Origin of the sequence: Pseudalkalibacillus sp. A8, assembly GCF_045920555.1 — a bacterium.
In the GTDB taxonomy this organism is placed as follows: domain Bacteria; phylum Bacillota; class Bacilli; order Bacillales; family Fictibacillaceae; genus Pseudalkalibacillus.
On the sequence record NZ_CP174509.1, the window covers coordinates 5649963 to 5707633 of the forward strand.

The 57671-nt window shown below is 40.3% G+C and carries 49 protein-coding genes and 1 other annotated feature (2 of these 50 cut by a window edge); of the genes, 7 read left to right on the forward strand and 42 right to left on the reverse strand.

Annotation, left to right across the window (positions count from 1 at the left end; translation table 11 throughout):
• Window positions 1-554: the end of a PQQ-dependent sugar dehydrogenase gene (locus ACJROX_RS28285; RefSeq protein ID WP_408008501.1), read on the forward strand. Its footprint begins 637 nt before the window's first position; the window shows 554 of its 1191 coding nt (coding positions 638-1191); the start codon falls outside the window, past its left edge; the stop codon is at window positions 552-554.
• Window positions 555-1087: 533 nt separating this feature from the next.
• On the opposite strand, the gene ACJROX_RS28290 is transcribed toward ACJROX_RS28285, so the two are convergent.
• Window positions 1088-1657 (reverse strand): biotin transporter BioY, encoded by a 570-nt coding sequence (locus ACJROX_RS28290; protein WP_408008502.1) that lies wholly within the window; start codon window positions 1655-1657, stop codon window positions 1088-1090.
• Between the two features lie 417 nt (window positions 1658-2074).
• Here ACJROX_RS28290 and ACJROX_RS28295 point away from each other — a divergent pair, with 417 nt between their 5' ends.
• Complete coding sequence (locus tag ACJROX_RS28295; RefSeq protein WP_408008503.1) at window positions 2075-2836, forward strand: sulfotransferase domain-containing protein; 762 nt, start codon at window positions 2075-2077, stop codon at window positions 2834-2836.
• 745 nt (window positions 2837-3581) lie between these two features.
• Here ACJROX_RS28295 and proB read toward each other — a convergent pair.
• The 6 genes from proB to ACJROX_RS28325 form a co-directional block, all read right to left on the reverse strand.
• Entirely contained in the window at window positions 3582-4706 is a 1125-nt protein-coding gene (gene proB / locus ACJROX_RS28300) for a glutamate 5-kinase (RefSeq protein ID WP_408008504.1), read from the reverse strand.
• Window positions 4707-4785: 79 nt separating this feature from the next.
• Window positions 4786-5009 (reverse strand) — a binding site (T-box leader).
• A 384-nt stretch (window positions 5010-5393) separates the two neighbouring features.
• Complete coding sequence (gene uxaC / locus ACJROX_RS28305; protein WP_408008505.1) at window positions 5394-6791, reverse strand: glucuronate isomerase; 1398 nt, start codon at window positions 6789-6791, stop codon at window positions 5394-5396.
• A gap of 25 nt (window positions 6792-6816) precedes the next feature.
• The gene (locus ACJROX_RS28310; RefSeq protein WP_408008506.1) at window positions 6817-9204 is read right to left on the reverse strand and encodes a TIM-barrel domain-containing protein; all 2388 of its coding nucleotides are present in this window, start codon (window positions 9202-9204) and stop codon (window positions 6817-6819) included.
• Between the two features lie 17 nt (window positions 9205-9221).
• Window positions 9222-10520, reverse strand: coding sequence for a TRAP transporter large permease (locus ACJROX_RS28315; protein ID WP_408011815.1), 1299 nt, complete (start codon window positions 10518-10520; stop codon window positions 9222-9224).
• 7 nt (window positions 10521-10527) lie between these two features.
• Complete coding sequence (locus tag ACJROX_RS28320; protein WP_408008507.1) at window positions 10528-11034, reverse strand: TRAP transporter small permease; 507 nt, start codon at window positions 11032-11034, stop codon at window positions 10528-10530.
• Window positions 11035-11187: 153 nt separating this feature from the next.
• On the reverse strand, window positions 11188-12180 hold the full coding sequence (locus ACJROX_RS28325; RefSeq protein ID WP_408008508.1) for a TRAP transporter substrate-binding protein: 993 nt from the start codon (window positions 12178-12180) through the stop codon (window positions 11188-11190).
• A gap of 130 nt (window positions 12181-12310) precedes the next feature.
• Here ACJROX_RS28325 and ACJROX_RS28330 point away from each other — a divergent pair, with 130 nt between their 5' ends.
• Window positions 12311-13495, forward strand: a complete 1185-nt coding sequence (locus ACJROX_RS28330) for an ROK family protein (protein WP_408008509.1) — start codon at window positions 12311-12313, stop codon at window positions 13493-13495.
• Between the two features lie 542 nt (window positions 13496-14037).
• Here the strand turns inward: ACJROX_RS28330 and ACJROX_RS28335 are convergent.
• The 4 genes from ACJROX_RS28335 to ACJROX_RS28350 all read right to left on the reverse strand — a co-directional run bounded on the left by ACJROX_RS28335 (window position 14038) and on the right by ACJROX_RS28350 (window position 18391).
• A complete protein-coding gene (locus tag ACJROX_RS28335) occupies window positions 14038-15360 on the reverse strand; it encodes an alpha-glucosidase/alpha-galactosidase (RefSeq protein ID WP_408008510.1) in 1323 nt (440 codons plus the stop codon).
• A 219-nt stretch (window positions 15361-15579) separates the two neighbouring features.
• A complete protein-coding gene (locus ACJROX_RS28340) occupies window positions 15580-15810 on the reverse strand; it encodes a transposase (RefSeq protein ID WP_408008511.1) in 231 nt (76 codons plus the stop codon).
• Window positions 15811-16038: 228 nt separating this feature from the next.
• Complete coding sequence (locus ACJROX_RS28345) at window positions 16039-17094, reverse strand: M14 family metallocarboxypeptidase (RefSeq protein ID WP_408008512.1); 1056 nt, start codon at window positions 17092-17094, stop codon at window positions 16039-16041.
• Between the two features lie 1165 nt (window positions 17095-18259).
• Window positions 18260-18391 (reverse strand): DeoR family transcriptional regulator, encoded by a 132-nt coding sequence (locus tag ACJROX_RS28350; RefSeq protein ID WP_408011816.1) that lies wholly within the window; start codon window positions 18389-18391, stop codon window positions 18260-18262.
• Window positions 18392-18807: 416 nt separating this feature from the next.
• Here ACJROX_RS28350 and ACJROX_RS28355 point away from each other — a divergent pair, with 416 nt between their 5' ends.
• On the forward strand, window positions 18808-20007 hold the full coding sequence (locus tag ACJROX_RS28355; RefSeq protein WP_408008513.1) for a metallophosphoesterase family protein: 1200 nt from the start codon (window positions 18808-18810) through the stop codon (window positions 20005-20007).
• Window positions 20008-20076: 69 nt separating this feature from the next.
• On the opposite strand, the gene ACJROX_RS28360 is transcribed toward ACJROX_RS28355, so the two are convergent.
• The 8 genes from ACJROX_RS28360 to ACJROX_RS28395 all read right to left on the reverse strand — a co-directional run bounded on the left by ACJROX_RS28360 (window position 20077) and on the right by ACJROX_RS28395 (window position 28022).
• Window positions 20077-20358: a hypothetical protein gene (locus ACJROX_RS28360; RefSeq protein WP_408008514.1), complete on the reverse strand. Its 282-nt coding sequence runs from the start codon at window positions 20356-20358 to the stop codon at window positions 20077-20079.
• Window positions 20359-20997: 639 nt separating this feature from the next.
• On the reverse strand, window positions 20998-21594 hold the full coding sequence (locus tag ACJROX_RS28365) for a flavin reductase family protein (RefSeq protein WP_408008515.1): 597 nt from the start codon (window positions 21592-21594) through the stop codon (window positions 20998-21000).
• A 27-nt stretch (window positions 21595-21621) separates the two neighbouring features.
• On the reverse strand, window positions 21622-22875 hold the full coding sequence (locus tag ACJROX_RS28370) for an MFS transporter (protein ID WP_408008516.1): 1254 nt from the start codon (window positions 22873-22875) through the stop codon (window positions 21622-21624).
• Window positions 22876-22974: 99 nt separating this feature from the next.
• A complete protein-coding gene (locus tag ACJROX_RS28375; RefSeq protein ID WP_408011817.1) occupies window positions 22975-24420 on the reverse strand; it encodes a sodium:solute symporter in 1446 nt (481 codons plus the stop codon).
• A 56-nt stretch (window positions 24421-24476) separates the two neighbouring features.
• On the reverse strand, window positions 24477-24722 hold the full coding sequence (locus tag ACJROX_RS28380) for a hypothetical protein (RefSeq protein ID WP_408011818.1): 246 nt from the start codon (window positions 24720-24722) through the stop codon (window positions 24477-24479).
• A 59-nt stretch (window positions 24723-24781) separates the two neighbouring features.
• Window positions 24782-25375 (reverse strand): 3-isopropylmalate dehydratase small subunit, encoded by a 594-nt coding sequence (gene leuD, locus ACJROX_RS28385; protein WP_408008517.1) that lies wholly within the window; start codon window positions 25373-25375, stop codon window positions 24782-24784.
• Entirely contained in the window at window positions 25359-26798 is a 1440-nt protein-coding gene (gene leuC / locus ACJROX_RS28390; RefSeq protein WP_408008518.1) for a 3-isopropylmalate dehydratase large subunit, read from the reverse strand. The genes leuD and leuC overlap by 17 nt, the downstream gene beginning before the upstream one ends.
• Before the next feature lie 15 nt (window positions 26799-26813).
• Window positions 26814-28022, reverse strand: a complete 1209-nt coding sequence (locus ACJROX_RS28395) for a CaiB/BaiF CoA transferase family protein (protein WP_408008519.1) — start codon at window positions 28020-28022, stop codon at window positions 26814-26816.
• 227 nt (window positions 28023-28249) lie between these two features.
• On the opposite strand from ACJROX_RS28395, the gene ACJROX_RS28400 reads away from it, so the two are divergent.
• A complete protein-coding gene (locus ACJROX_RS28400) occupies window positions 28250-28921 on the forward strand; it encodes a GntR family transcriptional regulator (protein ID WP_408008520.1) in 672 nt (223 codons plus the stop codon).
• On the forward strand, window positions 28918-29802 hold the full coding sequence (locus ACJROX_RS28405) for a hydroxymethylglutaryl-CoA lyase (RefSeq protein WP_408008521.1): 885 nt from the start codon (window positions 28918-28920) through the stop codon (window positions 29800-29802). Before ACJROX_RS28400 ends, ACJROX_RS28405 begins: the two co-directional genes overlap by 4 nt.
• Window positions 29803-29922: 120 nt before the next feature.
• On the opposite strand, the gene ACJROX_RS28410 is transcribed toward ACJROX_RS28405, so the two are convergent.
• The 23 genes from ACJROX_RS28410 to ACJROX_RS28520 form a co-directional block, all read right to left on the reverse strand.
• On the reverse strand, window positions 29923-31047 hold the full coding sequence (locus tag ACJROX_RS28410; protein WP_408008522.1) for an ROK family protein: 1125 nt from the start codon (window positions 31045-31047) through the stop codon (window positions 29923-29925).
• 14 nt (window positions 31048-31061) lie between these two features.
• The gene (locus ACJROX_RS28415) at window positions 31062-31820 is read right to left on the reverse strand and encodes a sugar isomerase domain-containing protein (RefSeq protein WP_408008523.1); all 759 of its coding nucleotides are present in this window, start codon (window positions 31818-31820) and stop codon (window positions 31062-31064) included.
• The gene (locus tag ACJROX_RS28420; RefSeq protein WP_408008524.1) at window positions 31817-32989 is read right to left on the reverse strand and encodes an N-acetylglucosamine-6-phosphate deacetylase; all 1173 of its coding nucleotides are present in this window, start codon (window positions 32987-32989) and stop codon (window positions 31817-31819) included. Before ACJROX_RS28420 ends, ACJROX_RS28415 begins: the two co-directional genes overlap by 4 nt.
• Entirely contained in the window at window positions 32982-33764 is a 783-nt protein-coding gene (locus tag ACJROX_RS28425; RefSeq protein ID WP_408008525.1) for a glucosamine-6-phosphate deaminase, read from the reverse strand. Before ACJROX_RS28425 ends, ACJROX_RS28420 begins: the two co-directional genes overlap by 8 nt.
• A gap of 1 nt (window position 33765) precedes the next feature.
• A complete protein-coding gene (locus tag ACJROX_RS28430) occupies window positions 33766-35073 on the reverse strand; it encodes a neutral/alkaline non-lysosomal ceramidase N-terminal domain-containing protein (protein ID WP_408008526.1) in 1308 nt (435 codons plus the stop codon).
• A 24-nt stretch (window positions 35074-35097) separates the two neighbouring features.
• Window positions 35098-36363 (reverse strand): AGE family epimerase/isomerase, encoded by a 1266-nt coding sequence (locus ACJROX_RS28435; protein ID WP_408008527.1) that lies wholly within the window; start codon window positions 36361-36363, stop codon window positions 35098-35100.
• A 32-nt stretch (window positions 36364-36395) separates the two neighbouring features.
• The gene (locus ACJROX_RS28440; protein ID WP_408008528.1) at window positions 36396-37901 is read right to left on the reverse strand and encodes a sodium:solute symporter family protein; all 1506 of its coding nucleotides are present in this window, start codon (window positions 37899-37901) and stop codon (window positions 36396-36398) included.
• A gap of 80 nt (window positions 37902-37981) precedes the next feature.
• Window positions 37982-38890: an ROK family protein gene (locus ACJROX_RS28445; RefSeq protein ID WP_408008529.1), complete on the reverse strand. Its 909-nt coding sequence runs from the start codon at window positions 38888-38890 to the stop codon at window positions 37982-37984.
• Between the two features lie 11 nt (window positions 38891-38901).
• The gene (locus ACJROX_RS28450) at window positions 38902-39855 is read right to left on the reverse strand and encodes an SIS domain-containing protein (RefSeq protein ID WP_408008530.1); all 954 of its coding nucleotides are present in this window, start codon (window positions 39853-39855) and stop codon (window positions 38902-38904) included.
• 90 nt (window positions 39856-39945) lie between these two features.
• The gene (locus tag ACJROX_RS28455) at window positions 39946-40872 is read right to left on the reverse strand and encodes a 1-phosphofructokinase family hexose kinase (protein ID WP_408008531.1); all 927 of its coding nucleotides are present in this window, start codon (window positions 40870-40872) and stop codon (window positions 39946-39948) included.
• A gap of 16 nt (window positions 40873-40888) precedes the next feature.
• The gene (gene fba / locus ACJROX_RS28460) at window positions 40889-41749 is read right to left on the reverse strand and encodes a class II fructose-1,6-bisphosphate aldolase (RefSeq protein ID WP_408008532.1); all 861 of its coding nucleotides are present in this window, start codon (window positions 41747-41749) and stop codon (window positions 40889-40891) included.
• Between the two features lie 15 nt (window positions 41750-41764).
• Complete coding sequence (locus ACJROX_RS28465) at window positions 41765-42391, reverse strand: YesL family protein (RefSeq protein ID WP_408008533.1); 627 nt, start codon at window positions 42389-42391, stop codon at window positions 41765-41767.
• A 24-nt stretch (window positions 42392-42415) separates the two neighbouring features.
• A complete protein-coding gene (locus ACJROX_RS28470) occupies window positions 42416-43501 on the reverse strand; it encodes a dihydrodipicolinate synthase family protein (protein ID WP_408008534.1) in 1086 nt (361 codons plus the stop codon).
• A gap of 1 nt (window position 43502) precedes the next feature.
• Window positions 43503-44519, reverse strand: a complete 1017-nt coding sequence (locus tag ACJROX_RS28475) for an NAD-dependent epimerase/dehydratase family protein (RefSeq protein ID WP_408008535.1) — start codon at window positions 44517-44519, stop codon at window positions 43503-43505.
• Between the two features lie 36 nt (window positions 44520-44555).
• Window positions 44556-46661, reverse strand: coding sequence for an alpha-amylase family protein (locus ACJROX_RS28480; RefSeq protein ID WP_408008536.1), 2106 nt, complete (start codon window positions 46659-46661; stop codon window positions 44556-44558).
• A 10-nt stretch (window positions 46662-46671) separates the two neighbouring features.
• Window positions 46672-47517, reverse strand: coding sequence for a carbohydrate ABC transporter permease (locus tag ACJROX_RS28485; RefSeq protein WP_408008537.1), 846 nt, complete (start codon window positions 47515-47517; stop codon window positions 46672-46674).
• Window positions 47514-48443: a carbohydrate ABC transporter permease gene (locus ACJROX_RS28490; RefSeq protein ID WP_408008538.1), complete on the reverse strand. Its 930-nt coding sequence runs from the start codon at window positions 48441-48443 to the stop codon at window positions 47514-47516. Before ACJROX_RS28490 ends, ACJROX_RS28485 begins: the two co-directional genes overlap by 4 nt.
• An 82-nt stretch (window positions 48444-48525) precedes the next feature.
• Window positions 48526-49812 carry an ABC transporter substrate-binding protein gene (locus tag ACJROX_RS28495; RefSeq protein ID WP_408008539.1) on the reverse strand — a complete coding sequence of 429 codons (1287 nt, stop codon included), beginning with the start codon at window positions 49810-49812 and terminating at the stop codon, window positions 48526-48528.
• Window positions 49813-49943: 131 nt separating this feature from the next.
• Entirely contained in the window at window positions 49944-51821 is a 1878-nt protein-coding gene (locus tag ACJROX_RS28500) for a beta-N-acetylhexosaminidase (protein WP_408008540.1), read from the reverse strand.
• A 17-nt stretch (window positions 51822-51838) separates the two neighbouring features.
• A complete protein-coding gene (locus tag ACJROX_RS28505; protein WP_408008541.1) occupies window positions 51839-53032 on the reverse strand; it encodes a DegT/DnrJ/EryC1/StrS family aminotransferase in 1194 nt (397 codons plus the stop codon).
• Window positions 53033-53048: 16 nt separating this feature from the next.
• Entirely contained in the window at window positions 53049-54296 is a 1248-nt protein-coding gene (locus ACJROX_RS28510; protein ID WP_408008542.1) for a DegT/DnrJ/EryC1/StrS family aminotransferase, read from the reverse strand.
• Between the two features lie 15 nt (window positions 54297-54311).
• Window positions 54312-56018, reverse strand: a complete 1707-nt coding sequence (locus tag ACJROX_RS28515; RefSeq protein ID WP_408008543.1) for a hypothetical protein — start codon at window positions 56016-56018, stop codon at window positions 54312-54314.
• A gap of 21 nt (window positions 56019-56039) precedes the next feature.
• The gene (locus ACJROX_RS28520) at window positions 56040-56939 is read right to left on the reverse strand and encodes a Gfo/Idh/MocA family protein (protein ID WP_408008544.1); all 900 of its coding nucleotides are present in this window, start codon (window positions 56937-56939) and stop codon (window positions 56040-56042) included.
• Between the two features lie 154 nt (window positions 56940-57093).
• Here ACJROX_RS28520 and ACJROX_RS28525 point away from each other — a divergent pair, with 154 nt between their 5' ends.
• Window positions 57094-57671 carry the beginning of a GTP cyclohydrolase IIa gene (locus ACJROX_RS28525; RefSeq protein WP_408008545.1) on the forward strand. Its footprint extends 793 nt past the window's final position, so 578 of the gene's 1371 nt are visible here — the first part of the coding sequence; its start codon is at window positions 57094-57096; the stop codon falls past the right edge of the window.

The following is a 57671-nucleotide window of genomic DNA, read 5'->3' on the forward strand; positions in this document are numbered from 1 at the left end:
GGGATGCAAGGGAAGCGGAAAAGGCGCAAGATCTTCAGACTCTACACGGTAAAATTCTCCGAATGACTCTCGAAGGAAAGATCCCTTCCGACAATCCGTTTCCAAATTCGTATATTTACAGTTATGGACACCGCAACCCTCAGGGACTGGGCTTTGCAGAAAACGGCAATCTGTACAGTTCGGAGCATGGACCTGCAGCCCATGATGAAATCAATCAAATCGAAAAGGGAAAAAATTACGGGTGGCCGGTAATCATCGGAGATGAAACCAGTCCAAACATGGTGTCTCCACTTTATCAATCCGGTGACGATACCTGGGCTCCTTCAGGTTTATCTGTACACCGTGACGCAATCTATGTAGCTGGATTAAGAGGACAGCAAATCTTGAAATTTTCGATTTCAATCAAAAATATTGAAACATTTTTTGAAGGGGAAGGACGTTTGCGTGACATTCTTATTGAGGATAATAACCTTTATGTAATCACCAATAACACAGACGGCCGTGGAAGCCCGCGCCCAGGAGACGACCGCCTGCTTAAGATTAGATTAAAATAAATGATCAATATACCCTATTTCTTCATTTAAGTCCGAGCATTATACTTTCGTAACCTCTTCCAAGTAATCTAATAAGCTATCTAACCTATCCAATGTATGTCTAATACTAAAGCTTTTACGATAAAGTTTTCCATTATCTAAAAAAGCTTGTACCTCCCTCTCTCCTTTTGAAACACTGGATTCATCTATCAATCTCCTTCTAAAATAAAATTAGTCGGTAACCCCTAAGCTCCTTGTAATGTCATAGGTTCGCTTGTTAAATGGGATCAATGTCCCAACCAGCCAGAAACATGTTTATACAAGTAGGCGAACAGTTTTGCTGACGGGATCTTGTTCCACGGGCGCTACGTTCTACCCCGACTACCGATATCATAAGACCTCATGAAAAAAGGTCAACCAGTAAAATAAACTGGCTAACCTTATTTACGATCGGGCGTGTTTATGGAGTAATGAAAAAAGCCCAATTTCTCCATTTTAAATTTGAACTGGCCATCCCAAGTTCCTAAAGAGCAGGGAATGGCCGGTTTTATTGTTTATGCATCAATATCCTGTTTCAGTTGAAGCATATTCGCTTGTACTAATCGCCTTCTCACGGTAATTCCAATCCAACTTGCTAAAAATGCCTTTATAAGTCCCACCACAATGAAAGGGTAGGCTCCAACAGCTAATGCTTCAGACCATGAAAAATCTAGTACGAGTTTTAATTGAATGGTTCCCATCAATAACGTGACGATCATTCCAACCGTATTAGCAATCATACCCATCTTAAGCGTAAATGATGTTTTCTCCAGTATGAACCCAGTTACAAGTGCAGTTAAAATAAATCCAAATATGTATCCACCTGTAGGGCCAAAAAGTACGGAAAACCCAGCTTTCATTTCGGCAAAAACAGGTAACCCAACTGCTCCAAGGGCTACATAGCAGACCATGGATATAGCTCCGTATCTACTGCCTAGAATCGTTGCCGCAAGTCCTACCGCAAGTGTTTGTCCACTGATTGGTACAATAGGTAATGGAATCTCGACTTGAGCTAATACAGCGGTAATGGCAGCGAACATAGAACATAAAATTAACATTCTTAATCTTTCATTTCTTACAATCATTTTCGTGTCTCCTCCCAATATGTTAACCATAAACATAAATATGTTAACATATTTATGTTGAAAATTGGAAGCAGCTTTTTTCACACGGCAACAAGACGGTCCTGTTACTTCAATGTTTTTAATTATTGTATTCTACTTTTCTTAGACTCATCTAACCAACTTAAAAAACGTTCTTGTAGGTCTATTGGTATGTGTTTTCTTTCATTTCGGAGATATTATCCTCTTTTGCTTTTCTAACAAGGACTATCATTACTCCCCCAACTATATCTCTTATACATTTCGGAACAGTCTACCCTGCATTAATCCTTTGTATTTTTGAATACTATGTCTCTATTTAATGTTTTTCGATGGTTTGTCCAATCATGAAAAAAGGGCTGTTCAACAAATAGTTATTCTAATTAAGGAGGTAGTGATCAAATGACAAATCCACCCCAAAGGCTCATCCAACCATTTTTTGCAAATTCCATAGCTAAAAGTGGGACACATCTTTTAAGACCATTGCTTGAAGGTATACCTTCCCTTAACCATTACGATTTCATTTATCCTGGTGTTCTTCATCAATTACCTGAACATCGAACGATACTTTCAAAAATGCCACCTAACAACTTTTCTAATGGTCATATCCACTATTCAAAGGATTATGAACAACTTTTCAGGTCACTTAACTTGAAGCAGATCTTTCTTTATAGAGACCCTAGAGATATTGTGGTTTCTTATGCTTATTTCTTTATGAAGTTAAAGGGTACACCAACATATCGTTATTTTACAGAAAACAATCTGAATATCAAAAAAAGATGTCTAGCCATAATCAACGGTTTCAAAACAGATTATACTTTTAGAGGTGACATCAACACATGGTATCGTCATTTTACGCCATGGAGAGATGTGGATTATGTTCTCCCAATATCTTATGAAAGTCTTATCGAATCCCCATCTTCCCTACACCAACAACTAGTAAAAATCATCCGATTTTTGAATATCGAAAATAATTCACGTAATATTAATGTGTTATCTAAACAAATGCAAAACAACGTAAATCCATTAAAATCACCGACTTTTCGTAATGGACAATCTGGAAATTGGGAGATTGAATTTGATGATGAAATCAAGAGTCATTTCAAACGTGTAGCAGGGAATCTCTTGATTGAATTAGGATATGAGAAAGACGATAACTGGTAGTATAGAAATCTCCGTTTTAAGTTGAATTAATGAAACGATGTTTGTAAAAAACTACCTAAAGCTCATGTTAATTAAAAATGTTTAAATTGGTAATTAATGATTTAAGTAGTAGAAATAGTTCGGGGTTCGTAATATTTAAGATGTTCTTAGACTCCAACAACTTACGGTGCTCTTATGATTAATCAGAGGAAAATTCCACATTTTATAGAAGTTTTAATAAGTGTATAGTTTTTGTTATTAACCCATATATTCAAAGAATTATATGCAGGATAAATAGATTAAACTGATCCATTCTAAAGTTGGATATTTTGTTATGATACGTGAATTGTTAATAGAAAAAAATATGTAGGAATGTTTAAAAAAGATTTATATTAACTATTTATATGTAAAAATTGGAGCGTTGGAATAGTCGACCATTAACAATCAAAGTCTCAAAAAACGTTTCTAGTAAAAAAACTTCATATTGTATACCCTACCATGACATAGCAAATCGTTTAGTTTCCTACACATCCCTCCTAATAACCTAGAGAGGTTAGGGATAAATTCCCTTACCTCAGCCAAGGCAAACGACATTTCGATCCAATGTACTCCCTTAAGGTTATCCGTTTTCGCCGTCACAAGTAATCTTTTAATTTACTTTGGTTCTTACGGTGATATAGCACAGGAATCGTTTTATCTTTTTTTACTAGGTGTTCTTTGAATGGAACTGTCAAGGATCCTCCTTACTCACCTCGTAGTAAGCTCTTTATGTTATGGCCTCATTTATTGTTTGTACGAAATGATCACGATGAATGACTTCTGGCTTGCTTCTTCCAGTCTTTTGCATGGCTGCTCGACTTTCCATTCCCTTTATATTGTTTAATTCATCTGAAGAGTAATTCGTTTGACCTTTCCCTATGATTTCTCCTTTCAAATTGAAAACTTCAATAATATTACCAGCGTCAAATGCCCCGTAAATTTGTTCGATTCCCGCAGGTAAAAGACTCTTTCCTCCCATTTCAATCGCATAGACAGCGCCATCATCAATGATGATCTTCCCTTTAACTTGGGAATGAAGCGCAAGCCATTGTTTTGTTTTTTTTACCATGTGTGCCGATGAATTTCCTATATAAGTTCCATTTCCTTTCCCATCCAGAATATCAAGCAATTTGTCTTGCCCTGAACCGGTTCCGATAAACCCATTAACACCAAGTGCTAAAGCAGTCTGAGCAGCCAGTAATTTGGATTTCATACCACCTGTGCCAAATTTAGAACCAGAAGTACTTTGTGTCTGATGTAAAAGATCTTCCGTAATTTTTGGAAGAAAGTCATAGCGTTCGGCCAGTGGATTAATCCTTGGATCCTCCTTGTATAATCCATTAATATCCGTCAAGATAATCAAAAAGTCGGCATGGACAAGACCACTGACAAGAGCGGAGAGCATATCATTATCACCAAACGTTAGTTCTTCAATTGATACGGAATCATTTTCATTAATAATTGGAAGGACGGATCGTTTTATCAGTTCGATTAAAACGCCGTAAGCATTGTTATACTGTTCTTTCTGAATAAAGTCATTTTTTGTTAACAACAATTGAGCTGAAACAATGCCATGCTCTTTAAATATTTTTGTATACGATTGAACCAGCCTTCCCTGCCCAACAGCAGCTGCCGCTTGTTTCCCAGAAACAGTGACTGGTCGGACAGGATAACCGATCTCACAAAAGCCAGCTGCAACTGCCCCGGAGGAAACCAAAAGTACTTCATGACCTTTTTTGATTAATTGTATAATTGCTCTTGTGTGCTCAGCCAGTTTTCCCTCGCTTAGCCCACCAAAAGAATTAGTTAATGAACTACTGCCAATTTTGACAACAACTCGCTTCTTTTCCATCCTGTCCAACACCTTTCCTTAAACTTTTATCTGTCTCGATTAAATAAAAAAGCTCTCCCCAGCCTTCGCATCAGAGATGCAAAAGGACGGAAAGAACTATTATCCGCGGTACCACCTTGTTTGGCATAAAATCAAGAGATGCCCACTCAAAATCCCGTAACGTGGAATCAACGGTCAGGTTATTCACCAAACAGTTCAAGGGGTAGGTTCAATAGCCTGTAAATGATGGAATTTTCCAGCCCTTGAATTCCACTCTCTTTCATCCCAAAACAGCTATCTACTCGTCCCTGTCATTACCAATCTTATAAAAATAAATCTTATTATGCTTTAAATTTCCCAGTATGTCAATAGGTTTTTTCAATGGGGCATACCAAATTTTGAACTGTATCCCGGATAATGGACACTTTTAGTAAACAGAAAACCCGTTAAAAATCAAAACAAATGGAGAGAACGAGGAATTAATCATGAGTAAAAGAACTTTTAAAGAATTTCAACGTCTATGTAATTCCGTTGATTCCTTAAGCTAGATCATTCGGTTTGGTGAAAAGATCAAAAACACAGAATGTTTAATAATCCCTGATCCAACACCAAAAGGTTTTTTCAGGGGAAAAATAAGATAATATAACCCAGATCTACAGGATCGTTAAATCTGTACCATCGAAAACTCATTTCCATTGAAATCACCCATCATATATCGAAATATCTTTTTGCGTTGAAATAGGAAATATCCTTAACATACCTTCCTAACAGTGGAATATCTGGGGGAATGGTACCTTTTTCGATCCATTGTCCCAATATATTACAAAGAATCCTTCGGAAATATTCATGTCTTGAAAATGATAGGAACGATCGAGAATCAGTCAACATACCAATGAAATGTTTAATCAATCCGACATTAGATAGGATACTCATTTGATTGGTCACCCCATCAATATGATCGTTATACCACCATGCCGTCCCGAACTGTACCTTTCCTGGTATACTAGAATCCTGAAAATTCCCAGCCATTGTCGCCAAGATATAGTTATCACGTGGATTCAAGCAATAAAGGATTGTCTTAGGTAATATATTATTTTTTTCTAAAGAATCTAGAAATTTAGAAAGCGGATCGGCTAACAATTGATCTCCAATGGAATCAAAACCACTGTCAGCACCAATCTCTTTATACATTTTGGTGTTATTATTACGCAGGGGTCCAAGATGAAATTGCATCGCCCAGTTCTTTTCATAGTATTTTTCTGCAAGAAATTGTAAGGTATAAGTTTTAAATTGTTTCACGTCTTTTTCGGTAAGGGTGCACCCTCTGCGACTTTTTTCATAAATATCTGCTACTTCATTTTCTGACCCCTCTTCATAAAACATTACATTTATCCCATGATCAGAGGCTCGACATCCATGCTCATTAAAATATTCTATTCTCTGAGAAAGTGCTTCTAAGAAACTATTATATTTATCTACATTAGTTCCTGTGACTTCCTCTAACTTAGTTAACCAATCATTGAAAAACTTTGATTGAATGTCTAATGCTTTATCTGGACGAAAAGATGGTGCGACCATTATCGGAAAATTAGAGTTTCTGATTGATTCATGAAATGAAAGATCATCAGTAGGGTCATCAGTGGTACCGACGAATTCAACTTTGCTTTTAATAAGCAGATTTTGCGCATGCATACTTTCATCTTGTAGCCTCTCGTTAGCAGTGTCCCATATTCTTTTTGCGCTTTCTTCATTTAATAATTCATCTATTTCAAAGTAACGAAGTAATTCCAAATGGGTCCAATGATACAACGGATTCCCGATTGTATTAGGGACCGTTTGTGCCCACTTCATAAACTTTTCTTTAGCTGTAGCTTGGCCAGTAATGAATTTCTCTTCAATGCCGTTAGCTCGTAATAGCCTCCATTTGTAATGGTCTCCTTCCAACCAAATTTCAGAAATATTTTTAAACTTTCTATTGCTATCAATTTCACTTGGAGGAAGGTGGTTGTGATAATCTATAATCGGTAGATTTTTTGCATATTGATGATATAATTCTTTGGCATAATCGTTACTTAGAAGAAAATCATCGTTTATAAATGTTTGCATTGTCAGTCCCGCCTTTCTGTTAGTCCTAAATTTGCAATCGATAGTGCTTGTTTTTACCAATATCACTATTGTTTACAATGATGGTTCGATACTCAGTCTTTGGAAAATATAGATTTATAAATTTATACGGTAGTTGGTAATCACCGTTAATGCAGATGTTTATTTCTACAACTTTCTTTGTCGATTCAATTTCTACAATGATCCAGGAATTTATGCCTTTTTTGTAATCTAAAGAAACTCCATCATCTTCATAAATTTTCTTAATGGTCTTACCTTCGTTTGGAGGTGGATATAGTAACAACCCACGCATTTCATCTTCACTATTTTGGAAGGTGATCTTTCCATCACGAATAGGCAGCACTGCTCCCGCCTGTGCAAATTTTGGAATTACATTAAGAGGGGCATCTACCTGTACCGTTTTCCCGCCTTCATACCATATCCCTGTATTGATGTCATACCATCCATGCAGATTTTCTGGTAGGTAAACACCTCTTTTTCTTTGCCCTCGTTCCATGACGGAAGCAATCAATAAATCCTCACCTACCATAAAGTCATCATTTTCCTCAAATGTTTTTTTATCATCCTGAAAATGATAGAACATAGGTGACAAAATCGGTTGGTAATATTCATGTGCTTGGTACAACAAATGATATAAATAAGGGATCCATTTAACCCTTTCTTTCATCAAACTCCTAATTGTATCTCCATACTCTGGATACATCCATGGAACATTTACTGTTTTATCTTCATTCCAAGAATGAATGGTAAAACGAGGATGGAATATCCCATGTTGAATCCACCGGATAAACAATTCAGGTTCAGGTGCTTTTCCTGCAAAGCCACCTATATCATGGCCAAAATTATAAATGCCTGAAATACTTAGACTTAGACCCATTTTCAAATTGTATCTAATGGTTTTCCATTCTGTATAATTATCGCCAGACCAAGTTTGAACATATCGATGCATGCCAGGTCCTCCCGATCGGGATATAGAATAGGGACGCAATTCAGGTTGATATTCCTGCTGCGCTTCGAAAGAAGCCTTCATCATTAACAAAGTTTGTATGGGTTTTAGGTATTGGACTGATAATTTTTTTCCGAAATTATGCACCCAGGCTTGTTCGTCCCAAATTTCATATTCGTTGTTATCATTCCATGTCGAGTCTATGCCATAGTGAAGCAATGTTTCTTTAATTTGCTTTTTCCACCAATTAATTGTTTCTAGATTTGTGAAATCCAGATATGAACCTAGCGCATCCCAAAATTGAGAAAGCTCGGGAGAATCTCCATGCCTATTTTTAACAAACAATCCTTTATTACTGAGCCAGTGATACTGGGGATGGTCATCTAAGAGGCAAGGCTTAATATTAGCACAGACATTGATTCCATTTTTATGGAAATAGTCATTCATTTGTTTCGGATCCGGAACTTTAGAGTGGTTCCAGTTAAATACATATCGTTTGTCACCAATCGATGTATAACCCGAGGAAAGCTGGAATGAATCACATGGGATATCATTATTACGACACTCATCAACAAACTTCTTTAATTGTTCCTGGGCATCGGGAGCATCAGTATAGGTCATTGTAGACCCTGAATAGCCTAGACTCCACTTTGGAGGTAAAACTGTTTTTCCAGTTATCCAGGTATAGCGTTGGACAACCTTTTTGATACGCGGTCCAAGAATGAAGTAATAATCCAAATCTCCTTTTTTTGCTTGAAAATAACGATACAACCCGTGGTAATTATCAAGCTCTGCCCCCATATCAAAGACACTGTCTGAATAGTTGTCATAGAAAATCCCATAAGATATTGATGCATCTGGCTTATACACCAGGTAAAAAGGAATATGCTTATACAAGGGGTCTGTTGTTTCAGCGTCATATCCCATTGCATCAATGGTTCTCATTTGATAGCGTTTGTGATGGCGATTCATTAACCCACTTTTTTCACCTAAACCGTAATATTTTTCATTACGTTCCCGTTCCATATAGTGATAGAGAAAATTACCTAAGCTTTTTCCGAAATTATAGCTTTGAGTCTTACGATCGCCAGCTATTTTTACCCAGGTTTCTTCTACTTTTGTAAGCCAGTCAAGATGAAAACCATCCAGCCAGACAATCACCTTTAAATGCTTTGTATACACTTCCACTTTGTCTTCAAGTTCTACAACCTGGTATGAAGGTAAGCTGAATGGAGTAAGGTCAAATCGATTCCTGCCTTCGTATGGTACATCTTCCATTCCAGGTGCAACTGTCCAAGTTTGATCTAGTCTTGTATCTTCATCATTAGGTATAAAAACTCGAAAAATATCTTCTTCCAATATATATAAATCTACTTTTTCATTATTAGAAACGAATGTAAGATGATTTTTTTGATCAATGACGAGTTGAAATCTTGGTTTCGTAATCAATGCAATAGCCTCCCTCGTTACAATAAACCGATCAAGCGTGGTATAGCCAAACTAATCGATGGAATGAATGTGACCAGTAATAACGCCACGATCAGAGCTATGAATATTTTCGTAAGTGGACCCAAAACAGATTCAATTGAAACATCAGCTACACTACATCCCACAAATAAACAGCTCCCAACAGGTGGAGTCATAATACCAATACATAGGTTGAATACTAGAACGATACCGAAATGAACTGGATCCATCCCTATTTCTGTAGCAATTGGCAGGAAGATTGGTGTGAAAATAAGAACCGCTGGGGTTAAATCCATAAATGTTCCAATTATTAATAGTATTAGATTCATGATCAGTAAAATGATAATTGGGTTTTCTGATGATGCTAACAATAACTCACTAATCGCACTTGGAATCCCTGTAAAAGCCATCACCCAAGACATTATGGAAGAAGCTCCTACTAAAAAGAGTACGATCCCAGTCATTACTACGGATTCTTTTAAAATCTGTGGAATGTCTTTCAACTTGATCTCACGATAGATAGCAGAGAGTACAATTGAATATAGAACAGCCACTGCAGCCCCTTCAGTAGCGGTAAAAATTCCACCTACAATTCCACCGATCACTACAACAATCATCAAGAGACTTGGAATTGCATCTATTACAATTTTTATTCCTGTAGTAAAAGACGGACGCTCAGTTACAGGATATTTTTGTTTTTTAGCCATAATAAATGCGATACTCATAACTGCTAAACCCATAAGAATTCCTGGAAGATAGCCTGCCATAAATAAGGCAGAAATTGATGTACCTCCACTCACCAGTGAGTATAGAATCAAAGCACCACTTGGCGGGATCAATAGACCCGCAGGTGAAGAAGCGATGTTAACAGCAGCAGAATAGGATTTATCATAACCTTCTTTTGCTTGAAGAGGAGTCATGACTTTTCCAATAGCCGCAGCTGCGGCTACTGCTGAACCAGAGATTGATCCAAATAACATGTTCCCAACTACATTAGTATGGGCGAGGGAACCAGGTAAACGCCCCCCAATCAGTTTTGCTAGATTGATCAATCGTATAGCTATGCCACCATTATTCATAATACTTCCAGAAAGGATAAAGAAAATAACTGCAAGCAAGGTAAAGCTATTAATCCCTTGCACCATTTTCTGCGCTGCAGTAAATATGGCAATATCCATAGGAACAATGGTCAATGCTGTAACGAAAGAAGCAACTCCAATACCTACTGAAATCGGCACACCAAGTGCTAATAATAGAAAGAAGACCCCAAAGAGGATTAAAGCGGCTTGTAAAGACATGTCCATATCATTGTTCCTCCCCTACTGGAATTTTTTCCCTATACTCTGTAAGAAGAAGTAGTTTGTAAATGATGATTATAATCCCACTGATAGGAAGTATGGAGTAAACAATCCCCATTGGAATACCTAAAATTGGAGTTTTTTGAACCATGGTGGTTCCTACTATTTCCATTCCGCCTCGAATCATGATGAGATAAGCAAATACAAATATAACTAGATCATTAATGATTCTAATTACTAATTTATTTTTTCCTTTTAACCTATTTTTAAGGAATGTAATCGCTAGATGTTGATTGGATCCAAACGCATAACTTGCTCCAAGAATGGATGTCCAAATTAGCAAAAAACGGAGCAGCTCCTCAGTAAAAGTACTAGGCGTATTTAATAAATACCGGCTAGTAACTTGCCAAATAGCTCCTAGGAATAACAATAAGGTAAAGAATCCCGTAATAGAAAGAATTAACCCATCCAAGATACGTTTGATTTTTATAACCACAATTTCTTCTCCTTTCACTCCCAAAATATTTTTAATATCTTTTTTGGTTACCTTTCTTTTGTATTAGTTCTCGATTTCTACTTAAGTCTGGATCATTAATAGATACATAAAATTCCAATCTTTTGAATAAACAGGAGAAGGCACTCCTAGAATGAGCACCTTCTATAAAAATCATTTCATCTCTTTAATTTTATCCATGATCTCTGCTAAGTCCTTATTTTTCATAAATTCTTCATGTAGTGGTTTTACCGCTTTAATGAATGGCTCTTTTTCAACCTTATGAAATTCTACTCCCATATTCTTTGCTTCACTTACAGCCTTATCTGTTGCTTCTTCCCAAAGTTTTGTATGATATTCTGTCGCCTCATGAGCTGCCTCTTCAAAAGCAGTCTTTTGATCATCAGTTAAGTTATCCCAAGTATTTTGATTAATAACTACGATATCTGGAATAATCGTATGTTCATTAAAAGAGAAACTCTTAGCCACTTCACCGTGTTTACCGGTAGTAAGTGCAGTCGGATTACTTTCAGCACCGTCTATTACTCCTTGTTGTAGACCAGTGTAAATTTCACTATATGGCATTGGGGTTGGTGTACCACCTAACAATTTAACCATTTCGATAGCAGTAGGACTGTCCATTACACGAATTTTCATACCCTTTAGATCTTCTGGGGATTTTATCGGAGTATTCTTGGTATAGAAGCTTCTAGCCCCTGAATCAAAATAGGTCAATCCTATAAATCCCTTATCACTAGTAGATTGATAGATATCTTTTGTAACATCTGACTCCATAACTTTTCTGTAATGAGACTCGCTTTCAAAAATATACGGTAAAGAGAAAACTTTATATTCGTCAGAAAAACTTTCTAAAGCCCCTGCACTAACCTTAGTCATATCAACCGAGCCATTTTGTAATTGCTCAAGTACTTCTTTTTCATCTCCTAGAACGCCATTAGCGAAGATCTTAATAGTTATTTCACCGTCTGTTTTTTCTTCTACATTATCAGCGAACTTTTCCAATCCCTTATGTACGGGATGGTCTTCGCCAAGATTATGAGCTAAACGCAACTGTTTATCATCGCCCGTCTGTGATCCAGAATTCCCGCAAGCCGTCAATAATAATAAGCCTGCTATTACCATTGTTATCGATAACCACTTTTTCATTGCTTTCATTCTCCTCTCATATAAATGTAGACGCTTTCAAAATACTTTGTTTGTCTACACAACAAACTATTGGTATTATAGTAAATGAAACCGCTTTTATTTTCAAGTACTCTTTGAAAGGAGATATTAGATGAGTACAGGCGATTCTACTTATATTAAGGCTTTAAACCGAAGAATTTTAATTGAAAAAATTATTAAACACCGTTCAATTTCTAGAAGTGAACTTGCCCGTATGACAGGATTAAATAAATCTACAGTATCGGCCCAAGTTCAACAAATGATGAAAGAAGATTTGATCATTGAGAAACGGTCGGATGTTTCAAGTGGAGGCCGAAAGCCTATTCTTCTTGAAATTAGTAGAGAGAGTGGTTATGCCATAGGAGTTGATATAGACGAAAATTTAATCCAGATACAAGTCACCAATCTATTAGGCAGTTCTATTTACACCCAACGGGTAAACCACAAAAGTGATAACCCTGAAGATATTATAAGGTTAGTTACATCTGAAATAACAAATGTTATTAGTATTTTTGATAACAAATACACACCAATTGGACTTATTGGAATAGGGATAGGGATTCACGGAATTGTAGCTAACAATGACAAAATAATTTACACACCGAAAATGCGATTAGCCAAGCTTCCAATCAAGTTTGACTTGGAAAGTAAATTTAATGTACCTGTTTTCATTGACAATAATTCTAATCTTTGTGCATATGCAGAGCAGGTGTATACATCATCAATCTCCGATTTGTTTTGTATTACTATGTACTCTGGAATAGGATTAGGTATTATTCACAATAGTAAAATATATCGTGGATTTCATGGATTTGCTGGTGAAATAGGTCATATGACCATCGAGCGGAACGGAAGATCTTGTACATGTGGCAATAAAGGTTGCTGGGAGTTATATGCTTCCGAAAAGGCTTTATTGAAGGAACTTAAAGCTCAGGGGTTGGATCTTAATGAAATTGAAGACGTAAAAGTTGATGATATTTTTAACAGTTATCCAAAATTAATAGAAGAATTCCTTGATAATGTTACCATTGGATTAAACAATATAATTAACATATTTAATCCAGAAACGGTTATTCTGAATGGACATATCCTTAATAATAACGAATATTTAATTGACCAGGTTAAACAACGCTTGACCTCACGAATGAACAACTATGACAGAATTATTTCTTCAGAACTTGGTAAGAGCGCATGTTCACTTGGTGGAGCTATGGTTGCCTTAAAAAATTATTTTGGTGTTCAAAACCTTGATTTTACGGCTTACAATTATTATTCAGATAAACAGCCGATAAAATAAGGGGCACTTAAAAATTGACAACTTTAGGCTACGCCTTACCGAAATTCATCTCCCACTTTCACTGGTGCTGTCGTACCTTCCGTTTAGAAGTGGGAGATTTCTTTCAGAGGGACGTTAAATAATTGAAATTACCTCTTAAAGTGACACCTTGGCACAAGCAGATTCTTGTCCAGTGCCTGGTACACTTTGAAAAGTGTTGAGACGCAAGGGAATCAAAACGGTGTCAGGCACCATCTGAGATGCCTGGTAACGAGAATATTGCGACAATTTTTGCGTTTGGTCAATCAAACGTTTGTTTAAGGAGATGGAAAGGTTAGTGTGATAGGAATTGTAATTTAAATCAAACGTTTGTTTAAAACACATAAAAAGGACTAACCCCCCTACTTGTAGCTTCGGAGTTAGTCCTTTTTATATTATTTATAGAAAATTTCTCTTCATACAGTTGATAGCTTTCATCTGCAGCATAGATTTATTTTCTTCCAGCTCGAATGAAATTGTAAAATTGGCAGATCTCGTGTCTTGCACTGGACTTTATAGCTTTCTTAAACCTGTACGTTTTGTTTTTCAAACGTTGGCAGCATGTCACCATGTGCTTCAATAAGTTCATCGCAGAGGGAAACGATGTCATCAATCGACAGCTCTGCTGCAGTGTGCGGATCTAACATCGCTGCCTGATAAATATGCTCCCGGTTACCGGTTATAGCTGCTTCTATCGTCAATAGCTGAGGATTGATATTGGTGCGGTTCAATGCAGCTAATTGTTCTGGGAGGTCTCCGATATAGCATGGCGTAATGCCGCTGCGATCAACTAAACATGGTACCTCGACGACCGCCTTTGTCGGAAGGTTACTGATCAAACCTCCTTTGTTGAGTACGTTCCCATGGAGACGGAATGGCGTGTCCGTTTCCATTGCTTCAATGATATAAGAAGCATATTCATGAGAGCGTTCATGCGTAAGGTTCTTGTTGTTGACGATATCTTCGCGCATGCTTTCCCAATTTTTAATTTTATTGACACACCTGCGTGGATATTCATCAAGCGGAATATTAAACCGGTCGATCAATTCAGGGTAGTTCTTTTTGATGAAGTAAGGATGGTATTCGGCATTGTGCTCGGAAGACTCCGTTACGTAGTAGCCGAACCGGTTCATCAACTCAAAGCGGACCATGTCATGATGTTTTTCCTGCTGCTTGATCGCTGCCCGTCTTTTGATTTCCGGATAGAGGTCTACACCGTCTTTCGTCACTTCCAACAACCATGCCAGATGGTTGATACCGGCAATTTTCCACTGAACGCCTTCCGTATCTAGATCAAGAGATTTAAACAGTCCCGGAACTGCTACTTGCACGCTATGACAAAGCCCCACGGTTTTTACATTTGTGTAACGCAGCATAGCACCCATCAGCGATGCCATAGGGTTCGTATAATTCAAAAACCAGGCGTCTGGACATACCTCTTCGATATCTTTTGCAAAATCAAGCATGACAGGAATGGTTCGAAGCGCCCGGAAGATGCCGCCGATTCCGATCGTATCGCCGATCGTCTGACGGAGGCCGTACTTCTTAGGTATTTCAAAATCAATGACTGTACTAGGTTCATAGCCACCAACCTGGATGGCGTTGACCACATATTTCGCTCCCCTCAACGCCTCTTTCCGATTTGAATATGCCTTTATAACAACATCGGCGCCAAGGCTCACCCTAAGATTGTTCAGCATATTTTCAGAGTCTTTCAATCGTTGTGTGTCAATATCATAGAGGGCAAATTCGAACCCCTGGACACTTGGCGTCAACATGCAATCCCCTAAGACATTTTTTGCGAATACAGCACTGCCTGCTCCGAGAAAAGTGATTTTTTTAGTCATACATAGCTCCTTTATTGACAGATCCAGATGAGAGACCTGCCACAAAAAATTTTGTAAAAAATGATTAACTTTTTTACTAAACATTTTTCTGACGTTAAATCACTATAATTCAATTTTTACCTACTAGAATCCTTCGTAGGTTCGTAACAAAAATGGTTGATCGTCATTTCTTTTGCAGTTCCAACGGGGAACTTCCTGGGAGAATTTCATCAGAGCCTACTACCGAGAGATCGTCTGGTACACTGAATCCTTTTTAGGGCGGACACGTCTAATCTTGGTTTGAAGGTTGAACTTCTTCATAAGCCGATAAATCTTCTTGAGGTTCATGACAACTCCGTATTCATTTTCAAGAATCATTTTGATACCTCGTCCACCCGATTTCCCGTATTTGGAGTCATGTATTTCCTTGATTAGCTTGAAATCTTCCTCATCTTCCTGTTCTCTTTCCATTAACTGTTCCGATTTACAGATGCCAATTTACAAAGGTAGTTGATCATACCTTTCATATTATGTTTGCGCATTGTAGCCTCAATGAGTTCAAACTTCACTGATGTCGTTATTATTTCTTCTTCTTCGCCTGCCTCTCTAGTTCTTCGAGCTTTTCCGGATAGTGGACTTTTATAAAAGTGTCCATTATCCGGTATACAGATGAGTGTTTAGGAGTTAGTCCTTTATAAATTATTTATTCGTTGAGAATTTTGCCTCATACAGTTGATAGCTTTCTTCTGCGGCATATAAAGGTACTGCTTTGTTTTCTTCCCAGCTTGGATCGAACTCTGAAATTGGCAGGTGACGTTGGCCAGGATAGTTTCCGATTTCCATGGTGAGACCCGGGCGTTGATATTTGCTGATGAACCAGTCTGTCATTCCACCACCGGATGGGTTTGGCCCAGGATAAACAAGTTCATAACCGGTGATGCTCCCGACCTCTTTTGCAATTCGATGATCACGGTCATATTGGCCGCCTGATTGTTTAAAATACCAATAGATTACTTTTCCTGCACTATGATAAGGAACAGCGATTTCAGGCATGATCGATTTTGTGAAATTGACGACTGCCCTGACTTCAGACGCACTGTGTGGCGCTACTCCTTTATGAAAAGCCCAGCTTGGTTCACTGCGATTATCCTGGATGTTTTTCCAGTCAGCATTGTAATTTCGATTCAAGTCAACGCCCTTCGCATTGGATTTCCATCTGGTAAAATCCGTACTGCCATCGTTCATTCTGATTAGGTCGTCATGTACGCTTTCCGGGAAGGCATCTAAGCCGCTTTGTTGGAGCGTGACGCCATCCGGATTAACCATCGGAACGAACCACATTGTTGTTTTATCCAGAACCTCTTTTACATTATATCCATCGATTGTGCCATTTTCCTGGTAAGCCTGAGCATATTGGTCGATCATGTACATATTCAGGTTTGTAGTCAGCCACTCTCTTGCATGATGGGAGCCGTTGATAAATACTGAAGGCCCGCCTGGTTTTACCTTTCCAACCGATACTGCATAAATATCACGGCCGTATTCACTCTTCCCGATCACTTTATAGTTGATAAGACCCGGATGTCTTTCGGCTAATAGTTTAATATCTCGGACCATCTCAGAGTATGTGTAGGTTTGATATGGATCTACGACACTCTCATGTGCATTTGTTGACGTTGGCCAAAATACTAGACTCCCTAGTAGAATGATTGATAGAAATTTAAGGCTATGTGTTAGGTTAAACTTCAATTTCATTATGTAACATCCTCCTATAATTATGTAAATATAGTAAATTTAGAGGGAATGGACTTAGCCCCTCCCTTCCTAAATCGAGTAATCTTACAAAAAACTCCAACAAATCTATTGTTCTTTTGTATTCAACCCACCATATCTTCAATAGGAAAGTTACTATATCCTGCAAACTTTTCAAGGCAAATAAAATCAAAACTATTTAACTAATTGGGAAGTGGGTAAAGTAGAGTGTTTGCTTGGTACATTTTGAGAAACATTGGGGCACAAGGACTACAAATCGGTGCCAGGCACTTTTTGAAATTGTGGCGACAATTTTTTCGTTTGGTCAATCAAATGTTTGTTTGAGGCTATCGAGAGGTTGTTATGAAGGAGTTTTGGGTTTCAATCAAATGTTTGAATGAAAATCACATTTATCATTTGTGATTTTTCTAATTCAACGAAATAAGGAGAAATCTTTTAAAAGATTGAAATTTTTCCAGACTTATTAAAGAAATAACGAAGGATAAAATGTGGCAAAGGATATTTGTACATTTTTATGGTTGAACGAATTTTGTTCTCCTTTTATCTTAAAAGTACGAAGGTTAGGATCCATTCTGTCCAGGGGGGATCATTATGAAAACTTACTAAGGGATAGCCCTACACAGAAAGTTGTAACAGTTAGCGAGGGGTTAGCGCTGTTGATTGGTTTTCAGAGGATGAATACGGCTTTAGTCAGCAAGTTGAAGAAAGTCTGGAAAAAACCAATTCAGAGAAAGGGTGACGTGAGATGACTCCCAAAGCACGTCGAAGAAGAAAAAAGATAAAACGTTTCCTTCAAAAAGAATTGCATAAGGCCGGTTATCCAGTGAAAAGACAACCTGCCTAGAATTCCTTTTGGTTCTCAAAAACTATTCAGGTCACATAAATACTGAAAGAATAACTTTTCTAAATAATGTTCTAGAAATTTATAGATTAGACTGTAAGATTAAATATCTGATTGGCTTGTCGGCATGAATGGATCGAGGCTTTATAGTCTCCTTCTTAGGAAAAAAGGCATGAAGAAACCAAAGTCATTACAGATGTAAACGGTCTTGATTTAGAAAAGGTTTGCCCACTTCAATATTTTTATCGGGCGAACCTTGATTTTGTTCCACTAAATACAATTTATATTCAAATGGAATCATGATACTCAGAGAGCTTCAAGTTCACTCAAATCTTTTCGTATAGTTTCAGGAGTGACGTTTAGTTTCGATACCAATTCGACAACACCAATCTTATGTTTAATTTCAAGCTCTCTCATGATGACTTTCTGTCTTTCGATAGTCGAAACCTTATCCCCTTATCATTTTGTTTTGTTTTGATTTATCTGTTTAATGATAGGAAATACATAAAAAAACATTAACTAAAATATTAATATTTTGTAAATTTATCAAAAGCCCATTCAAAAATAGGGATTTAAACCTCATATTGAAGTAGTTTTTTGAAAAAATTCTTTGGTTTTAAGAGGAAATATCTATCGTTTTTCATTTTATTTTTGGTTTTTTTACTTACTTTTCACTCAATATTTATAATCTATCAACATTTCTATCCTACGATTAAGTAAGAAGAATGATAGGGATACGGGCGACATAATTCTGTTTTACAATTAGCTCTTTATGTTGTTATCAGAATTGTATTTTCGTTACTTATCAAATGCTTTACTTTTAAAAAATTGCGTATGGATTGGGAGGCTTTTATATGAGTAATCAAAATTCAGTCAGAAAGATGGACAGAAAGAACTTTATAAAAATAAGCGGGCTGAGTACACTTGCCTTGACACTTGGAACAACAGGATTTCCAGTTGATTTTTTAACCAGTACAGCCGAGGCAAAAACGCAGGACGAAGCTAAACTGAAATTTAATCCAAATGGAAAGTTCAAGATCGTACAGTTTAATGACACACAAGATGATGAGCGTATTGACCGCCGAACCATTCAGCTAATGGAGAAAGTGCTTGATACAGAAAAACCGGATTTTGTTGTGCTCAATGGCGACAATATTACCGGTGGCTGCGACACAGCTCTTGAGATGAAACAAGCAATTAACAACGTTGCCCAGCCGATGGAGAAAAGAGGAATCAAATGGGCAATTACCTATGGAAATCATGATGAAGATTCAACTCCTAACAGCGGTCTTGACGAGAAAGATATGCTAAAAATCTATATGTCTTACAAATACAATATGAACCAACCTGGAGAAAAAGATATTACAGGAACAGGAAACATGAACCTGCTCATAAATGATTCCAAGGGTAAAAAAGTAGCGTTCAACCTCTGGCTGCTTGACAGCGGAAGATATGCCCCAAAAACTATTGCCGGTCAGGATTTTGAAGGCTATCCTACCTGGGATTGGCTTCGAATGAACCAGGTTAAATGGTATTATGAAACTTCTAAGAGTTTAGAGAAAAGATTTGATCGCAAAATACCTTCACTCATGTTCATTCACATTCCTCTATGGGAGCATCGTTTTATGTGGTATGGAAGTGTTGACGGACGAACAGCTGCTAACCATGAAGCAGCTGTGAAAAAACACAATATTGTAGGAGAACGAAATGAAGACGAATGCCCAGGACCGATTAACAGCGGCATGTTTTCAGCCATATTAGAGAGAAACGATGTCAAGGGGGTCTTTTGCGGCCATGACCATATTAATACTTACTCGGGCAATTATTACGGAGTTCTACTTGGTTATGGAGGCAGCGCTGGTTTTGGCACATATGGCCTTTCAGGAGCTGAAAAAAACAGGCTCCGCGGCGCAAGAGTATTCAAGCTAGATGAAAATAAAGAGGGAGTTCTTGCTGAAACACACATGGTCTTTGCCAAAGACTATGGAATCGATTTGACTGCAAATGATCAAAGTATTGATCCTGCACCGTTAAAAGAATCGGTAAAAGCTTGAATTAAAATTGGAGCTGTCCATCAGTAGCACTTCCAACTGATGGACAGTTACTCCCCACCCTTTATTAAACTACTCAGTAATAGGTGAACCGGTTGAAGTATGTTCATTTATCCAATTCAAAGTAGAATTCGAAACTTCCTGCCAATTAGGTATCTTATCACTATGCTGTTCAACCCAGCTCATACAAAATTGTGGGTCAATATTATGCTCTTGACACTGAGATAAAAAAGATAGAACATTGGATACATTGCAGTTTTGCCATGTCCGGCAGGATGTTCTCCAAATGTCCTCCATTTTCTCCTGTATAGAAGAATTTTCTGTGGAGTTGGTGAATTGATCGTTGTTAGGCATACGAATTCCTCCTGGTCATCTGTAAGTATCATTGACAGTATGTCCAAAAAGATTGAAACAATGTAGCTATTTTTAATCATGCAATTCGTATTATATCCCCCGAGTTAATTTTGTTCTCTCTTAACTCTCTAGAGAACTTTTCCCCAGTTTCCAAATGTAATAATGGACACAAAATATAACTCTGTAGTTTTTATGTCCCTCTTAAATTTTAAATAACTATTTGTTTTACTTGAAGGAACTAACATTTCCAATTAACACAACCCCATCGAATTTTATTCTCCTTTATTTTAACAATACTTAACACCTTTTAAACCAAGAATCATAAGAACAATTAAAATCATTCAGGCCCGGGAGAGGGAAACTTCTCCCGTTTTATTTTGGTAGATGCAGCCATCAAAAAAGGGGTTCGACAAATTAAACGTTTAGTCAATCAAACGTTTGTTTAAAGGGAGGAAATTATTGATGTGAAAGGATTTTCAGTTTCAATCAAATGTTTGATTTAAGGGTATGGGTGCCAGGGACCAAATGAAAACCCTTGTGCCACTTGGGTTCCTTAATGGTGCCTGGCACCTTTTGAGAACCGTTGGGGCGCAAGGGTTAAAATATAGTGCCTGGTACAGTCAACATGTGGTGGTACCGTCATCGTGGGAGTTTGAAGAATTGGGTGTTTTCGCTGTAGTTTCCGGCTAGTCTTCCGAGTGGTTGGAGTTTTTCCAGGTTGACTTTGTATGGTTCGAGATAGTACTCATCCTTGATATGATAGTGGATCATTTCGCCAAGGATCAGATGGTCGGATCCGAGTGGTATGATTTTATGCAGCTTACACTCCATTTGGATGGGAGCTTCCTCCACCCGCTTCGGTTTTACGACTGCACTGTCTACCGGGGTAAGCCCAGCCTCTTCGAATTCATCTGCCTCGCTTGGCAGGTTCTCAGAGCTTTTTTGCATCTGGTTCCCTAATGAAGAAGGAACTACATTGATCACGTACTCCTTCTGTGATCGAATATTCACTAATGTATCTTTTTCTGTACCACTTCTCTCCCCGACACCTGGACCGATTGAAATAGCCAACATCGGCGGCTGTCTGGATGCAACCGTAAAGAAGCTGAATGGAGCTAAATTCAATTTCCCTTCCTCTGAAATGGTCGAAACCCATGCGATAGGTCTCGGAACGACTGACCCTGATAATAATTTATAAACCTCTTTTGTACTTAGTTGCGAAGGATCAAATTCCATGCGTATATTCCCTCCTCTGTCCATATATCATGCTTCTTCTAATCTATTTTTCCGAACTTGGTAGGATAAAATCGATAGCAACACTATTACAATACCCATGATTGCGGTGATCGAAAGCCATCCTGCTGTGTAATGTCCGTTCTGGTCGACCATCAATCCGAATATCGGCGGTACGAAAATGACGCCCATCGATCCTAGGGTTATGCTGTAACCGCTCGATAGACCGGTCTGTTCTTTCGGCACCAGTTCAGACGCAATATTCATCCAAATGCCGTTGAATCCTGAAACACAAAACCCGAACAAGATGACAACCGGAACCAATGCCAAGAACGGTGTACCTTCTGGCAGAAAGGCTACGGTCGTACTCGCTATGGCTGCTAAAACAGCGATGATCATAAGGATGATCAATCGTCTCCCATTGAACAACTTGTCACTGATGACGCCCCAGCCGATCCTTCCTAACGAACCGCTCACTTCTGAAATGACGAGTAAGATCCCGGATAAAAACAGGCTGATTCCCATTTTTTCATAGGCGAATAAGACAATGTACGTATTCAAGCACATTTGCGATCCGTTCAACCCCATGGCGCTCAAACTGACCAACAGCAGTGGTTTGTTTTTTGCCATTTTAGTCAGCGATCTACTAAAGAAAGAAAACCCTTCTTTTTTTCGTGGCTTCAGGCTTCCCAGCGGATCCCTATAAAAAGCGAAAGCGACAAAACCTGTGATGATCAACCCAATACATGCAGTCAAAAGAACAGGTCTCCAGCCAAATGTTGCTGAAAGGGGCAGCAGTAAAAAACCAGCGAGCGCTGACCCGAAGGTGATTCCCATCTGTTTGATCCCCATCGCGGTCCCTCTTTGGGTCTGTGAAAACCAGTAAATGATTCCTCTATTTGAAGTCGGATGCATCGCTCCATAACCGAGCCCACCGATCAATACTAAAAGCAACACGAAAACGAAGTTCGTCAGCATTGTCATGATGAGAAAACTGACGCCTAGACAAAGCGAAAGCATCAAAAGCAGCCTTCTCGAGCCGATGAAGTCTGCCATGAAACCTACTGGAATGGATGCCAATGCTTGGCCAATAAAAAGCGCTGAGGGCAACAAACCAATTTCTGCTTTTGAAAGGGATAGGTCCTCTCCAATCAATATCCCTAACGGACCAAGACTTCTGCCAACGAAAGCAACCATCAACTGAGCAATGAGGAGCCATAGCAACATCCGCCATGGCTCTACAAAAAAACCTCTCTGTTCTGTCTTAAGCTCAACCGTGTTCACATCGAATCATCTCTTTTTTCTAGTCTAATAACGTGAATAAGATACTAGTTGATCAACCTTTTTAAATAAAGATCAATAAATTGACGAATTTGATTACAACTAAGCCTCTATTTTCAAAGAAGTCATCTCATCCGCCTGACCTTCCTGCTTAGCGGAAACAGGTACGAGGACTGATCCGACTACTGCAACGCCGAAGTTCACAATCAAGCCGATGACTCCGCCGTGGATACCGTAAATGGTTTTCAATCCAGTGAGTGTCATCACTCCTGCAATGATGGCGCCTAACAGCATCCCCCAGAATACAGGCCTTGCAGAAAGCTTCTTCCAATACAACCCTAAAATGAACGCTGGGAAAACTTGTACGAGTAGTTCGAATTTTAACACGAAAATCTGATAAAGTGTTCCTGGAGGATTCCATGCGATCCAGAGCAACAGAATGACCGCAATCACTCCGACGATTTTCCCGACCAGGACTTTGCGATGCTCAGAGGCTTTCGGATTGATGAAGTTTCCGTAAATATCGTTCGAAATCATAGACGAAAAACTAAGCAATACGGAGTCGGCCGTAGAAACAATCGCTGCAACGATCCCACCAAAGAACAGGATCATCACCCAGTAATAGAACGAATTGATGGATGCAATTTCATTCGCCATCATTCCGACCAATTGTTCTGAGCTCGCTTCATTCAATCCCGGGAACATCGATATTCCTATGATGCCGATGACAAAGACCAATCCCGTGGTTACTGGAGGCATCCAGGCCATGCGCGCAAAGGATTTTTTCAACGTCTTTTCACTTTCGGCTGAATAGATCCGTTGGACAGCATGCGGATAAATCGCCGCTCCACAACCAACGAGTAGCAAGATGCTGAACCAGTTGATCGAGGTTTCCATCGCCGGAACGCCGACTTTAGCCGGTTCTGAATCCATGATGAAGGTCGTGACATTCGTCAGGTTTCCACCAACTAAATAAAGGGCACCTCCTAAAAAGACGAGGATTCCGACCATCAGCACAATACCTTGCATGACGTCTGTAAACGCGACGGCCTTCATCCCGCCCATCCACTCATAAGCTAGCATAACAAGAATGAACGCGATGACGGCAACTTGATAAGGAATGGTCCCGCCAGTCATCCCTGCGACAGCTTGTCCGATGGCAACGAGCTGTTCCAGCAAGTAGTTCCCGAGACCCCATAACATGAGGAACACGCCTAGCAACGTCACGGCTTTCGAGTTGAAGCGATAACGGAGCCAGTCCGTCGGAGTGATGAATTTATTGCGTTTTGAAATGACGTACAACCTCGGTGCAAACAATAGATAGACACCGATGATGATGGTCATGAATGAGACAGATTGGAGCCAGGAGAAACCGCTTCGATATGCTGTCGGCGCATAACCTACGATCGTATTCCCACTGTATTGCGTTGCATACAGGGTGAAGAACAAGGCGATGAAGCCGAGGTTCTTACCAGCGAGAAAGTAGCCTGACATCGAGTGGTGAAGTTTTTTATCCCCTCTACCGGACAAATAACCGATCAGGAGCATGACCAATGCGTAAAAGACAAGGATGATGACGCCGTCAATACCTGAGAATGCTAGATTCACTGTTCATCCACCTTCCTTTTTTCCGCTTCTTCAATATCCTCGACGATGTTCCATTCATGAGTACATAGCCAGCTCAGATACCCGCACAGGACTAATGAAAAAATCGCCGATAGGAATGCCCAAAATGGAAAGCCTAGAATGATCGGCTCGACGGCTTTTTCAGGAAAGTACCAGGGTACGATGGCGATTAAGATTAGGACCAGCCCGATCCAAATCCATTTTTTCTTGATCGGCTCTTTCATCTTTTCCACGTGTTACGACCTCCCTAATGATAGAATTTTGTGAAAATTTACGGTAAAAATCAATAGTAAATCTTGTGGTCTTTCTCAAATGAACTGATTTTTTCGTGATGAATCAATGTGGCGCCTACTTCATCAAGACCTTGTAAAAGCTGGGACTTCTGATATGGCCTGATTTCAAAGGATGTTTCAAAACCAAGGTCGTCTTTTATCGTCTGCGCCTCTAAATCGACAGTGAGGCGGTAACCCGGATTTTGCGTTGTTCGGTTGAAAAGTGTCCCGATCTCATCGTCCGGTATAACGATTGGCAGGATACCGTTTTTAAAACAGTTGCTGTAGAAGATATCTGCAAAAGACGGTGCGATGATTACGCGGAATCCGTAGTCCTCCAAAGCCCAGGGCGCATGCTCGCGAGATGAGCCGCAACCGAAATTTTTCCGTGCCAGCAGGATTGAACTGTTCCTGTATTCCGACTGGTTCAATACGAATTCTGGATCTTCTTTTCCATCTTCGTAACGCCAGTTGTAAAAGAGGACTTCGCCGAATCCGGATTTCGTAATCCGTTTCAAGAACTGTTTCGGGACGATCGCATCCGTGTCGATGTTTTCGACATCCAATGGTGCCACAATTCCAGTATGTTTATTGAAAGGCTTCATTTCGCGCTTGCTCCTCCCGTTCTATGACTTTCCACTGTCTCACATCCGTAAAGCGGCCATTTATCGCCGCTGCCGCCGCCATTTCCGGACTGACAAGATGGGTTCGGGCTTTTGTCCCCTGTCTTCCTTCAAAATTCCGATTGGACGTTGATGCACACCGTTCTCCCGGTCCCACGATATCGTCATTCATTCCAAGGCACATGCTGCAGCCTGCTTCCCTCCACTCAAAACCAGCGTTAAGGAAAATCTGATGCAAGCCTTCTTTCTCGGCTTGTTTTTTCACGAGCTGGGAGCCCGGAACGACAAGCGCCCTGACTGTTTTTGCCACTCTGTATCCGTTTACAATTCTGGCCGCTTTTCTCAAGTCTTCGATCCGGCTGTTCGTGCACGATCCAATGAACACGACATCAAGGGGGAGGTCTTGTATGTTCTCTCCTCCCGAAAGCCCCATGTAATGTAGTGCTTTTTGGACATTTGCTTTTTGCGTGTCTTTGAAGTCATCGATTTTAGGGACCCTAGCTGTTATTCCTGTGACCTGGCCAGGATTTGTCCCCCAGGTCACCTGAGGTTCGATTTCGCTTGTATCAAATTCAACGGTGAGGTCAAACCGGGCGTCCTCATCTGTGTAGAGGTCCCGCCAATCTTTTAGAGCTGTTTCCCACTTCTCATCTTTCGGGGCATAATATTTATTTTGTAAGTATTCGAAAGTCGTTTCATCCGGTTGGATCAAGCCTGCCCGTGCTCCCATTTCGATTGTCATGTTACAGACCGTCATCCGTTCTTCCATGGATAATTTCCGGATCGCTTCACCGCGGTATTCGATGACATACCCTGTCGCAAAGTCATGACCGAATTTACCGATCATGGATAATATGAGATCCTTCGCTGTCGTCCCTTGGGGGAGTTTCCCTTCAACGTTGATGGCAAGCGTTTTCGATTTGTATTGCTTTAAGGTCTGTGTCGCTAAAACGTGTTCCACCTCACTCGTCCCGATTCCGAATGCAAGAGCTCCAAATGCTCCGTGTGTCGAGGAATGGCTGTCCCCGCATACAATCGTCTGGCCGGGCTGGGTAAGGCCTAGCTCCGGGGCGATGACGTGGACGATCCCCTGATGCTGGTGGTGTAGATCGAAAAGCTTCACCCCGAACGCTTTGCAGTTTTCTTCAAGTGTCTCGACCTGTTGCCTTGCAATTTCATCCTTGATCGGTTCATTCCTGTTTGTCGTCGGGATGCTGTGATCCATCGTCGCAAACGTCAAGTCCGGCCGGCGGACCTTTCGGTTGTTCAGCCGTAATCCTTCAAATGCTTGTGGAGACGTAACCTCATGAACCAGGTGGAGATCGATATAGAGAATCGCCGGCTGTCCATCTTCTTCATGGACAACATGTCGGTCCCATATTTTCTCGTACAAGGTCTTCCCCATCTTATTCCCTCCTTGTTAGATGATGTTGGTTGCCTTCAATTCTTCGAAATCCTTTTCGCTGAATCCTAAAAGTCTTCTGTAAACTTCCTCGTTGTGCTTCCCTAGTTTTTCAGCACCAGGTTGTTTGACTTTACCAGGAGTCCGGCTTAATTTTGGCACGATTCCCGGCATCGGAAATTCGCCAAGCTGAGGGTGATCGACTTTTAAAATCATTTCACGCTCTTGATAGTGCGGATCTTCGACGATTTCTTTTGCGGTATAGATCATTCCGGACGGCACACCTTTTTCCTCAAGTTTTTCGAGCGCTTCCTTAGCCGGGAGTGATTTCGTCCATTCCTCGATTAAAAGGTCGAGCTCCTTCATGTTCCTGCCCCTGGCGTGATGGGTCGCGAACCGTTCATCGTCTGCGAGTTCTGGTTGGTCCATCGCTTCACAAAGCCTTCTGAACACACCGTCTGCGTTCGCCCCGATCACGATATATGTCTCGTCTTGTGTAAAATAGATGTTGGAGGGTGCTACGCCTGGAAGGATATTTCCCATCCGCTCCCGAACATAACCGGCAAGTAGGTAATCCGGAATCAAGCTCTCCATGACGGAAAAGACCGATTCATAAAGGGCGGTATCGACGACTTGGCCTTTTCCGGATTGCTCCCTTTCATGAAGGGCGACGAGACAACCGATGGTCGCAAATAATGCGGCTAGCGTATCGCCTATCGATATGCCGATACGAGCCGGGGCACGATCAGGGAAACCGGTGATGTTACGGAGTCCACCAATCGCTTCGCCTACACTGCCGAAACCTGCCCGATGCTTATAAGGTCCCGTCTGGCCGAACCCGGAGGTCCGCATCATGATCAGCTTCGGATTGATTTCGGAAAGTGTTTCGTAGGACAGGTTCCATTTTTCCATCGTTCCTGGGCGGAAGTTTTCGATAATGATATCTGCGTCTTTCACCATTTCTTTTAAAAGCTGTTGTCCTTTTTCTTTACGCAGGTTCAACGTAATCGATTTTTTGTTTCTGGACTGGATCGGCCACCAAAGCCCGACTCCATCTTTTTCTTTGCCCCAGCTTCTCATCGGATCTTCTTTATCCGGGGGCTCGACTTTGATGACTTCTGCCCCGAAGTCTGCGAACAATCTGCCGGAAAAAGGTCCTGCTAAAAGAGTCCCTAGTTCCAGGACCCTTACCCCTTCAAGAGGCAAGCGTTCTTGGTTTTCGCTCATCTATGAATCCTCCTTACATGGTGGTTATCTAAAGATTCTGAATGTTGCATACAATACTAGCAAACTTGTATACAGAAAATCAACGTTATTTTGTAAACGCTTCATATTTAGGTGTTTTTGACTAAAAAAGTGGGAATTAAAGGCATTTTAATTACGTTTTCCGCTTTGTTTTTTGAATTTATTGAAAATTATAATCCTTTTGTATACAATAAAAGCGAGGTGTTGTCATGAATGTATACAACTATATAAAAGACGCGATCGTGCTAGGAAAATACGAGCCAGGGATGCGGTTGACAGAAGAACATCTCGCTAAAGAGCTGCAGATGAGCCGTACACCGATCCGCGAAGCGATCAAGAAATTACAAGCAGACGGGCTGATCGTCCCTTTGAAGCGCGGCGTGAGTGTCCGCAGTTTTACGAAAGAAGATATCCGTCAAATCTATGACCTCAGGACTTTGCTCGAGGGATATGCTGCATCTCAGGCGGCCATCCATCGGACGGATGAAGATCTTGAAAAAATGGCTGAAGCGAACAAATTATACAAAGAAGCAATCGATGAATGTGTACAATCTGATATCCATAGCGTCAAAAAAGTCGTCGAAGTAAACCAACAGTTTCACGAAGCAGTCGTCATGGCATCGAGAAACCAACATATCCACTTCCATATTTCTAAGGTCGTCGTCGTGCCGTTGATTTTCCGATCGTTCTATTGGTATGACCGCGGTATGTTGGAGCGATCTCTTGAAGTCCACCGGATCATCTTGAAAGCAATCGAGAATCAAGAATCGGAACGGGCACGAATCGCGATGCATGAACATATTTACGAAGGCCGCGACCATGTTTTGACCCATTTAGAAGACATAAAGAACCACCATTTGATAAAGGAGGATGTACATTGATTGAAATCTGTGAAGTCGGCCCAAGAGATGGTATCCAGAATGAAGCGAAGTTTGTCCCTACAGAAACGAAGGTGGAGTTGATCGAAAAGCTGATTGCCTCCGGCATCCGCTATATCGAGGCGGCCTCGTTCGTCAATCCGAAAGTCGTCCCGCAAATGGCGGATGCAGAAGAGCTGTTGACGAAGCTGCCAGTTCGGGATGAGGTGAAGTATGCTGGTCTGATACTAAGCCGTTCCGGTTTGGAGAGAGCGCTGAAGACGGATATCGGTTATTTGCATGTCGTCACGACGACCAGTGACTCTTTCAACCTGAAGAATGCGAGAAGGACTGTGGCTGATGCGACTGAGGAATTGAGTAAGGTCGTTTCGGATGGTGTCTCGGATGGTAGGAATGTCCTCGGAGTACTAGGTACAGCCTTCGGCTGTCCTTATGAAGGAGAAGTGCCTGTCGAGCGCGTGTTGAGCGTTGCGGAAAGCTTTTTGAAGGCCGGGTGCACGGGGATTACCCTTGCCGATACAACGGGGATGGCAAATCCAAATCAAGTATCGGAGGTTGTTAGTACTTTTAAGAGTGCGTTTGGCGAAGATTTGGATTTCGGTTTACATTTCCATAATACACGCGGGCTTGGTCTCGCGAATGTCCTTGCAGGGTACAATGCAGGGGTTAAAAGATTCGACTCCTCGATCGCAGGTCTCGGCGGTTGTCCATTTGCTCCAAAAGCTGTCGGCAACGTGTGCACAGAAGACATGGTCAATATGTTCCATGGGATGGGAGTTGCTACCGGCACAGATCTGGAACAGCTCGTCGAAACCGCCAAATGGATGGAACAGAACATGGACCGCTCCCTCGACGGCATGCTCATGAAAGCAGGAACAGCGTAAGTAAAACCATAGAAGAAGAGTATTAATTTAATAGATAAGTCCAGGCACCGAACGAATCGGTGCCTGGCACTTTTTATGAATGTAGATGTATCAACGGGTTTGAAAGTGTACCTGGCACCGTCAGGATTCAAAATTTAGAATGATTGAGATGGCTGCTCCTTTTGCTGGTGAATAAACTTCATTGACAAAGTTTATTGTTGTTTGTTGCAGTGGGAGGTCCAATGAGTTTTGCTCCGTACCCTCCATTGTTGTAGCTTTAAATTCAGGTACCCTATTATATGGGCTATCGACAATCACCAATTGCGGGTTCATCAAATGGATCACTTGAGATATTGCTTTCCCAAGATAAGAGCCATAATTTTTGAGGAGTTTTTTTACATGTTCCGAACTGCCATTTTGTAGCAATTCGCCTATATCTGAATTTGTGGCTAGTGATCCATTGGCTAAAACAGCTTCCTTAAAAGCTTTCAAGCTGATCAACCTTTCTAAACATCCATTTTGACCACATTTACATTTCGGTCCGTCAGCTTCTACACTTATATGGCCAATTTCCCCTGCCGTCCTGCTTGCGCCAAGATAGATCTTATTGTTAATGATGAAAGCCCCGCCAATACCTTCACTAATCCTTATATAAAAAATACTATGCAGGTCTTCATCGTTATCTTCAATGGCAGGTAACGCTGCCACTTTCACACTATTAAATACAGATACGTTCACATCAACCTTTTGTTCGATCATTTCTTTTAGTGAGACATCTTTCCAATTAAGGTTTGTGGAATGATGTACAATCCCCTTTTTCGGATTGACCAGCCCAGGGATCCCAATACCGATTCCGATCACATTTTTATATCGATTGACTGTCTTAACACAGTAGTCAATGACGGTTTCGATCAGGCTGCTCTCCTGATCGATGAATACCTCATTATGCTCAATAATCGTAATAGAATAATCGATGACCATTATTTCTATCTTATCGCTCTGAACATAAATGCCTACTGAATGATAGGAACCGGGCACGATTGACAAAGCTACACTCGGTCTTCCAGCTCCCTTATTTTCTTTAGAACCTCGTTCCACTACGATCCCTTGTTTGATGAATTGATCGATGATGAGGGAAACCGTGTTTTTACTGACATTCAATCCTTTTGAAATTTCTAATCTTGAACACAGCTTATTTTTTCTTAAATATTCGAGTACTTTTTTCTGGTTTCTCTCTCTTAATACGGCTGTTCCTTTAATTGACATCTAAATGCTCCTATTTACAACTTTTTGATCTTCCCTTTAAATTGATCAATGAATTGGGCGTTCCATTCATCTCCGCCAGTTGCATTTCCACTCATCCAAATTGGTGGCTTTATGCCTTCTTCCACTAGCATGTTTATTGCTTCCGCAGCCATTGCATTTAAAAGAAATGCATTTGCAAATGTAGATACAGCTGCAACTCTTTGTTCTAACCCCTCGATTCCGATGATTGCATCTCCCACACCAACCTTGCTGTCCAATACGACATTCACTAAATCATGGAGATTTTTCTTAGAGGGATGGCGCGCAGGATGATCATCCGGTGTATTGATGGCATGCTCCACAGACGTCACTCCGATCGTTTTCACCCCTAACTTGTCAGCTTCCAGGACGGCATCGATGGTAGCCGAATTGATCCCATATGCATTGATGATAATCAATAAATCATCTTCTTTCAGGTTATAATCATTGATTACAATCTTCCCATATCCAGGTGTCCTTTCTATTGCCATCGATCGTAAAGCCCCGCTGCTCAATAATGTACCTTCGTCGAGTATCGCACTGATGTGCATCAACCCTCCTGCCCGGAAGAACAATTCTTGGGACCCTAGATTCGAATGTCCACCGGGACCGTAAGCAAATACTAATCTATCTTTTTTTATTTGTGAAGCTACCAATTCTGCAGCTTTATGGATATTGTCCAACTCTTCATCGTGTAACCGATTCAGATGCTCTGTTATTTTAGATAGATACTGTCCTGTTAATGTAGATTTCATTTTTCCACTCCTAAGTGTTTTTTCTTTGAAACACACTTTCCCTTCTTATACGTTGCAACCAGTTCTATCCCTGAATTTTTACTATAAAAAAATAATATAAAATCAGCGTTAGCACCAACTTCAAGTTTTTGTCCAGATAATCCAAGCTTTTCCGCAGGGTTTACCGTTGCCATGTCAATCGCGTCAGCAAGCTCACACAAGCCCTGTTTCAGAAGATGGTTGATACCCCATATCTGCGTTTGAGCTGACCCTGCTAATAGTTCAGAATTGCTGGCCATATGGAGTTTCCCTTCTGTAGTCAAAACAACCTTTCCACCGATATGCATGTTGTACTCTCCAGGTTCCATTCCCCCTAAAGAAACACTGTCACTCACTACAATTGCGCGTTTACCCTTCATTCTGATTATCGTTTTCAAGACTGAATCGGGTAGATGAAACCCGTCAGCGATAAAAGTCGCCGCTAATTCATCATTGGCAAGCTGTTCCCAAATATAATTGGGATGGCGGGGCAACATCAAATGTGCTCCATTTCCAAGATGTGTTGATAATTTGGCACCCGCAGCAATTGCAGACCTGATTTGTGCTGGTTTTGCGGAAGTATGGCCTATAGATACGATGATTCCGTTTTCCGTACATTTTCTGATAAAGGGTTCAGAATCATCCCATTCTGGTGAAATTGTCAAAAGTTTCAACCTGCCGCCAGAAGCTTTTTGCCATCCACTTACCAGTGACCAATCCGGAGGCCTTACATACTTTGCATCATGTGCACCTCTTGGTCCATCCTCAGGTGAAATGAAGGGTCCTTCCAAATGAATTCCGGCAATGGAGTCATCCACGTATGGGAAACGAGCACAAACCTGTTTTATCGTTTCCATCGCTTCTTCGATTTTCTCCGGACTGTTTGTGATGATGGTCGGAAAATAGGATGTAACCCCTTCTTTCCATAACTCCCTGGTTATTTTCAAGATATCGGATTCTTTGATCGGAAGAGTGTTGAAATCTATTCCTTTATAACCATTGATTTGTAAATCAATCAGTCCAGGTGCGATATATGGTAAAGCTTCATTATTGGATATCTGGGTTCTGGTTAATTTTGTGAATTTCCCATCTCGCCAGTCAATTTCATTTGGTTCATCTGTTCTGTAATGAATCGCTTCTAGTTTACACATCCCATTGAATTCCTCCGCGGGAATCTTTATCTAAATATAATGTACAGTTCGGATGATCCCTCAATATACTAGCTGGCCAATTCGTCGTAATAGGTCCAGTTAATACATGTTGGACTGCATTCGCTTTCGTTTTGCCTGGAACGACGCAATACAGGAATTCTCCTGATAGCAAGGCCGGTATGGTAAGAGTGATCGCTTTTTCCGGAACCTCATCAATGCTACTGAAACAACCGTCATTGACTTGCTGCTGTCTGCAAGCTTCGTCCAGGGTGACTGTCTTGACTGTCTCTTCATCTTCAAAATCCGCCACCGGAGGATCATTAAAAGCGAGATGGCCATTTTCACCGATTCCCAAACAAACGATGTCAATGGGTTTTTCATTAAATAGAGATGCGTATCGTCTGCATTCATGTTCGCTTTCATTATCTCCATTTATCAAGTGGACTTCTTTTGGTTTTACCAGATCAAATAACTTCTCAGACAAGAAACGGCTGAAAGTTTGCGGAGCGCTTTCCTCTAATCCGATATATTCGTCCATATGGAAGGCTACAATCCTCGACCAATCAATCCTTTTATCCTGAGCCAAGTAAGACAGCACCTCATTTTGGGAAGGCGCAGCTGCAAATACCATTCTTATTTCATCTTTCTGTTGTAATAGATCTTTGATTTTTTCAGCAATTTGTCGTCCTGCATTATCGCCAAGCGCTTTTCGATCAGCAAAGGTTTTCACTTCTAAATGATCGACTTTATCAATTTGCACTGGAGAAACTGACATTCTAACAATCTCCTTTCATCATCAGTTCACGAATACCGAGTTGGATATTTTCTTCAATTGATCTCGAAAAGTGGGAAGGTACACCGAAAAAGTAAATCCATTCTTTCGACTCGTAGCCTCCCTCAATGATTTGTTGTGATGTTGGAATATAACCGATCATTCCATTACTATATGGCAATGGGAGTACATTATTGGAAAACTCTTTTTTTATGAATAACCCATAATCAACTACCATTTCTCCATTCATTGTCAAAAAGGATAGATCTTCACCGAACTCTACCAGCACTAATTTAAGTGTAGCCTCGGGAATCAGCCTGTTTTGGTTTTCCAATAGAAAGGTTTGCCAAACGATATGTTCATCCTTAGTCAAGGAATCTTTCATACACCGTAATTGATCGATCGACGGGATTTTCTCAAATTTTAATGGAACCGATCTCTTTTGTATTTGCATGTATTCCACATTTATTGGTTCAAGTTTATTTTCATCTATAGCCTTTATGACTTGATCAGCTAATTGCTGTCCTAATCGCTGGACGTCCGTCTGGTTTCCTCTATAAAATTCATTTTTTTCTTTATCAATCAATCCCGGTCTTATATCACCACAACAGCCTTGAAAGTAACCTGCTACCACTTTCTCCCCAAGTGCTCTTTCTATTTCTTCCGTCGCCACTCCCGGAAATTCTGATGATATATAGTTGTCTCCAGTGACTGTAGGGTGGCATGTGTAATGGACCATCACTCCTTTTATGCTGCCAGTAGAATTTTCTGCTGCTAAGATTGTCACATCAGGATCGACTGGCCCTTCTTTATTCGGTGCCATGCTAACCTGAAATTCAGATTTCAAACGACGGTTGATCCCAATATTGCAGGTAGTGGAACCCCTTGATAAGGTTACTGGTTCGAGATTTTGAACCGCTGATCTAATGGCGATAAGAACCTGAGTATTCAAGTTTTCAAGATAACGAGGTTCTGGAGCACCCAAAAAACGTGTGAAATTAGAGCTGGTTTGCGGACCCGAATGATTATGAGTCGCATGAAAAACGATTGTAAAATCTGAAGTCTTCAATTCGTTTTCAATCAGTTTTTCAATCTGTTTGCACTGTTCTTCATCCCACCAAATCAAATCAGCCGTGACCATGATAATGGTGTCCTTTTCGGATCGGGCACCTTCTTTTTCAAAATAAAACACTTTCAAAAACAACGGTTTCTCTATTCCGGAAAATGGCCCTTTTCGATGGGCAAATCCCGCCAATTCAAGAGGAACCGAAGGAGTTATATCGATTTTTGACGTTCCTAGCTTTAATGTCACGCCAATCTACCTTTCTTTTGTTGATCAAAAACAATTCTTTTTTTCACCAAGTAATTCTATTATCAAAATAAGATTTCTAAGGATATGAAAAGGATCCTTGACTGGTAATGCGACAACTTTATTGATCGGCTGACCTTTCCTATCTCGAATCTGTATCCATTCCCCTATCGATTGCTCGTTGTTGGGGAAAGCCCGAAACACATATTTCCTTAACCGGTGAAACCATTTCTCCATATTAGGATCTCCGGTCATTTTATATCCGAGGATAGAAGCATAAAGTGCTTCTGAATGGGGCCACCACAGTTTAGTGTCCCAGGTGTCCTTGATTAATTTCTCATAAAGAGTACCTATTTCATCTCCTATCGGCTTACCACCTAGATAATCAACAAACCTGAACAAACCGTCATGTTCTGTATCCCAACCTAATTCCAACGCATACAAAATAGAATCCACTGCCTTATTGATCGAATTGGTATCATTAACCTTCCGGGCTGAGTGAATGATGAACCACATGGACTCTAGAGCATGCCCTGGATTGACATGCCTGCTCAGTAAAGTTTTTTGTTTCTTAGTTTCTTTTGCCAGCATCTCAATAATTCTGCCATTGGATAATCTGAATTTCTCAAGGATGATTTTCACCAGGGTCAAAGTTTCGACTTGCAAACCGGATTTATCAGGATGACCCAAGACTTCTGCGGTTTCAGCAATCTCCTGAGCAACATTTAAGAGGATCATGTGAACAGAATGAGATGAGAATCCTTTTGGTATCGGGTACGGATCACTTTTAAAATTACCGGCCATTATCCCATCCGAGATATGCCTGAACAGGTCGATCGCTTGCTGGAGAATAACCCTATCGCCAGTAAGTGAAGCATATTCCTTATATCCCAAGCAGACGAAACAATCAGCATAGATACTTGAATCATAACCTCTTCCCTTTACATCCTCTTTCTTTTCACCGGATTCAGTAAGCAAGTATACATAGTTGCCATTTTTCAAAAGGGCATGTTCTTTTATGAATTCATACGTTTTCTTAGCATGGTCCAAAAAAAATTGCGTATCATCTTTAAGGATACCGGCTTGCATCATTTTGCATATCCTTGATTCGATCCATAAGTAACGCCCTTGTGACCAGATAAATTTGTCATTGCTTATTCGTTTTGCCCCATCATTTGTATAACAGGTATAAACACCACCGTAATGATCATCCATGGACTTTCTCCAAAACGGAAGAAGTTGATTCTCGATATGTTGGATCATTTGTTGAGAAATTTCTTTTTCATCTACCATGCTATGACTCCTTCCTTGTTGACGAAGTATTCTTACATGGAGATATTTTTGTTGTTGATTGATTCTTCTGGATCTTTTTGTAAAGCAGAAAACAGATCATTCAATTCTGGGGCTACAGGTTTGTTTCTGTTCAACCAGCCGATCGCTGTAAAAATCAAGGTAGAGGTTATTACCGGGGTCGCCATCTGACCTGCAAGAGAAACTTCTATACCATAATTCACTATTATGAAACCAACCAGTCCACCAATTATCGAAATGATCGCCGCCTTTGAATCACAATGTTTAAAGGCAGGAAGCAAACCGAATAGCATTGGAATTGATATAGGTCCGACAAGTGCAGCAAACCATGTCAATAATAAACCGATTACTCCTCCAAAAACATCAGAATTGATCGCTATCAATAGGGTAAGTGCAGTAAATATGAAAGTTGACATACGAGCGATTTTAAGCGATTGTTTTTGATTCATATCATGGAACTTTCTAGATACGACTGGTAATATATCACGCGTAATGACCGATGAAATTGTATTTGAATCAGAAGAGGTCATAGACATTGTCGCTGCAAATAATGAAGCCAATACTAATCCTACTAATCCTGTAGGCAGCAATTCTTGGGTCAGTAAAGCGTAGGATTGGTTCGGATCTCCGATATCTGGCAGAAAAATCGGAGCAGCCCACATTGGAAAGAATAGTATGAGTGGCCAAAATAGATAAAGGCCGGCTGAAAGTAATGCTGACTTTTTGGCGTCAGATCCCGATGGAGATGAGATATAACGAGTTGCTAAATTCCATGTTCCACCGTTATAGCTTAGAAAAACAATCAAGATAAATGCCGCGACAAAACCTGCAGTGTATGGTTCATTAAATGGTTGGCTGTTGGCTGGAGGCAAGTCTTCCCAAATCCCGCCTATCGAACTTGCCCCTCCTAGTTTTGTCATGACAATGAAGAACATTGCAAGGCCTGCGATGATCTGTACAATAAATTGGGCAAAATCAGTCCACACATCTGCCCATAATCCTCCTATCGTGATATAAATGAGTGAAATCCCACCTGAAAGCAAGATACCCGTTACTAAGGGGGTGCCTGTGAATACATTCAGCAGGATGGCAATTGCAGCCCATTTTGCACCTACATCAAACAATTTCAATAGTACACCACTCCACGCCATGACCTGCTGAGTCGGTACATTATATCTCATTGCCAGGTATTCAGTAGGTGATTCGATATCAAGTTTTATCCTTAGTCTAGACCAACGAGGTGCCATAAGAAATGCACCGATGAAACATGCTAAAAATACGGGGATCGCCCACCACACATAAAGGCTGAAACCATGCGTATATGCTAGACCTGCATAAGCGACAAACACTGCACCACTATAGCCTGAGACATGATGAGAAATACCTGAAAGCCACCAGGGCATCTTTCCTCCCGCTACAAAAAAATCTTTAGAACCTTTGACTTTTCCAAAAGACCAAAAACCGATCACAACCATAATCAAGAAGAATGCAATTAATACAATCCAATCAAGTGAATGCATAATACTCCTCCTAATGATCAATTAATTAATCCTAGTCTATGACTAATTAATTAAAAAAATAGCATTCAAATGTCTGAAAGTCAATAATTTTCTGAATAGTTTGCATTCGAACGGTTTTCATCTAACACTTTTAGTCCTGCTCCTACGATTCCATTGTCACCTAATGTACTTACAAACATTTTTTCTAAGCTCAGGTTTTGTTCAGGAATCACCATGCATAATAATTCTTTCTTTAATATTTCAAGGAGGAATGGATTGTTGATAATGACACTTCCCCCAAAAACAATCTTATGGGGATCTAATAAGCAAATTATTGCGTAAACACCTTTTGCAATTTTTCTCATTATAGGTTCCATTAGGTTTACTACCGTTGCATCTCCCCTTTCATATTCCGAAATTATTTCTTTAGTAGTCAGTGTTTGTCTAAGCTTTTGACTGCAAATTGAACTGATTGAAGGACCACTGACCTGGGCCTCCAAGCGCTGATTATCACTCTCTTGAAAAATCAAGCCGAGTTCTCCAGCAAAACCCTTCCCCTTGAAAAGTCTACCTTCATGTATGACACTGCTTGAAACACCTGTACTCCACGTGAAATAAACGAATGTGTCCTTCATATTCTTACCCGCAATCACCCATTCTCCATGAGCAGCCATGGCAACATCATTACCCATTATCATTTTGTAAGGAAAGACTGCTTGGAGTCTTTCAATCAAAGGGAAACTCCTCCATGGAAGGTTATTTTGGTAGATTGCGATCCCTTTTTCTGCATCGATTTTTCCAGGGACACCCACTCCAATCCCGACTATACGATCATTTCCATACCCTGACTCCCTTATAACGTCTTTAATACAGTCGACCACTTGAAGGAACATAGCCTCACTATCATATGCAACACTTGGGTATACTTTTTTAAATGAACAAGCCCCTTTTTCATCTACCAGGGATGCTGCGATTTTTGTTCCACCGATATCTAATCCAATAGCATACATAAGATCCGCTCCTAGTTCGGAAGAGTTATTTTCACAACCTGATTCAAATTACGTGGTTTATCAGGATCCAAGTCTAAAGCTATAGCTCGATAGTAGGCCAACATTTGGAGATAAGGCATGACAGAGATCGCTGAGATATGATCCGTTATATCTGATGGTAAAATGAAATTTTCGTCACTTTCATCAACCGGCGTATTCCCAATCGTCACAGTATATCCTCCGAATGATTGAATATCCTTGACGATACCTTTATCAAGCTCTTTGGTTTTTTTTGATGAAAGAACGATGACAATTGTCTTCTCATCCACAATTGATATTGGACCGTGACGGAATTCCAGGCTTGAATATGCTTCACATTCCGTTTGTGTCATTTCCTTCATCTTCAGACATGCTTCCTCAGCAAGCCCATAAGATACCCCCGTTCCTAAATAAATGAATCTAGTATACGAGAGATTGCTCCCGATATCTTTTATCTTGTGTGAATTCTTGCATGCTTCCTTCAGCGAAATCGGAAGAATGTCCAAGTCTTTTTGAACTTGCGCTTCCCCGAAAACGAGCACAGCGTATAATTGAATGGCATAAAGCATATTCGTGAATGATTGGGTCATGACGATACTTTTTTCGTTAATATGATCAAGTACTATACTTTCTTGAGCAACCTTGATCATTTCTGTGTTTGGATTACATGTGATTGCTAGTGTTGACACGTAAGCGTAACGATCAAGCTCTTTTATTGCTTTGATGATTTCTGTAGTAGTACCCGAACGTGAAAAGGCTATGATTTTATAGTTGATTTTGTCTGACATTATTTGTTGAGGATGAATGAATAATTCGGAAGCTGGCACTGCTTGGGATGGGATACCCGTCGTTTCCTGAAAAAACCGGGCTGCCGAAATGGCAAGATAATACGAAGTACCACATCCTGTGAATATCACATGTTCAAATGATGAGTCTTTCTCGAGCACTTTTGAGGAAAGAACCCTTTCCCTGGTTTTCTCCATACTTTCGCCTTGGCTCATTATTTCATTATAAGTGTAAGAGGAATTCAATCTCGTTCACTCCTTTTTTAAAGTGATTCCTTGTTTGTATTGATCGATCTTTTCAATAGAGACCTTTCCTGCTTGCTTTTCCATTGCATTGGAGACAGCAGCCGCAGTAGCATTTATCAGGCATTCTTCATAAGTTTGATCATTATAAAAGCCAACCGCCAAAGCTCCCGCTAAAGTATCTCCACAGCCGACTGTATTGACCGCCTTCACAACGGGAGGACTTATCGTCCATTGGTGTTCATGTATCCGAACCATCATCCCATCTGCTCCGTCTGAAACCATCGAGGCCGAAATACCTGAATCATGCCAGTTCTCTATGATTTTCCATACATCCTCTTTGGTTAATTTCTTTTGGCTGTATATCTCTTGTACTTCATTAATATTAGGTTTTACCATAAAAGGCTTGGCAGCCAGTGCATATTCAAGAGCTTTTCCACTCGTATCGACAATGGCATCGGCGCCATGATGCTGCACTAATTCAATCAATTCTCCATATGCATACTGGGGTACGCCTGCTGGTAGACTGCCAGAAAAGATGACAAACCTGCTTTTTTTAGAAAGTTTTTCTAAGTGCCGTTTGAAATTTCCAAGCTCCTTTTCCGAGACTTCAGGACCTTTTTCAAGTATTTCAGTTTGGTGTGCGTGTTGGTCGATTATATTAAGGCAAAGACGGGATTCCCCAGAGATAGGGTGAAAATCATGAGGTATGGAATAGGAATCCAGGAGGCGGCAAATCGTCCTTCCGTTATTACCGCCAAGCATACCGGTTACCATGACCGGGGCTTTTAATGTTTTAATCACTTTTGCAACATTGATTCCTTTTCCTCCAGGCTCTTTGTACATGGAATCTACACGATGTATTTGACTGCGTTGAAATTCTGGAATGTAATAAGTGATGTCAATGGCAGGATTCAGCGTAACTGTCGTGATCATTTGACTTAGGACCCTCTTAAACTACCGATTGTGGTGAGCTGTGAAGAGTCATAATTTTATTTTTGACAATTTGTTTTACTGACTCTCTTGCTGATACGAAATATTTTCTTGGATCTTCCTCATCTGAATGGTAAGAAAGATAGTTTCTTAATTCATGTACAAATGCCTTTTTCAATTCAGTTGAGAAATTCACTTTACTCACGCCGAGTTGAACCGCTTTTTGTAATTGTTCCTTCGAAAGACCTGAGGCCCCGTGCATCACCAACGGTATTCTCACAAGATCTGATATTGCTTTTAATCTCGAAAAATCCAGCTTTGGGTCCGATTTATAAATACCGTGTGCAGTGCCGAATGCTGGAGCCAAAAAATCGATGCCAGTCCTGATGACGAATTCTTCTACAAAGTCTGGATTTGTGAATCGTACATCTGCCATATCAACATCAAGTCCGTCTTCCACACCGCCTATCGTTCCAAGTTCCGCTTCTACTGGAACACCCACATCATGGCATACTTCCACAACCTTCTTGGTAAGGTCTATATTTTCTTCATAACCAAGACTAGACCCATCAATCATGATCGAACTGTACCCGTTTCTCAGACATTGATTGACACACCGAAAACTATCTCCGTGGTCCAGATGGAGACTTACAGGAATACTGACTTGTTCTGCAGCTTCTTTAACCATACTGACCGCATGACCGATCCCTATATAGTTGATTGTGCCGGGGGTCGTTTGGATGATTACTGGTGAGTCCAACTCTTCTGCTGCGGATACGATCGCTTTTATCATTTCTAGATTATGACCTGCAAATGCCCCTATTGCATAATGATGGTTATAGGCATCCTGTAAAATTTCTTTACTAGTCACCAGTGGCATATACCCACCTCCTGCTTAATATTCGAGTGTTTGGAATGAAAGCTTTCTGAAAGTCCTATGAGCATTGATGGTAACGATCAAACTTATCAAACTTCCTGCCATGAATAAGATAAGACCAGGAAAAATGAGAAAGAAGAATGTTATGAGCAAAACACTTCCGACCATGATAATCGTGTCTAGAGGATAGGAAAGAAAAATCAAGATCGATTGTTTGAAGTACTGGATGAATGGTAGTTCGATATGTACATAAAGGGTAAGCAGAAACAGGGCAATGACAAAGCAAAATAGACAAACCATGATGATCAGACAAAACGAGTAAAAGGCCAATCTCCCATCAAAGGATTGAATGAACAAAAGATCCAGGTACAGTGCTGTAGCGATCAAAAACAGGATAAGACCGATCAGATTCGCCTTCCAGAATTCTTTTTTGAAGCTTGATAGGAATACTTTGAAAAAGTTGATCTGCTCCGTTTTCTGCACCCACTTCCTGGTTACGGCAAACATTGCTACTGTGGCAGGGAAGAACCCGAATATGATCAGGCCCCCTAAGCTGAAAGTCAACCAGAGAAGGTTTAACAGAATCATTTTCATACACCATTCACAAATGCTATAAAATTTATTTATCGCCAATTTTGTTTCCAACATCTACCCCTCCGTTTGAAGGATTCAATGAACCGCGTTACCCTTTATCCAGGAAGACAAATTTTTCTTTACAAATTCATCATCATTGAGATGAAGATAACTTTTATACACCCGGTCAATTTCCTCAATCTGACCTTGAGAAAGAGACTCGAATGGATTGATGCACCATGTTCCTTGCAGCAATCCTTGCCTTTTAAGAATTTCATGTATACCTGATAAGCAGCCGGCAAATTGGTTGGCAGGATCAAAAATCGCACTGTTTACATCCGTCAATTCCACGTTGCGTTTAAGGAGCTCATCATAAGAAGGTGAAGCATCTTCGCTTCTTTTACGTCTTTTGACATCATCCAGCAATTCTACAGCTTTTTTGGTCCATACCGCCCATTGTCCGAGCAGTCCCCCTACAATTTCCTTCTCAACGACCTTATTGTCTATCTTGAATCGATAAGTGGTAAGCAAATCAACGATGATATTATCATCATTTCCAGTGTAAAGGGCGATTTCTTCCCTCCTGCTCGATTCACAGACAGCTCTGACAACATCAAGAGTCTGATAGCGGTTGAAAGGTGCGATTTTGATACCCATTACTCCAGGGATTTCTGCAGCTGATTTCCAAAATTGAAAGCTCAATTTCCTCCCACCGACGGAAGGCTGGAGGTAAAAACCGAAAACAGGGATCACTTGAACGATTGCTGCTAAATGTTCAAGAAGCTCGTTTTCACTCCAATCATCCAAGCTTCCCAGGCTTACAAGACCTAAATCATATCCAAGTGATGCAGCTAGATTGGCTTCTTCCAATGCTTGAGGAGTGGCTCCACATATACCGGCAATTTTTATGAAAGGCCTTGTCAAATTCGCTTTGTCAACTTCATCTGCTGCCAATTCAAGGACCTTTTTATACAAACCATGTGTATTTTCATGAATTTCGAATTGGGTGGTATGCACGCCTATAGCTAATCCTCCAGCTCCGGAAGCGATGTAGTATCGGGTGAGTCCTCTTTGGCGATTTTCATCAAGTTGACGGTTCTCATCCAACGCCAGCGGATGCGCTGGAATCACCACCCCTCCATGCAAAGCCTTATGGATCATTGGTTCAAGTTCAATAGGCATTCTAAAACGCTCCTTCTCGTTCCTGGAAATTAGTCGGTTTATCGATGGTCGAGCCCCCGATTTCAACCCAATTTGATACCCACTCTATCATTTGGCTTAATGTGACTTTTGGGTACCCTAGAAGTTTGTGAGCTTTAGAGGCGTTACTTAATAGAGCTTTCTCGTTTTCATCGTTTATGAAGATCGGAGCTTTTCCGAACCTTTGTCCAAACTGTTCAGCCAGCCACCTTACTGAAATCGTTTCTGGTCCTGTAACATTCAAGACTGACGGCGGCAAATCAACCAAATTCAAACTTCGGATAGCCATTTCATTTGCATCTCCCTGCCAGATCACGTTGACATGCCCTGTGGTGAGGTCGATCGGTTTTTCTTCAAAAACATGCCGGGCAATCTCAAGCAACACCCCGTACCTTAAATCGATTGCATAATTCAACCGAAAATGCAGCATTTTGATACCATACAAACGGGCAAAATATTCAAAAATTCGCTCTCTTCCTAAGCAAGATTGTGCATATTCACCAATTGGTGCAGGCGGGGTCGATTCATCAGCTCCACCTTTGGATACTTCCGTAAACGGATATACATTTCCAGATGAAAACGAAACAATCCTTGAGTTTCTGAATTTTTCTGCTACTCTTCCCGGAAGAAAAGTATTCATCGCCCAGGCAAATGATTCATTACCATTCGTTCCGAATTTATATCCTGCCATAAAAATGATATTTTTTGTTTCCGGCAAAGTCAGTAATTGTTCTTTGTCCAGTAGATCAAGCGAAATCGTTTCGACTCCGGAAGATTCTAAGTCCATACGTACATTTTGGGAAGTAAAACGAGAAACTCCAATGACTCTCTTATCCAATCCACCTGCATCGATTGCCCTTTTAGCCATTTTCGCAAGTGTAGGCCCCATTTTCCCTCCAACTCCAAGTATCATGATATCTCCATCAATGTGTTGCAAATCATTTATCAATCGCTTGGAAGGATTAATCAACTTATCTTCTAGTTCTTGGATCGTCTGCATATCAAACACCTGCTCCCTCAATAATCATTCTATTTTTCAACTCCTGAAGTCCAATATGATCACTTCATATTCTCGAAGGCATGGTAGATTCAAATAGATCCGCTCTTCATTTTGGTGGAATGTCAGTTGCTCATTCATTCTCAATGCTCTTACCGACTCGATTTTTTCCCTAAGCTCGATATCGATTTGGATATCAGAAATAGGGATGATTTCTGTTATCGGCCTAGTCATTGATCCCGTATAATTGACCAGATGAAGAATGATACGGCCATCCTGTTTTCTCATGGCTGTATGTATGGATTCCAATGTATGAGGAGTCTTGATGTTCAATGGGACATCCACGAGGGACCGTACTGCATTATTGATTAGCTTACGATATTCCGGCAGCGCATAGGATTCATAAAACTTCCCTATGTTTCCTGTAAAGTAGAAACTTTCGCCTTTTCCAAATGTATTCCTTAAAATGAAAGGATAGTTTGTTCGATCTGGAAGTTCACAGTACCTTGACTGTTGAGGCTCCCTATAGTTCATGATCGATACCGATTTCCCGTCCGGTATGACATTCACTCCCAGTGATGAAGCTGGGATATGTGATTGATCGATATCATCCGACAGGTCCTGATCCCCATCCAACTCAATGTGGTCATATTTACAATGCCGTATGCTGACTGCTTGTTCTACACCAAAAATCTCCCCTAATAAAGGCTGATCCCTTTTTTCTCCGTCATCATCATATAGCGAGGTGTCGAATGTAGAGATGATCTTTCCTCCTTGATCGACATAACTTTTAATAAGTTCTGCCTGCGTATCATTCATGACACTTATATTTGGCAGGATGATCAACTCATAACGTTGAAAGGCACTGCTTTCAATCGATTCATCATCAAGGACATCGAATAGGATCCTGCTTCTTGATAAAGCATCATACCACCCCATGAACGAACCGCGGGCATCACCTTTGTCTGGATTGGACAATTTATCCTGGCCTGCTGTGAAATCTGTCTCCTCAGCAGATGATTGATACTCGTTCGCAGTCGCGAAGGACCATACCAATGCAATTGAAGCCATTGATATTGTATTCATATAATATTTTTCATTCTCTGATAGAAATTGATTAATCTCTTTTACAGTGCTCATCCGCTTGTCTTGATTATTATCGTTATACACGCCATACCATGTATTTGCTCCATGTGAAACCGCCATTGCATGAGCAAGCCAAGTTTCGGCAGGAGAAAGCAAATAACGAGACCATGGTGCCAATCGTCCAGCAATCGCTACACAATAGGGCTTCCCATTTGTTTGGGTTTCAAGCAATTGAGCTGTAGCTGCAGGTTTCCAAACCGGGGTTCTGCGAAGGTCCTCCCCTAAAAACCCCCCTTCCGCCAGCAACATATCCTGATGGTGGATCGTAAGCCGGTTGTCACGGCTACAGAATTTCGTCGGTACTAGCTGTGGACTATTCATATAAATCATTGTGTCAGGAGAAATATCCTTCAACGTTTTGTTAGCCTTTTTCATGAAAAGTGCAATCGACTCGCGTTTAAATGTAAACAGATCTTTCTTTTGTGATTTATTTGCTTTCTCCCAATCGGGAAGGTCATATCCATACTTATAAAGAAAAGACATTTTACACGCCTCACAATAACATCCTTCTACCCTGAAGAATGGTCCATCAAGAAAAATTCCTTTTATTGAATATTTGGCGAGATTGCGGATTGTCGAAAATGCATATTCCCTGAATGAGGAATTGATGCATGAATACCCTCCTGATCCGTAGGCACTTTGAATCCTGTCCCCATTTCGATCCCGTTGCTGCCAATCCGGGTACAACTTTGCCAATGACTCGGCAAGCCAGTGCACATTGAAATAAACGATCGGATATATTCCAAGTCCTTCATACGATTCTGATATTTTCCCCAGAATATCTTTCCGTTCCTGGACTGCACAATCAGAATGGTAGTAGGTTATGCCGGATTCTCCTACTGTAATATCATGTACTTCAACATGCTCGGCATTAAAGCCCAATTCCTTCCTGATATTGAACTGCTGCTCCAAATCCAATGCTTCATATTTTTCCGGTTCAGGAGGTATGAAGTCAACAATCCTAAGGGGTTTATCTTTCCATAGGGCAATCTTATTCATCTTACAACTCCTAACCTTTTATTGATCCTTGCAAGCCGCTGACAAAATGGCGTTGCATCAAGATATAAAAAACGATGATCGGGACCAGTGAAATGACGACGCCAGCAGCCATGGTCTTCACATCGGTGCCAAATGTACCAGACAGATAAGCTAATCCGAGAGCTATAGGAAATAAGCTTTCATCTTTCAAGATGATCAATGGCCACATGAACGAATTCCACACAGAAATAAATGAAAAAACGCTTAGGGCTGCTAACGTCGGTTTAGTCAATGGCAGAATAACACTCCACCAAACCCTGAATGGACCACAACCGTCAATTATCGCAGCTTCCTCTATTTCCTTCGGGATGGTCAGATACGCTTGACGCATCAGGAAGATGGAAAATCCACCTATCAATCCAGGTATGATCAACCCCCACCACGAATCCACCATTCCCAGTTTTTCAACGATAATAAACAATGGAACGAGTTTACCCTCTTCAGGAAGAAACATTGTTGCGATAATCGCATAGAAAATGAATGTCCTGCCCGGAAAATTCATTCTCGCCAGTGGATAGGCTGTAAGAGCCGTCAAAAAAATATGGGAAGGAACCATGATGAGTAATAGCAAAAAAGAATTCAATAGGTACCTTGGAAATGGTATAGCTGTCCACGCTTCAATAAAATGGTCGAATACAGGCGGCTTCGGAATAAAACTTGGCGGAAAACCGAAAACATCTTGGGCATTGGACTTAAAAGCTGTAGATAACAACCATAAAAAGGGGCCGATGAAAATAAGTGACACCGCGATTAACATTACATATAAAAAAACGTTTTTGCCGATTTTTCTCCATTTGGGCAGATTCTTGGAGTTCATTGCACCGAGTGCCCCCCTCTCGAGATTTTATAATTTATGACAGTAAGTATCATAAGGATCACCCATAAGACTATGCCCATTGCTGTTGCATACCCCATATCAAGCTGCACAAAAGCTTTTTGGTAGATATATAGAGGAAGTGACATTGTACTATCCAATGGTCCTCCACCTGTCATGATATAAATGCTTGTGAACATTTGAACTGTACCGAGTGTGGCCATTACAAGTGTTACTGCAAACACAGGACGTAATTGAGGCAAATAGACATGCCACAGAATCCTGAGCGGAGATGCTCCATCTATCTTTGCAGCTTCAATCAATTCCTTCGAGACTGCCTGAAGGCCAGCAAGGTAAATCAGCATGTAGAACCCCATCGCTTTCCAAGCTTCGAGAATTGAAACAGCTGGGATAGCCGTTTTTGTATTCAATAACCAATTTGTTTCCGCATTGATTCCGATGCCATCCAAGAAGGCATTCACCAATCCAGACGGATGGTATAAATATTTCCACATGATCGCGACAGCTACCATCGCCGTAACCACTGGCAGGTAATAAATCAATCTAAAAAAATTGATCCCTTTAATCTTTCTGTTAACGAGAATGGCTAAAAATAATGGAAGAATGACAATCATAGGAACGGTAATGAGAAAATACTTCATTGAATTCCCTAATGCCTTCCAAAATTTATCGTCCTGCATCATCGTTCTATAGTTTTCCATCCCTACCCATTCAGCCGGTGCAAGAATATGGTATTCAGTAAAGGAATAATAAAAAGCATTCAAAGTCGGAAGGTACTCAAAGGTAGAGAGAAGCACTACTGCAGGGAGTAAAAAAATATATGGGATGAAATTGAATTTCTTTTTTCTCTTCTTTTTTGCCAAGACTACATTTTGGCGGATGGTTGTTTCTGCTTGGTTCAAAGCCACTCTATCGACTCCTTTCTAAGAACCTGGAAAAAAGAAGTGCAGCGGATTGGATTTTTATAGATCCGCTGCGTTTACCTTTCTTCTATTTAGAAAGCGCTTCATTCCAGTGTTCTACCGCTGTATCCAGTGCTTCTTTCGCAGTTTTTTCACCCAAGAGGGCTGCTCGGATTTGTTCAAGATAAAAATCTTTCAGTTCTTGTTCTTTTTCAATCCCTAGGGAATTAATTGTAAGTTTCGGAGATATCTCTACCATTAATTTCCTTGCTTCATCATGAATGTTTTTCACCTCAAAATCAGTAAAGAAAGGATCTTCTAAAGTTTCTTTTGTTGATGGGAATATTGCAACCAACTTAGCGAATTCCAACTGATTTTTGGTATTTGTTACGTAAAGTGCGAATTTGGCAGCTTCTTTTGGATGTTCTGACTTTTTCGGTACGACAAATGTTTGGATACCTTTTAATGCTATTGTTCCTTCACTACCCGTCACAGGTTTGAACACTTTTAGTTTAGGAAGTACACTTGGAGCGTTCGTTTCAATGCCTACTATAGTAGAACCAAGCTTTTGACCAGCTTGAGCTTGCTGTCCATTTTCAAAAGTTTGTTGGAGCTGGCGATCATCTTCTGTAACTGCTCCTGAAGCGACAGCACCGTTTTTGTAACCTTCCACGAACAACTCAACAAATTCAACATGTTCTTCAGAATTGAAAACAGCCTTAGTCCCATCTTCATTTAAAATAGGCAGCCCTTGTCCTACTAGTACTTCCATCGTTGGTATGTCATTTGATCCATAGACTTTAGGTGATTTTTCATGGATTTGTTTTCCATTCTCCATGAATTCTTCCCATGTCTGAGGCGGGTTGTCAGGATCAAGCCCTGCTTTTTCATATAATTCCGTATTCAACATACCTATTGGAGGCCCACCATGATACCATGGAATCCCTAATACTTCTTCATTAAAGGTGAGCCCTTCAACTAAACCGTCAATGTAAGGATCCAATTCCTTTTCATCTACAAGTGTATTGATTGGATTAAGTACGTTGTAACTTCTAATCAAAGAAATGTCTGTACTCGCAAGGTTAACGACATCAGGAACTTCTTTACTTTGCAGAGCGGTAATAAATTTCTTCGAAACATCTGCACCAGGGACATCCACCCATTTGATTTTTACGTTAGGATTTTCTTTTTCATAGTTGTCCACAAGACCTTGGATATAATCTCCAAAATTTTTCTTAAGATTGATAGTCCAAAATTCCAGCTCAATGTTTTCGTCCTTTTCTGCAGAAGAATCTTCCTGTGGTGCACAAGCGAGCAGCGGTAGGAAGCAGAGTAGAATAACTAATGCCAAACTCACAATTTTTGTACGACCCATTAAAATACCTCCAATTTTTTAAAATATTCAGAAAATTATATATGTAAATACTTTTATTAAGTTAAATTATATGGTCATGGCTATTTAAAGACAAGTCTTTTTAATGTCTTTAAATAAACGTAAATAATTTATTAGAAAACATTGGGCGAAGCAATTCTTGTATATTTTACTTCTTTTCCAACTCCTTTCTTCAAGCCGGGTTCATAATAAAGCCTTTCCACTTCAAGTTCATCAATTCCATCAATACGTCCACTTAAATAATCTCTGATCCTTTGTCGAGTCGTTTCAATCCGGGCGAGAAGTCCACCATACCGGATGTCTAAAATTTCCCAACCGAATGGTTTGTTATGATCCATCCACTGTGATCTGTGAAGATCCCTTAATTTACTTATTCCATCGTGTAAAAGCTGTAATTCTTTTTCAGACGTTTCTTCCAGCTCACCTTTCATGTTATTACTATATCGTTCTACTATTTTTAATCCTATTTCACTCTTAATACTAAGTACGAAACAAAGCGTTGCAGCGAATTCATATAGTGCATCCCATGTCGACTCTTTGTCGAGATAAGGTTTTAATTCCTGATGTATCGTTTGGTAATGTTTATTGAAGTCCAGATTTTGTATTTGTTTATCAAATAAACCTAAGAGCGGATCCTGCCATAATAAATATTTCGTCGGACTATCAGGGATCAGTTTATGCCAATCTGCAGCTGGGTGCATGTCCATTTTCCCGATTGCCCAAAACGCTTCATAACGACCTCCTGTACAAAATTCAAACCGATTCTTCAGTTTCTCTTGATCGACTTTGTTCGAATATCCATGTTCTGCGAAAAGCTGTAATCCTAAAAGACCATAATAATAATTGCTTTCTGCTCCATCATCTCCCCAAAGGGTTGCGAATACTTCTTGAACACCTTCTTTTTTGCAAGCATTCAGAGCAGCATTTGTCGTAATAAACGTTTTCTCATGATGAATCGTCGGTCCATGCCACGTCCATATCCCACCTGCAAAAACAGGTTTTGATCCAAAATCCACATGCATCCTGATAAAATTACTATAAAAATCCTCTGATTCGTTATAGTAATCCCAATATACAAGTTGAACACCTTCAGGGATGTCCTGCAAAACCTCTTTCGGAACTTGTATATCCAGATCGTAATATGCATTGGATTCTGACCATACACGGAAATACATGTCACTCCAAACCATCGGCTTCAGCTTAAGTTTATCGGTTATCATTTTTACTTTTTCAAGGTGCTCTGTCATCAAAGTGAATCGGTCTTTTTTTCCAATCCGATCTAAAAAGTTCCCTCTGCCTAAACCATGTGCTTCATCCATTCCGATATGGATCCTGTCCGTCCTGAATGGATGAGTGGATGCAGCGATCATCTTTTCGATGAAATCGTATGTTTCCGTGTTTCTGACTAATAAGACGTCTGAAGTATCTTGTATGCTTTCTGTATGGGACCATCTTAAATAAGAGGACAAATGTGCTAGTGTTTGTATACATGGAATGACTTCAATGCCGAAACTGTGCCCGTAATCATCTATTTCCTTTAATTCGGATTCTGTATATCTTCCTCTCATATAACCGAAGTAAGGATCCGATTCAAGCGTGTATGTGTCTTCCGTATACAACATCATCATGTTGAATCCCATCAACGCCATATACCTCATGAATGACTTTACTGTTCCAGGCTTAAGGACAGCATTTCTTGAACAATCGAACATGGCACCGATTGTAGTGAATTGTGGTTCTTCTACAATTTTAAATGAGCTTTGTTTTTCAACGGATTGCAGAAACAGTCCCAGACCTCTGAAAAAATGGACTTTGTCATGATATTTTATTGTACCTTGGTTGTTTTCCAGGCTTACTTCAATAAGGTTTTCAGACGTGTGTTCGATTTTTACTGGTATACCCTTTTCATCCATTTTAAAGTGAAGTTGAGATCCCAATTCTGTCAAACCACTTATCAAATCATCAGGCAATCCATAAAAATTTAAATTCATATTATTCCTCCATACGTTTATAGATAGGATTGAACAACATTTTTAATTGCTTCTGCGGCATAAACTATCCCTTTTTCATCACCCAATAGAACGGTATGAGTTATCCATACAACCTGGCGATCGCCCATTTGCTCTGCAATTGGACAATGAAAGTCCGGTTCTTTTCCCGTCCATTCTTTGATGGATCGGATGATGGAATCATACTTATTGATTGCAGTATAACCTGTCGAAGAAGGGACTCCCTGTTCACTAAGCATCTTTACAAATTGAGATTTGTCTACACGATCTGAAAGAGCCTTATCTAAATAAAACATAAATAAATGGTAACCGTTGCGAGTTACTCGAGAATCCTCTTTAAATAGCTGGATCCCTTCTACGGAACTGAGGAGTTCAGTAAAAAGTTTGGCGTTTCGATTCCGCAATTCGATTTGATTCTCCAGCCGGCTCATCTGTCCCAACAAGATTGCGGCTTGAAACTCGGTCATTCTTAAATTCCAACCTATTTCTTCGTGCTGATACCATGAGCCGTCACGTACACGTCCCACATTGGCCAGCGACCATGCTTTATCTGCTAATTTTTTATTGTTGGAAAGGATGATCCCTCCTTCTCCAGAAGTCAGGTTTTTACTAGATTGAAAGCTGAAAGTCCCTAAATCACCAATCGCCCCTACGCCCTGTCCTTTCCATTCCGCTCCTACTGCTTGAGCCGCATCTTCAATTAATACAAGATCATTTTTTTCAGCTATTTCCTTTAGACGATCTAAATCTGCCGGTGTACCACCGATGTGTACAGCTACGATAGCCTTAGTTTTAGGCGTGATGGCTTGTTCAACTTTTTCTGGGTCAATTAATAAAGTATCCTCTTCCACATCCACAAAAACTGGAATTGCGCCAAAAAGAAGTGCGGATGTTGCTGTTGCTATGAAGGTATATGGAGGCATGATGACTTCGTCCAAGGGTTTAACGCCAGCAGCTTGAAGAGCTACAGTGATGGCTAGTGTTCCATTGACCACTGTAACACCATGATCAGCATCTTGAAATCTAGCAAACTTCTCTTCAAATTCAGGTATTTTGTGTTTGTAGTCTGGGAGGTACGATCCACCTGAACCTCCCCACTTGCCTGAATTCAACACTTCGTTCAAATAGGTGGATTCCAGTGCTCCGCTTGACGGCCAGGTGGGATAACATGGTTTTCCATCGAGTCTTTTCATAATCTTTCCTTTCAGTTTAATTTGCCTTTATCTTCGTCAATTGATAATGAGTGGCTACCTTTCGTATACCTTTTACAATATCGTGCAAATCATCTTCAGTATAAAATTCACTGACCGGAATCCTAATTGAAGTGGTGAGGATTTTTTCCGCGATAGGGCAAGATCCTTTTTCATATGTCACATTGGATAGCTCAAAAGGAAAATGACTATTCAAATACGCTTGTTTCTTTTGGAATAATCCATTTAAATAAACGACTTCAGGGATATATCCGGATGCCGCCGGTATACCTTCAGCCCTTAACGCTTCAGCGAATTCATCCCTTGAACAAGAGAAACTCTCATCATCCAACCGAAACATATAGAACCAATAGGTACATGTATCGTCTTGCTCCACTTTATGAGGATGTAGGCCATTCAGTCCTTTGATACCTTTTGTGATTTCATCGCCATATTCTGTTCGTTTCGCACAAATACCTGGGAGTTTTTTTAATTGTGCAATTCCGACAGCTCCTTGCAGTTCTGTCATCCGATAGTTAGGTGCAAGATAGGTCAAATCTTTTTGGACACTTTTTCCGAATCTCTGATAGTTTTTATCTGCAAAAGCGTGAGTGATTTTAAAATCTTCTTCATCACCAGAATTGATTGTAACGATCCCTCCGTCTCCTGTAGATATATGTTTGAAATCATTGGTACTGAAGCATCCATAATCACCGATCGTACCAACAAGCCTATCTTTATAACGGGCAAGGTAACTTTGCGCACAATCTTCGATCACTTTCAAATTATATTGTTTCGCGATTTTCATAATCGGATCCATGTCAGCTGGGTTTCCAGCTAGATGTACAACTAGAATCGCTTTTGTACGATGTGTGATTCTTTCTTCTATTAAGTTTGGATCCATATTGTAAGAATGCGGATCAAGGTCCGCAAATACAGGTATAGCATTTTGGTAGAGAATACCGATCAATGTTCCTTGATCTGTGATCGGGCTTGTAATCACCTCATCGCCAACTGTGATACCAGCTGCTCCTAATGCAACATGGATCGCAGCTGTGCCTGAAGAAGCAGCGACGCTATACTTTACACCATAGAGATCATTGAAATCACTCAAAAACTTCTTCACCTTTTTTCCACTGTGGTAAAACAATGTGTTCTGTTCCAATGCTTCGAGTAATTCTCTACTTTCCTCTAGACCAAATCGTTTTCCAGTTCCAAAAGGAGTTTCTTTTACTTTTTTTCCACCGTGTAAAGCCAGTTTACTCATGAAAATCGCTCCTTTTTACAATTTATCACCAAGTTCAATCAAGTTTTTTCCATTTATCACATGCTTTTCACATGGCAGACCATAACGGTTGACCAATTCATTTTCATTGACTTTTTCTTTGTTAGAAACCGGGATCAGGATGACCGCATTTTCAACAGCATTCGCCACCTTCATGGATCCGTCCGGATTTATTCCTACTATCTTCATTTTAAGCCTTTCTCTCACCCATTTGTTGATTTGTTCTCCTGTCCAAAATGTGAATCCCATCCTCCGAGCTTCCTGTATGACAAATTTTACTGCTTGTCGTACGGATTGCTGTCTGAATATATGAATTTGATGAAATAAAAAATGTGCTACCCCCCGGACCATTTTGACATTGTTTAGAAATGGTTTAACAATGCTTTTGTCTGCTAAGCGATCCAGATCGACATCCTGCGTTAAAAAACTGATTTCAACAACATCATAAAGACGGTTATTTTGATCAGCCCATGAAACTGGAAAATAAGGGTGACATGTACCGAAAAGGAATCCTATATTACCCTTTTTACTCGGTCCTCTCGTCTGGTCGGATTGTATGCCATGTTTTTCACACCAATCAAAAAGCTCGCCCCATTTTTCGAATCTTGTATAATGGTTTTTATTTGAGAAGATTTCCGACTTTCCAGCAGCCTGTTTCAACCAGCTTAATTGGCGTGAAAATTCAGCTTCGCTCCAAAAGCCCTCATCAGTTTCCAATGCATTATAATGGAATGCCAGCTCATGCCCTTCGTCTTCGATTTTTTGATAAATTTTCTCGGAATAACCTGGTTCCATCATGCACCATGTTGATTTAAGACCACATTCTTTCAAGACTTCAAGTGTCATTTCTGCGGATTCATCTTGATTGATATCACTGTCATGTGAAATCATTGCCACTTGATCGATTCCTTCTGGCCAATAATCAATAATTGGTAAAGTTTTATCTTTTTGCAGTGCTGTTCGAAGGAATTGTGCAATTAAAACTTCCTTCCATAAATCTGCATAAGGGTACGTAAAATATTTTTCACCCGTTTCGGTAATACTCCGGTCCCACTCCCAGTCCAATTCAAAACCATCATCCGCTTTAAGCAACTGATCATCCAAATTCGCTGTACCATCAGGTGCCCGCACACCATCTTCCGTTATGGGCTTCGTACCTTGCTGAAACCCCACCACTGATCCAATAATATCAACCGCCCACCGATGAACTTCCCCTTTTCCGTATGTAAATCTTTGATACACAGCACCTGCTTTTTCACCTATTGGGGTATTTGAACGGAGAATCCCCCTTTCTTCAGTGATTTCCACCTTATCCGATAGCCCTTCTAGGGTAATCGCTTTCAAAAATCGAAGAGAAACATGAATATCTTCATTAACTCCATCAGCATATCCTTTTTTGATTTCTTTCGAACGACAGCCTAACCTTGCACCAATTTCCTTCAAACCACCATATGAAATCAATGCTCCACCCTGGACTATAAATTCGACTATCCTGTCATTCGAACTTTGTTCAATAGGGTCAAGCGGAAGTATTAAAATATCGTATTCATTTGAAATTTCCTCATCATTTTCAATCCAGGTAAACGGAATTCCCGCATATTCCAAAACGTGTTTCAGATAAATTTCAAAGACATTTTCTCCTGCAGCCCATCTCTTCAACGAGCTGGTCCTATCAAAGTAAACAGCCACTTTCGCCATATTCATGTAAAAACCCCTTTTACATCATCATAGTCTTACTTTTTTTCCAGTTCTCCTGCTTTCATTTGCGGCTTCAATAAATCGGACGATCTCGACCGTTTCTTCGATATCAATCCTCGGCTCACCCGTTTTGAACATGATCATCACCTGTTCCAACAAGCTTGCATAATGCGGTTTCGTTCCCATCTGCCCATCTGCAAACAAAGTTGATGACTCCGTATGGATCAACGCCCCAAATTGATTATTACCTTTTCTGTTTCCCCTTACGGTGCCGATTCTCCCATCTTCCCATTCTCCAATAACAAGGTCATGATCTTCATTAGTTGTTGTTTCAACACTTCTACAGCCCTTACCGAGAATTGTAAATAGCATTTCGACAGAATGGATGCCATACCAAAATAAACCAGGCTGCTTCTCAACGATGTTCATCGGTCCATATGAGTCTGCGCCTATGATATTTTTGCTTGATTTCAGGTTGTTTTGCAGCCCTTCTGCATAGCGAAGTGAGGATGAACTCATGAGTGGGATATTCTTATCGTGTGCGATTTCGCGTATTCTCACGGCCTCTTTATAATCAACTGTAAATGGTTTATCAATGAATACTGGTTTTTTAAATTCCGCTATGCGTTCAAATTGCTCTAAATGGACTCTGCCATCGACCGAAGTCAACAAGATTGCATCAGCTGTGTCACAAACTTCTTCTATGGATTCCGTGATTTTGACAAGAAATTCGTCTTTTAACTTTTCCGTGATCCCTTCTATTCTTGAATAACTTAAATCAAAGTCTGGAGAGCCTCCTGGAAATGCAATGACCACTTTTCCTCCTGGGACATGATAAGGATGCTGTGGATTATTAAGCAATTCCGTGAATGCAGCGCAATGAGAAGTATCTAACCCGACCATACCAATTTTTAATTGGTTACTCATAATTCCCTCCTACTAGCATAATTTTCCGAATATTCATTCTCATTATAAAACTAGCAATTAAATAAAGACAAGTCTAAAAAAGGTCTTTTATTAATTTCAGCTATTGGTTATAATTGTTACAATTATTAGTGGATGTATGTGAGGAGTGAATTTTATGGATGATAACAGAACGGAATTCGAGTTTGAAAAAGGTATTGCAATCGGTGTGATCGGCCCGCAATTTCTAATTGAAAGGACTGAAGAAGCACTAAAAGGTTTTCCATCATTCATCCCCTACTTTCACATATGTGATGATGAAAGTACCATCTCCTCCATTCCAAAAAGTTTGATGAACAAGGTAGAAGTTCTACTTTTTCTGGAATATCAATTATTCAGAAAAGCAAAAGAGAAAATGGAATTCATCATACCGGTCCATTATGTGCCATTGATGGGGACAGGTTTATACCGTTCTCTTTTCCGGACTAAAACCTTATATGGTCTAAAAACGCTGACAGTGGATTCAGTTCCAGAGCAGTATGTCAATCAAATCCTCGACGAATTAGAAGAGAAAAATACGAATAAGATTTTTTATGAAGGTTTGGCTCTTGCTACTGTAGACGGGATAGTTGATTTCCATTCGCGATATTTCGATAATCGGCCAGGCTCCTCTGCTATGACTGGGATACAAGCAGTTTCTGAAAAACTTGATGAACTAGGTATTCCAAACGAATGGGTGACTCCAACCCATCAGGA

Excerpts from the sequence above, each read along its gene's own strand:
- uxaC (WP_408008505.1), bottom strand. The coding sequence starts at position 6,791 with ATGCAAACATTTATAAACGATGATTTTCTTCTAAGTAACGATTATGCC.
- ACJROX_RS28295 (WP_408008503.1), top strand. The coding sequence starts at position 2,075 with ATGACAAATCCACCCCAAAGGCTCATCCAACCATTTTTTGCAAATTCC.
- ACJROX_RS28455 (WP_408008531.1), bottom strand. The coding sequence starts at position 40,872 with ATGATCACGACAGTTACGCTGAATCCTGCCATTGACATCACTTATTAC.
- ACJROX_RS28475 (WP_408008535.1), bottom strand. The coding sequence starts at position 44,519 with ATGCAGACGATCCAAGAACTAGAAGATAAGTTGATTAATCCTTCCAAG.
- ACJROX_RS28425 (WP_408008525.1), bottom strand. The coding sequence starts at position 33,764 with ATGTCAGTTTCTCCAGTGCAAATTGATAAAGTCGATCATTTAGAAGTG.
- fba (WP_408008532.1), bottom strand. The coding sequence starts at position 41,749 with ATGCCACTGGTGACTAGTAAAGAAATTTTACAGGATGCCTATAACCAT.
- ACJROX_RS28485 (WP_408008537.1), bottom strand. The coding sequence starts at position 47,517 with ATGAACTCCAAGAATCTGCCCAAATGGAGAAAAATCGGCAAAAACGTT.
- ACJROX_RS28495 (WP_408008539.1), bottom strand. The coding sequence starts at position 49,812 with ATGGGTCGTACAAAAATTGTGAGTTTGGCATTAGTTATTCTACTCTGC.
- ACJROX_RS28345 (WP_408008512.1), bottom strand. The coding sequence starts at position 17,094 with ATGAAATTGAAGTTTAACCTAACACATAGCCTTAAATTTCTATCAATC.
- ACJROX_RS28325 (WP_408008508.1), bottom strand. The coding sequence starts at position 12,180 with ATGAAAAAGTGGTTATCGATAACAATGGTAATAGCAGGCTTATTATTA.
- ACJROX_RS28480 (WP_408008536.1), bottom strand. The coding sequence starts at position 46,661 with ATGAATAAGATTGCCCTATGGAAAGATAAACCCCTTAGGATTGTTGAC.
- ACJROX_RS28315 (WP_408011815.1), bottom strand. The coding sequence starts at position 10,520 with ATGTCTTTACAAGCCGCTTTAATCCTCTTTGGGGTCTTCTTTCTATTA.
- ACJROX_RS28445 (WP_408008529.1), bottom strand. The coding sequence starts at position 38,890 with ATGTATGCTATTGGATTAGATATCGGTGGAACAAAAATCGCAGCATCC.
- ACJROX_RS28510 (WP_408008542.1), bottom strand. The coding sequence starts at position 54,296 with ATGAGTAAACTGGCTTTACACGGTGGAAAAAAAGTAAAAGAAACTCCT.
- ACJROX_RS28375 (WP_408011817.1), bottom strand. The coding sequence starts at position 24,420 with ATGCTCCTGATCGGTTATTTGTCCGGTAGAGGGGATAAAAAACTTCAC.
- ACJROX_RS28435 (WP_408008527.1), bottom strand. The coding sequence starts at position 36,363 with ATGGTAGATGAAAAAGAAATTTCTCAACAAATGATCCAACATATCGAG.
- leuD (WP_408008517.1), bottom strand. The coding sequence starts at position 25,375 with ATGAAGCCTTTCAATAAACATACTGGAATTGTGGCACCATTGGATGTC.
- ACJROX_RS28335 (WP_408008510.1), bottom strand. The coding sequence starts at position 15,360 with ATGACTAAAAAAATCACTTTTCTCGGAGCAGGCAGTGCTGTATTCGCA.
- ACJROX_RS28365 (WP_408008515.1), bottom strand. The coding sequence starts at position 21,594 with ATGGAATTTGATCCTTCGCAACTAAGTACAAAAGAGGTTTATAAATTA.
- ACJROX_RS28515 (WP_408008543.1), bottom strand. The coding sequence starts at position 56,018 with ATGAATATGGCGAAAGTGGCTGTTTACTTTGATAGGACCAGCTCGTTG.
- ACJROX_RS28330 (WP_408008509.1), top strand. The coding sequence starts at position 12,311 with ATGAGTACAGGCGATTCTACTTATATTAAGGCTTTAAACCGAAGAATT.
- ACJROX_RS28410 (WP_408008522.1), bottom strand. The coding sequence starts at position 31,047 with ATGTCAATTAAAGGAACAGCCGTATTAAGAGAGAGAAACCAGAAAAAA.
- ACJROX_RS28520 (WP_408008544.1), bottom strand. The coding sequence starts at position 56,939 with ATGAGTAACCAATTAAAAATTGGTATGGTCGGGTTAGATACTTCTCAT.
- ACJROX_RS28505 (WP_408008541.1), bottom strand. The coding sequence starts at position 53,032 with ATGAAAAGACTCGATGGAAAACCATGTTATCCCACCTGGCCGTCAAGC.
- ACJROX_RS28420 (WP_408008524.1), bottom strand. The coding sequence starts at position 32,989 with ATGTGTAAACTAGAAGCGATTCATTACAGAACAGATGAACCAAATGAA.
- proB (WP_408008504.1), bottom strand. The coding sequence starts at position 4,706 with ATGGAAAAGAAGCGAGTTGTTGTCAAAATTGGCAGTAGTTCATTAACT.
- ACJROX_RS28440 (WP_408008528.1), bottom strand. The coding sequence starts at position 37,901 with ATGCATTCACTTGATTGGATTGTATTAATTGCATTCTTCTTGATTATG.
- ACJROX_RS28415 (WP_408008523.1), bottom strand. The coding sequence starts at position 31,820 with ATGAAATCTACATTAACAGGACAGTATCTATCTAAAATAACAGAGCAT.
- ACJROX_RS28380 (WP_408011818.1), bottom strand. The coding sequence starts at position 24,722 with ATGAAAGAGCCGATCAAGAAAAAATGGATTTGGATCGGGCTGGTCCTA.
- leuC (WP_408008518.1), bottom strand. The coding sequence starts at position 26,798 with ATGGGGAAGACCTTGTACGAGAAAATATGGGACCGACATGTTGTCCAT.
- ACJROX_RS28500 (WP_408008540.1), bottom strand. The coding sequence starts at position 51,821 with ATGAATTTAAATTTTTATGGATTGCCTGATGATTTGATAAGTGGTTTG.
- ACJROX_RS28355 (WP_408008513.1), top strand. The coding sequence starts at position 18,808 with ATGAGTAATCAAAATTCAGTCAGAAAGATGGACAGAAAGAACTTTATA.
- ACJROX_RS28400 (WP_408008520.1), top strand. The coding sequence starts at position 28,250 with ATGAATGTATACAACTATATAAAAGACGCGATCGTGCTAGGAAAATAC.
- ACJROX_RS28360 (WP_408008514.1), bottom strand. The coding sequence starts at position 20,358 with ATGCCTAACAACGATCAATTCACCAACTCCACAGAAAATTCTTCTATA.
- ACJROX_RS28470 (WP_408008534.1), bottom strand. The coding sequence starts at position 43,501 with ATGCCTATTGAACTTGAACCAATGATCCATAAGGCTTTGCATGGAGGG.
- ACJROX_RS28290 (WP_408008502.1), bottom strand. The coding sequence starts at position 1,657 with ATGATTGTAAGAAATGAAAGATTAAGAATGTTAATTTTATGTTCTATG.
- ACJROX_RS28340 (WP_408008511.1), bottom strand. The coding sequence starts at position 15,810 with ATGGAAAGAGAACAGGAAGATGAGGAAGATTTCAAGCTAATCAAGGAA.
- ACJROX_RS28395 (WP_408008519.1), bottom strand. The coding sequence starts at position 28,022 with ATGAGCGAAAACCAAGAACGCTTGCCTCTTGAAGGGGTAAGGGTCCTG.